Genomic DNA, 57,671 nt, shown 5'->3' on the forward strand with positions numbered 1-57,671 from the left:
CGACACACCCGCACCCGAAGGCTTCGCGATATTCACCTGTGCGACGCCATTCTGCGCCTGTAGAACCTGCGCACCAGAGCCCGGGACCGCGACGATCTGCGCCCACGTCGGTACGACTACGACGAGCCCTCCGAAGCACAGCATGGCGGCGGCAACGAGCGGACGCAGCAGGAGGGGAGGCGGCGCGTTGCGCGTGCCTGCGACCCGCATGTCCGGTCCGCTGCCGTGAGCGCATGCAAAATCGGCGACAGCGACGTGCATCTTCCGCAGACAGCTGTACACCAGCTTGAAAAGACCGTGATTCATGTTCTTGCAGGAAGGGAGTCGGCGGAACCGGCTCGCGAGGCATGGCAACGTAAGCAAGCAGCACGTGTATTGTCAGCGCTCCGAATTGCCCGGCGTAGGCCGATAAATCTGAAAAAAAAAGCCTCGCACGGGGCGAGGCGCAAAACCGAAGGCGTGCCTGTTGTCAGTTCGCGGCGCGACGGCACGTCCCCCGGGAGCCCGGGACAGGAGCTTTTCGGAGAGGCGAAAACGGGTCAGCCGAGCGCGGCGACCTCGTTCGCAATGAGCCTGCGCAGCTTGCTTGCGTGGTGGATCGTGATTGAGCACGTCGCCTGCAGCTGACTCAGGTACGTGAGCACGGAATCGATGCGCGGTCCGCTCTGCAGCACGAGAAAGCACTCTCTGAGTGCCTGAGCGGCGCATTCGATGACGTCGCTCTCAAGCGCGCGGGCGCCCGATGTGTCGAGGATTTCGGCGAGCGGCGCGAGCAGTTCGGCGCGTCGTCCGACCTTGCCGCCTACGCGCACGATGTCGAGAAACGAGTCTCGATGTGCGGTGATCGAGCCACGCGCTTCCTGCACATAGCACAGGAGCGGGAGAGGATCACGCCGCGATAAGGCGCGCAATGCGCCGATTGCGCTCACGTGCCCGACGAAGTGCTCCTCGAACGAATGCAGGGGGCGCCGCCACGCGGCGAAGGCGGCGCGCTCGGGCGTCGCAAACCGACCGGCGTGGAGTCGCGCGTACGGCGGTGGTTCGGATGAAAGACGGGAATGGATTGCGGTGTCTCTGACGCTCACGGGTTCGCCCTCTTGTGGTGAGGTCCCGCGTCCCAATGGAAGAGGGAGACGGGCCAATAGCAGAGTTGACTGGGCGGAGCGACGAAGAACCAAATCGCTCTGCACCCTCTACTACGGCCCGCCATTGAACGGTCGGACACGATGCACGTCCGTGCAAGGACGTGCGAGATCGCAGACATGCGGACTTAACCGCCTCGCCCATGACAGGCGAAGCGGGGTTCTTCTCATTTACGGCTCACAAGTCCAGTCAAGACCTGCTTCGGCGGTGCAATCGCCTAAATAGACGACGCATTCACCTAAACGCAGAGAGTACGCACAACTGCGCGTTTGCCTTTGAGAAGATTCCGAATTATGCGATGCGTTGACTGTGCGTGATTCGTTGCCTGTTGTCCAATTTTTTCGTTATGGCGCGATCACGCAAGCAATGGCGCGCACGGTGAAACGATGACGAGCACGGCACGCTGCGCGCGCATGCCGTGCTGACGTTGATCCTCCTTTTAAGCTCGCTCGGGTTCTTCGGCTTGTTGCGGATCCTGTGCCTGTGCCGCGTGGTCCTGATGGGCGTCCTCGCCGCTCTTGTTGAGCTCGCGCAATTCGATCACGCTTTTACGTCTTAATGCTGAGCTTGTTCTTCAGCATGCCTCCTCGGATGTTCCTCTCGTAACTCAACTCGTGCAGGGCTCGGCGCGTTGTTCAGGGTCGACGACGTATCGCGTTGAATTGAAACCGTTTTTCAGGTTTTTTTCGGTCTACATTCTTTTTTTCTGCAAAGAAGGTCACCAAAGAAAGCAGCTTTCTTACCGCCCAAGGTCCACCAGCGGCACGACACAGAAAAGCCTCACTGGCCCGGCACTAGCGAGTGCCCTCGTAGGCCATACCGGGCGTGGATCGCGGACCCACTGGGACAAACTGCCGTTCAGCGAACTGGTGCAGCACCTGAGGGTTCCGGCCCAGCGCTACGCGCTGCCGGAGGGTATGCAAGGGAAACCAGTGGGAGGCAAGAGCAATGAGATGGACGCGTAAGCAAGAGTGCACTGGCATCCCCGATTGACCGGACGGCGGCGCGTAGCGCAGCGCCGGAGCATGCAAGGGCTGCACCGGTCTGTTCTGTGGTGCAATTTTCACAGTGGGTCCGCGATCCACGCCGGGTGTGGCCTATGAGGGCACTCTCTACTGCGGCGCCAGAAACGTGGTTCTGTGTCGTGCCGCTAAATGACGCTGGGCGAGAAGAAAAGCTGCTTTCTTTGGTGACTTTCTTTGCAGCGGCAAAGAAAGTTACCCCCGCCCCGGGGAGGGGCAGTGCTAATACACCGACGCGAAAACAGGAAGTCCATAGAAGCGCAAGCGAACACAAGCAACCCACGCGAAGGACGAGAGCGAAGCCCCCCGCCCCGGGGAGGGGCAGTGCCAATAGACCGACGCGAATACAGGAAGTCCATCGAAGCGCAAAGCCAACGAAATAGATCCCTCAGAAAAAGCCCCTTTTCACCGCCCAGAAACCGCCGGCTGCCTGACCGGCGCCCCCAACGCTCGGAGCGTCTCCTTCACCGTCCCGATCCGCACAGCCAGATCCGGACTCCTCGTCTCGATCCGCAACTTGTCCTGCCCCGCCAGCTTGATGTGCTTGTGCTTCTGCACCATCTCGATGATCTTCATCCCATCAACCGGAGGATTCGGCACGAACTGCAACGAAATGGCCTGCTCCCCAGCATCGATCTTGGAGATGCCCAACGGCTTGGCGGCAAGCCTCAACCGATGCGTCTCCACCAGCGCATGCGCCTGCGGCGGCAACTTGCCAAAGCGGTCCACCAGCTCCTCGAGAATCCCGTCGATCGCATCGCTCGATTCGCAGTTGGCCAGCCGCTTGTACAGCGACAGACGCTCCTGCACATCGCCGCAATAATCCGCAGGAAGAATGGCCGGCGCATGCAGATTGATCTCCGTCGTCGCGGCAAGCGGCGCATTCAGATCCGGCTCGCGCCCATCCTTCAGCGCCCGCACGGCATCGTTCAGCATGTCGGTGTAAAGCTGAAAGCCAATCTCGTGAATCTCGCCCGACTGCTTGTCGCCCAGCACCTCACCCGTGCCGCGAATCTCCAGGTCATGCATCGCGAGATAGAAGCCCGAACCGAGTTCCTCCATCTGCTGGATCGCCTCCAGCCGGCGCTGCGCCTGCTTCGTCAGCGACTGCGGATCATGCACCAGCAAATACGCATACGCCTGGTGATGCGAACGCCCGACCCGCCCACGCAACTGATGCAACTGCGCCAGACCGAACTTGTCCGCCCGATGCATGAGAATCGTGTTCGCACTCGGCACATCGATGCCAGTCTCGATGATCGTCGTGCACAACAGCACATTCGCACGCTGACCGACAAAGTCACGCATCACGCGTTCGAGTTCGCGCTCATGCATTTGTCCATGCGCCACCGCAATGCGCGCCTCAGGCACCAGCGCCTCCAGCATCGCGCGGCGATTCTCGATGGTCTCCACCTCGTTGTGCAGGAAGTACACCTGGCCGCCGCGCTTCAGTTCGCGCAGCATCGCCTCGCGTATCACGCCGTCTTCCTCGCGACGCACGAAGGTCTTGATGGCCAGACGCTTCTGCGGCGCCGTCGCGATCACCGAGAAATCGCGCAAGCCTTCCAGCGCCATGCCGAGCGTACGCGGGATCGGCGTGGCGGTCAGCGTGAGCACGTCAACCTCGGCGCGCAACGCCTTCAACCCTTCCTTCTGACGCACGCCAAAACGATGCTCCTCGTCGATGATCACCAGCCCCAGCCGTTTGAACTTCACGTCGCCGGACAAGAGCTTGTGCGTGCCGATGACGATATCGACCGAGCCATCGTTGATCTGCTGCACGGCCGTCGAGACTTCCTTGCCCGTCTTGAAGCGCGACAGCTCCGCGATGCGCACCGGCCAGTCCGCGAAGCGATCGGTGAAGGTCTGCGTATGCTGCTCGGCAAGCAGCGTCGTCGGCGAGAGAATCGCCACCTGCTTGCCCGCCATCACCGCGATGAACGCGGCCCGCAACGCCACCTCCGTCTTGCCGAAGCCGACGTCGCCGCACACGAGACGGTCCATCGGCTTGCCGCTCGTCATGTCGCCGATGACCGCGGCAATCGCCGCCGCCTGATCGGGCGTTTCCTCGAAGCCGAAGCTCTCCGCGAACTTCGTGTAGTCGCGCGGCTCCAGCTTGAACGCGTAGCCCTCTCGCGCGGCACGGCGTGCATAGAGGTTGAGCAGTTCGGCGGCGGTATCGCGGATCTGCTGGGCCGCCTTGCGCTTGGCCTTTTCCCATTGTCCCGAACCCAGCTGATGCAGCGGCGCGCTCTCCGGATCCGCGCCGCTATAGCGCGAGATCACATGCAGTTGCGACACCGGCACGTACAGCTTCGCCTCGTTCTGATACTCGAGATGCAGGAACTCGGTTTCGCCCTCGCCGAGATCCATCGACACCAATCCCATGTAGCGGCCAATACCGTGCTGCGCATGCACGACCGGATCGCCCACCTTCAGTTCGGCAAGGTCGCGCACCATCGAATCGACATTGCTCGCCTGTTCCTGACGGCGCCGTCCGGGCCGGCGCGCCAGCGGTCCGTAGAGTTCGGTCTCCGTGATGATCGCGAGCTTCTCGGACGGCAGCGAAAAACCGTTCGCCAGCGGCGCGATGCCGAGCGTGAACTTGCCGTCGCTCGTCAGCCACTCGTGGAAGGTGTCGTGCATCTCGCCGCGCAGGTGATTCTCGGCGAGCAACTGCTGGATGGTCTCGCGCCGTCCCGCCGATTCCGCCACCAGCATCACGCGATTCTCCGTCTGCTCCAGGTAATGGCGCAGCGCGAGCAGGGGCTCGTCGGCGTGGCGGTCGAGCGCGAGCCCCGGCAAGGGCGCGGCCCAGCCGCCTTCGGGCACGGCCGGAAACTTGAGCTGCGCGAACGGCTTCGCGAACGTGAAGAAGTCGTCGTCCGTCAGGAACAGGCGGCGCGGTTCGAGCAGCGGCCGTTCGCGGTCGTGCGACAGGAAGGCGTGGCGCTGCTTGGTGTCGTGCGTGAAACGCTTGATGGCCGCATCCAGGTCGCCGACGAAAGCCAGTTGCGAGCCTTCGGGCAGATAGTGGAAGAGCGTCGCGGTGTCGTCGAAGAACAGCGGCAAGTAGTATTCGATGCCCGCCGACGGCACGCCGTTGCCCATGTCCTTGTAGATCTGCGAGCGGCTCGGATCCCCCTCGAACACTTCCCGCCAACGGCTGCGAAAGGCCGTGCGCGCGGCTTCGTCGAAGGGAAACTCGCGGCCCGGCAGCAGGCGCACGTCCTTCACCGGATAGAGGCTGCGTTGCGTGTCGGGATCGAACGCGCGGATCGAATCCACCTGGTCGTCGAACAAATCGAGCCGGTAGGGCAGCGGCGAACCCATCGGGTAGAGATCGATCAGCGAACCGCGCACACAGTATTCGCCCGGCCGCACGACCTGGCTCACATGTTCGTAGCCCGCCAGCGTCAGCTGTGCCTTGAGCTTCGCTTCGTCGAGGCGCTCGCCCTGCTTGAACGAGAACGTATAGGCCGCCAGGAACGACGCCGGCGGCATCCGGTACAGCGCCGTGGTCGCCGGCACGATCAGGATGTCGCAGCGGCCTTCGCCGAGATCATGCAGCGTCGCCAGACGCTCCGACACCAGGTCCTGATGTGGGGAAAAGGTGTCGTACGGAAGCGTTTCCCAGTCGGGCAGCAGCCGCACGCGGGCATCGGGCGCGAAGTAAGGAATTTCGGCCGCGAGACGCTGGGCATCGACCGCGCTGGCCGTGACGATCGTGAGCAGCGGCACGCTGTCGCGATACGCCGCGTGATAACGGGCGAGGGCGAGGGCGTCGGACGAAACGGTCGCGCCGGCGAAGACGAAACGCTGACCAGGCTTGACTAGGGCAATGGGAGAACTGGACTGCGCGGTGACGGCTTTGGAAGGCATAGGGTGTGCATGGAGCCGTCCGGCAGGCCGTTCGAAGGAGCGAACTGGCGTGCGCCGGACGTGGTCGCGATGGACCTATTATAAAATCCGGGCTTCGACTTTGACTTGGCCACGTTAAACCACGTTACCCGCCCGTGACTTCGCGCCTCTTCTCACTGATTCCCTGCGCCGGCACCGGCAGCCGTTCCGGCGCGCCGATGCCGAAGCAATACCAGACCGTCGCAGGCCGCCCGATGCTCGCCTACACGCTCGCGGCATTCGACGCATGTTCCGAATTCTCGCAGACCCTGGTCGTGCTTGCACCGGACGACCCGCACTTCGACGCGCGCCGCTTCGCCGGCCTGCGCTTCGTGGTGGCGCGCTGCGGCGGCCCTTCGCGGCAGGCCTCGGTGTACAACGGTCTGCTCGCGCTCGCCGGCTTCGGCGCGCGCGACGACGACTGGGTGCTCGTGCATGACGCCGCGCGCCCCGGCATCACGCCGGAGATGATCCGCAAGCTCGTCGCGGAACTGCGCGACGACGCAGTGGGCGGCATTCTCGCGCTGCCGGTCGCGGACACGCTCAAGCGCGTCGCACCGAACATGCCCGACGTGCCCAGCAACGACGTCCATGATGTACGGATCGCCCGCACGGAATCGCGCGACGGCCTCTGGCAGGCGCAGACGCCGCAGATGTTCCGCGTCGGCATGCTGCGCGAGGCAATCGAACGTGCGCGTCACGACGGCCACGACCTGACCGACGAAGCCAGCGCCATCGAATGGCTCGGGCACTCGCCGAAGCTAGTTCAGGGCAGCCTGCGCAACTTCAAGGTGACGTATCCGGAAGACTTCGCGCTCGCCGGCGCGATGCTCGCCGCGCACGCCTGAAGCTCGTCCACCTCTCACTCAACCAAGGTTTGCATCGATGGATTTCAGAATCGGACAGGGCTACGACGTCCACCAGCTCGTCGAGGGCCGCCCGCTCATCATCGGCGGCGTGACGGTGCCTTACGAACGCGGCCTGCTCGGCCACTCGGACGCGGACGTCCTGCTGCACGCCATCACCGACGCGCTGTTCGGCGCGGCGTCGCTCGGCGATATCGGCCGGCATTTTCCGGATACCGCGACCGAATTCGCCGGCGCCGACAGCCGCGTGCTGTTGCGAGAAGCGATGCACCGCGTGACAGACGCCGGTTTCGCGATCGTCAATGTGGACAGCACTGTGATCGCCCAGGCGCCGAAGCTCGCGCCGCATATCGAGGCCATGCGCGCGAACATCGCCGACGATCTCGACCTGCCGCTCGACCGCGTCAACGTCAAGGCCAAGACCAACGAGAAGCTCGGCTACCTCGGCCGCAAGGAAGGCATCGAGGCGCAGGCGGCCGTGCTGCTGCGCAGGACGTCCATCGACGCTTGACGCGTTTTATACGCGACAGGCGAGCGGCGCGCGCTCAGAGCGTCGCGCCGCCGGCCGGGCGCTCGCAGGCACACAGCTCGCCGGTTTGCAGCGCGTCGAGCACGCGCAGCACTTCCTCGGGGCTGCGGCCGACGTTCAGGTTGTTGACCGACACGTGCTGGATCACGTTCTCGGGATCGACGATGAAGGTCGCGCGCAACGCCACGCCCGCTTCCTTGTCGCGGATGCCCAACTGATCAATCAGTTCGCCCTTCACGTCGCCGAAGGCATAGTGATTGAGCTTGCTCAGTTCCCGGTGCTCACGGCGCCAGGCCAGCTTGACGAACTCGTTGTCGACGCTGCCGCCCATCAGCACCGCGTCACGATCCTCGAAGTCCCGTGCAATGCGCGCGAACTCGATGATCTCCGTCGGGCAGACGAAGCCGAAATCGCGCGGGTAGAAGTAGATGATCTTCCACTTGCCCGGAAAGGATTGCTCCGTGATGTCCTCGAAGGCAAACTGGCCGTTTTCCTCGTAATGGTTGAAGCCCGGCTTCGCCGCGGTGACGGTGAAAGCCTCGACTTTGTCGCCGACGGTCTTCATGCAGAGACTCCTGAGGAAGAAATAGAACGCGTTCGAATCAGACACCCATGACGTCGCCGGGTTTCAAGCCGCGATTCAGCCTTCGAAGCGCGCGCCGCCCTTCATCGACGGGAAATCGATCGTCACCTCGAAGCCCGCCAGCGGCGCGCGGTTGCGCAGGCGCAGCGTGCCACGCTGCCGCGTGACGAGGCGCTGCACGATCGCCATGCCGAGGCCCGTGCCGTTCGCCTGGGTGCGGGCGGTATCGACGCGATAGAACGGACGCGTGATCAGCGCGACCTGGTCGTCGGGGATGCCGCGGCCTTCGTCCATCACCGAGAGCTCCACCTTGCCGTGCGACACCCGCGTCTGCAGCGTGATGCGGGCGATGTCGTCGTGCTCGCTGCGGCCGTACTTGCGCGCGTTCTCCAGCAGGTTGCCGACGACGCGGCGCGCATCGGTCGGATCGCCCTCGATCACCGCGCCGGGCGCGAGATCGGTGCGCATCACGACGCCTTCGTCGGCGTGGAAACGTGCGGCCAGTTCGCTGGCGATCATCGAGAGATCGACGGCTTCAGGCATGCGCTGCATCGGCCGCGCGTAGTCCAGGAAGCGCCCGATGATCATGTCCATCTGCTCGATGTCGTCGATCATCGCGAGCTTGGTGGCCTCGTCCGACGGACTCATTTCGGTTTCGAGCCGCAGCCGCGCGAGCGGCGTGCGCAAGTCGTGCGAAATGCCCGCGAGCATCAGCGCGCGGTCCGCCTCGAGTTGTTCGAGGTCCTGCACCATCTGGTTGAAGCTGCGGTTGGTCTCGGCGGCAACGCCCATGCCGCGTTCCGGCAAGGGTTCCGGCGACTGTCCCGAACCGAGCTTGCGCGCGGCCAGCGCCAGCCGCGCGAACGGCCGGTTCACTAGGCTTGTAATGAAGGCCGCGCCGAACAGCGACAGCGCCAGCGCGAACACGCCCCAGCCGGCCCATTGCAGGCCGGTGACGGTGTCGAGCTGGTCGCGGTCGAGTGCGACCCAGTAATCGTCGTCATCGATCTTGAAGCTGATCCACACGCCGGGAATCTCGTTCACCGACTGGGCGATGATCGTGTCGTTGCCGAGCCGGCCGCGCACGTCGCGCTCGATCAGCCGGTTGAGCGACTCGTCGGGCTGGAGCTTGTACTTGTCGGTGGTTTCGCGCGGATAGACGCGCACACCCTCGTTGCTCTCCAGATCCTGCAACAGCGCGCGGCGCAGGTCGGGATCGGAATAGAGCAGGGCGGTGCGCGTCAGCTTGACGACCGCGACGAGCTGCAGCGCCACGCGCTGCGCGCGCGGCTCGCGTTCGATCACGCGAAAGCTCTGGAACCATGCGGTCAGGCTGACCGCGATGAGCAGCGCGATCAGCGCGAAGGTACGCCAGAACAGGCCGCCGAACGCGAGCGCCAGTAGCCGCCTGTCGATGCGCATGGGTCTGTCGGGTTCAGCTCGGGTAAGGGAAGAAAGCGTGACCAAACTCGCTCAAGCTCAAGAAGCTTAGAAACACTCAGGCCGCGCCGTCGGGAATGAACACGTAGCCCAGGCCCCACACCGTCTGAATGAAGCGCGGACTGCTCGGATCGGGCTCGATCAGCTTGCGCAGACGCGAGATCTGTACGTCGAGACTGCGGTCGAACACTTCGTATTCACGGCCGCGTGCGAGCTCCATCAGCTTTTCGCGCGACAGCGGCTGGCGCGGATGACGCGCGAAGACTTTCAGCACCGAGAATTCGCCGGTGGTCAGCGGAATTTCCTGACCGTTCTTCGTGAGCGTACGCGTTGCGAGGTTCAGCGCGAATTCGCCGAACTCGAACACCTCGGTGGTTTCCGACGGCGCGCCCGGCAGTTCGGACGGCGTCTGGCGACGCAGCACCGCATGAATGCGCGCCACGAGTTCGCGCGGGTTGAACGGCTTCGGCAAATAATCGTCGGCGCCCATTTCCAGCCCGACGATACGATCCACATCTTCGCCCTTCGCGGTCAGCATGATGATGGGCGTGCGGTCATTGCTGCCGCGCAGACGACGACAGATGGAAAGGCCGTCTTCGCCGGGGAGCATCAGGTCGAGCACCAGCAGGTCGAAACGCTCGCGCACCCAGAGCTTGTTCATGGCCGGGGCGTTTTCCGCGACGTACACGTTGAAGCCTTGCTCGCCGAGGTAACGGCGCAAGAGGTCACGCAGGCGCGGGTCGTCGTCGACTACGAGAATTTTTGAAGGGTTCTTGGTTTCCATGGCGGCATCTTAGCGCGATTAGTCAAACGTCGAGTTTGTAACAAAAGCGAGTGTAACAGTTGGTTACAAAATTTACGGGGCCTGTGGCACGGCCTAAGGGTTTGGGCCGTACACTGCGTTACCTGAGCCCGCCATTCGGTAGATACTCCATTAGACCAGCGCGTCGTGCGGCCCGACCAGCCATGGCAGGACGTGCATGAAAAGACTGAGGCTGTCCGGTTGTCGAGCAACGAAGGGAACAATATGAAGGGAGCGCGGCAACGCGGACCCGTGCGCGCCGAGCGCATTTTCAGAAAGACACTTCTTGCCAGTGCGCTCTATGCAGTACTGAGCACGCCTCACGCGCATGCGCAGAACGCCGGTTTCGCGCTCGACGGCAACCGTTCCGACCGTTTCGACAGCAACGTCACCACATCACCCAAACGTTTCGATGGCCGCATGATTCGCGCACAGCAGCGCGTGAACAAGCGCGGGTCCGGTGCGACCAGTGCGCATGACAGCCAGGCGCCCGCGATGCAACCCATCCAGCAGGTCGATCAGGCGCCGCCCGCGCGCCCGCCGCGCCATACCGTGATGACCGCCGACGAGCGCCGTCTCTTGCGGCAGCACATCGAAGAAGCGGTGCGCGATCTGTACAAGCGCTAGGCGCCCACGCCGATGAACCGACGCCAGTTTCTCTGCACGGCCGGCGCGTTCGCGGGATGGTCGGGCGGCGTCGCATGCCGGCCGCTTGCAGGAGCTTCCACATCCGATCGCGCGCTGGTGCTCGTCGACCTGGATGGCGGCAACGATGGCGTGAATACCGTCATCCCGATCGGCGATCCGCTGTACCGTGCGCTGCGGCCGACGCTCGCCGTACCGGAAGAGCTGGTCTTGACGCTCGATGCACGCACGGGTTTGCATCCGTCGCTTTTACCCTTGCTCGGGGCCTGGCGTGAACAGGAACTGGCGATCGTGCAGGGCGTCGGTCATGACGCGTGCAACCGCTCGCATTTCCGCTCACGGCAGATCTGGGACACGGCTTCCGATACGCATGAATACCGCGACGACAGCTGGTTTGCAAACGCGGGCGTGCCGCTTGCCCCAAGCTCGCCCGCCGGCTCGTTCGCTGCTTCATGCGAGGACGCCGCGCGCTCGATCGCGCAACGCGAAGCGGCCGTGGCGCGCATCGCGCTGCACGGCTTCGACACGCACGAGAACCAGGCGTCGCGGCATGCGGCGCTGCTGGGGCAACTGGCGAAGGGGCTGATGGTGTTGCGAGCACAGTTGATCGCATCCGGCGACTGGCATCGGACGCTCGTCATGACGAGCTCGGATTTCGGACGGTCGGTGCGTGAGAATGCGGCCGGCGGCACGGATCACGGCGCCGCCGCGGCGCATTTCCTGATGGGCGGCAACGTGCGCGGCGGCCTGTGGGGCGCGGCGCCGCGCCTCGATGCACTCGAAGCCGATGAGGGCATACCCGTGACCCTCGACTTCAGGCAACTGCACGCCACGGCGTGCGCGCATCTGGGCGTCGTGCCGTCGTCATCGGTGGAACGCTTCGCGCCGCTGCCGCTATTGCGCGCCTAGTGCAGTCAACGCGTGCGCCACGTGATCCACAGCTTGCGGATCGGCGTGAGCGAAATGCGTTGATGCAGCACCTTGAAGTCTTCCCGCTCGATTTCATCGAACAAGGCATAAGCGAGCGCCGCCTCGGCGCGCAGCACGCGCTGCGTGGCGCGTTCGGCGGGCGGCAGGGCGGCGAAGGCCGTGTCGAGCGTCTGGCGGGCGCGCGTCGTCTGGAAGCGCATCAGCTCGGCGAAAGCGTCGCCATATTTGCGGTTGATGATGTCCGCCGCCGTCACGTTGAAGCGCTGCAATTCATCGATCGGAATGTAGATGCGGCCATGACGCGCGTCGTCGCCGATGTTCTGCACGCGTTCGGCCAGTTGCAGCGCCGCGCCGAGCGGAGCGGCCCACGCGGCGGTCTGTTGCGGCTCGCGCGCGGTCACACGGGCGATCGCCGTGGCGAACGCGCCGCCGGTCTGGTCGAGATAGCGCCGCAAGCCGGGCCAGTCGAGATAGCGCGCCTGATCCAGATCCATGCCGAAGCCGTCGACGACCGTGGCCAGCAACCCGCGCCCGGCCTCGTCGAGCACGGCATGCCGGGCGTCGCCTGCGTGCGCCTGCAGCGCCTTGGTGACGGGATGGGTCGGCGTGCCTTCGTCGAGCCGGCCGAGTTCGCTTTGCCACCAGGCGTGCTTGGTGCGGCCGATGGTCGGATCGCTGGTTTCCTTGACCGTTTCCTCCAGCTCGCGCCGCAGCGCGAACAGGGCGGTCAGGAGCGGCTGCACGGCGGCGGGGGCGCGGCGCAAGGCGTAATACGTGCCGGAGCCTTCGGGTGCGGCTTTCCGCTGGCAGTGGTCGTCGAAATTCACGAACTTGATGTGTGGGGAGGCAAGGGTGGGCGGGGCGATATCCGCCGACGCATGGGCGCCCATTTTATCCGCCCCGCGATGCCTTTGCCGCCGCTTGCCGGCGAACGCCGCTGGTTCCGGATGTGCGGCGCACCACTGACGCCGCCCACGCCCGGCGCAACACTGCCGCAATCCGTCCGAGTATGACGTTCCATTGCAGTGCGCGCAGTCGGGAGGCGCCCATGGCCCTGAGCAAATCCGAGAACAAGCAATTCGGCGATCGATGCCTGCCGTTCCTCGTCAAGAGCGTGGCGACGGATCTAGGCTTCGACTTCCGTGTGTGTCCGCGCCAGATGCATGTGTCGCCGACGGTGGGTCTGCACATCACGGCGAATCGCAAGGCCGATGCCACGCTGTCCTATCCGCTCAATGTCTTCGTGTTCTGGCAGCCCTCGGGCGTGCGGCAGTTCCTGTCGCACGTGGATCGGCCGATCGCGGCGGCGCGCGCGAGCGAATTGTTGCCGAACGAGATCCGGCGGGTGATGAATCAGTCCGGAGTGGACTTCGCGGGCCGCTCGCAGGAGAAGGGCGAGGTGATGATGGTCGAACTCGGCGATATCAGCGTCTAGCGAATGATTCGGGATGCTTCGCGATCGCGATCGCGAGCTTGCGCGAGACGTGGACGGGATCTGTCCGAGCGGAATCGAGTCGACGAAAAAAACCCGCGTCAGCCGGAACCGGCGCGGGTTTGTTTCAGGTCCGGGCGAGAGAAACGGGTCTGACGGGTTTCCGGCCGCCTGTACTGCATGAGAATACGGCAGGCTGATATTCGGCCCGATGCGGCGCAGACCCCGACCATGACTCGATCATTGCCAGCGCGGCCACCCACGGTCTCAGTCGCGCCGGCGCGCCAGATCATCAGCGCGGAAGCTGACTCGCGCACAAACCAAAAAGCCACCTTCCCGGTGGCTTTTTTTGTGCTGTCGCATTGCTGTCTTTCGAATGGCAAAACAGCGCGAATGCAGGCAAATCAAAGATCGCCTGGCTTATCCAGGCTCTTGATTCAGAGAGGGATGGGTGGTGCGAGGAGCGGGACTCGAACCCGCACACCCTTGCGGGCGTCAGGACCTAAACCTGGTGCGTCTACCAATTTCGCCATCCTCGCATCACGGCTTGCGCGGCGGGGTTCTCGACGCCTTGCGGCCTGTCTCGATGCCCGGCGATGCCGCCGTGTCCGGCACCGGTCCAACGTGCCAAGCCCGAGATTCTAACCGATTCATCTGTCGATGTCCGGGAATTTGCGGCAATGCGGCGACGGCGCCGCGCCTGCGTCAATTGAGTCAATTGCGCGCGTGATGCTCTCCATGTGCATCATGAGATTGCGGCCTGCCGGCGCGCTGCCTACAATCTCGTCCGACTCTTCGCTTTGACCTCCACTCCGCTCTCATGACCCGCAACGCGCGCAATCGCTTCGTCGCCTGGCTCGGCATTGCCGCCATGTGGCTCGCTATTGTCGCGCCGGTCATCAGCCAGACGCTCGCGGCCCGTGCAGCCGCCGATGATCCGCTCGCGGCGCTCTGCGCCGTCTCGCCTTCCGGTCAAGCCGCGCATGCAACATCGGCGTTGCTGCCGTCGCACGATGCCGCAAGCCATCACGAAGACGCCGGCCATTTCGACGCCTGCTCCTATTGCGGCCTGCTCGCGCATCATCTGCCGGTCGTGCCGGGCACCACGCCGCAGGCCGCGCGCATCGAGCGCGTCGCACGGGTGGCGCCGCGCGCGCAAATTGTCTCGATTCATTCGAAGGCATTCAACGCCGCGCGTCCACGCGCGCCGCCCGTCCTTTCCTGAATCCGTCCTTCGTCCGGTCCGACCGACATTCGTCGCGCGCATGAGCACGACGGTCGCGTGACCGCTCGTCCGTCCTTTCAGGAATTCACGATGTTCCCGCTCATCACGCGCGCGCGGCAGTGTTCGCGGCGCCGTGCCTTCGCGCATTCACGCGCATGGCTTCCCATCTCGCTGATGGCGCACGCGGCGCTATCGGCCGCTGCTACGCCTGCCGCATCGGCAGTGGAGTCCGCCGATCCCACCGAGACAGCCGACACCGCCTTTGCGCCAGTACACATCAGCGCGCAGTCCGCGCCGCGCGCGTCGTCGCTGGCCCCGAACCTGCCCGCGACCGTCAACACCGTCACCGCCGACCAGTTCCAGTACTGGAACGTGACGTCGGCCGAAGACGTGCTCAAGTACGCGCCGAATCTGGCCGTGCGCAAGCGTTTCATCGGCGACCTCAATTCGACGATCGCAGTGCGCGGCGCCAGCAATGCGCAGACGGCGCGCGGCCTGGTCTATGCCGACGGCCTGCTGCTCGGCAACTTCCTCGGCAACCCGTGGAACTTCGCGCCGCGCTGGTCGATGATCTTCGCGGACGACATCGAACGCACCGACGTTATCTACGGCCCTTACTCGGCGCTTTATGCGGGCAATTCGATCGGCGCGACCGTGGCCATCACCACGCGCATGCCGACCCAATTCGCCTGGCCGCGCCCATACCACACGGGTTCGCCGTCCATGGCCAGCAGCACGCACTGATGCACGTAGAACGAGACGATCTCTCGAAGGAGCTCAGCGCGGAGTGGGTGCACGGCAACGGTCTCTATCGCTTCACGCTGTTCCAGGACGACGTGAAGAACACGATCCTCAGCCAGACCAACACGACCGTGATTCCTAACATCACTAACTTCCAGAACATCGACCGCGTGCGTTCGCGCGGCGCCGAGTTCGCCTATGAAGGCCAGGACGTGCTCGTGCGCGGCCTCGATCCCGTGGCCAATGTCGCGTACACGCAGTCGAAGATCATCGCGAACAGCGGCAATCCGGCGTCGGTGGGGAAGTACTTCTATCGCGTCCCGTTGTGGCGGGCGAACCTCGCGGCGACCTGGGCGTGGGCGTCGACAACCTGTTCGACGAACGTTATTACGTGTATCACCCGTATGCAGGGCGCACGTTTTATGTGGAAGGGCGCATCGGGATCTGATGCCATCGACCGGACACGCACAACCCCTTCAGAGAATCGCCATGCTCGCACCTGTATCCCCTGCCGCCGTTCATCCCAATCAAGGCGATGTCATCGCGCAGCGCCGCACGCTCTGGCGCTGGCACTTCTATGCCGGCCTGTTCGTCATGCCGCTGCTGCTCGTGCTCGCCATCACCGGCACGATCTACTGTTTCCAGCCGCAACTCGAACCGCTTCTGTATCGCGACCGGATGGTCGTCGCAGATCCGCACGTGCCGCCCCTGCCGCGCGATGTCCTGCTCGCCAGGGCCGCCGCGAGCGAACCGCGCGGCGCGGTCGCGACGCTCGCGCAGATCCAATCCGACCGCACGCGCAGCGCCGAATTCGTGTTTCGCCTGCCGTCGGGCGAAAGGGAAAGCGTGTATGTGAATCCTTATGACGGCGCGGTGCTCGGCACGCTGTCGGTCGAGCATCGGCTGATGAAACAGGTGCGCGACCTGCATCGCGGACTGATGCTCGGCAAGACCGGCGAACTGCTGATGGAACTGGCCGGATGCTGGGCGCTCGTGATGATCGGCACGGGCGTCGCGCTGTGGTGGCCGGATCGCACGAATGTCCGCAACGGCGGGGTCTGGCTGCCGCGATTGTCATTGCGGGGCCGCGCGTGGTGGCGCGACCTGCATGCGGTCGGCGGCGTGTGGCTGGCGGCGGGCGCGCTGTTCTTCGTGCTGTCGGGGTTGCCTTGGTCGGGATCGTGGGGGCGCGAGTTCAAGGCGCTCGCGACGTCCGCGTCGCTGGGTTATCCGAAAGGCGCGTGGGGCGACGCGCACGTGCATTCGAGCGTGCCTGCAACAGGCGCGCAGGAGGCCGATGCTCACGCCGCACATTCTGGACATGCCGGACACGCCATGCCGATGACCATGGACGAATTGCCGCTCAAGCAGACGCCGTGGGCCGTCGGCGCGACGCCCGTGCCGGGCGGCATGGCGGCGCCGGTTACGGCGGCGCGGCTGTCGCTGGACCAGGTGGTGGCGCTCGCGGCGCGCAACGGTGTCGCCGACGACTACGGCATCGCGCTGCCGAACACACCGGGCGGCGTCTATACGGTGTCGTCGTTCCCCGCCGATCCACGCGATGAACGCACGCTGCACATCGACCAGTACAGCGGCCGCGTGCTCGCCGACATCGCGTACCCGAACTATGGCCGCGTCGCGCAGTGGATCTCGTACGGCACGTCGTTGCACATGGGGCGGTATTTCGGTCTGGCGAACCAGATCGTCTGCGCGGCGATTTCGCTCGGACTCGCCGCGCTGGCGCTGACGGGTTTCGTCATGTGGCTGAAGCGCCGGCCGGCGCGGACTATCGGCGCACCGTCGCGTCCGGCACGGCGTCCGCCGATGCGCGCCTGGCGCGGCGGCCTGACGCTGCTCGGCATGATCTTTCCGCTGATGGGCGCGACGATGCTCGCGGTGTGGTGCATCGACCGGATTGCTCTTGGCGGGAAGCGCGTGGCCGCGTGAGGCTCAACGCGAATCAGCGCGAACCAAACTTCAGCCGCGTGAGCTGCTCGGCTTCGTTGGCGAGCAGCCGCGCGGCGTCGCGGATGGCGGTGTCGAGCGTGATGGGGCCGGGCGCGGGCGAAAAGCATCCCTCGAAGAACTCCGACAAACGCGGCAGCGCCGCCGAATCCACCGCGCCCGACAGCAGCGACGCCGGCACGCTCGCCGCCCGCGCGTGCTTGCAGGCGATGAACGGCGCCTTGCCGTGCAGCGTCTGCACATCCGAACGGCCTTCGCCGGTGATGAGCCAGTTTGCGCCGGCGAGGGCGTCGTCGAGTGCGATCTCGCGCGCCACCACTTCCGCGCCCGTTTCGAAGCGCGCGCCCAGCATATGCAGCGCGAAACCCAACCCGCCCGCGGCGCCCGCACCGGGCGCGTCGCGCTTCACGACGCCCAGCGCCGGTTCCAGCAGATCCGCGAAATGACCGAGCGCGGCGTCGACCGGGGCGATCTGTTCCGGCGTCACGCCTTTCTGCGGACCGAAGATCGCGGTGGCGCCGTGCTCGCCGGTGAGCGGATTGTCCACGTCCGACATGCCGATGAACTGCGCCTCCTTCACACGCGGATCGAGCCCCGACGCATCGATGCGCGCGATCTTCGCCAGCGCGGAAGGCACCGGCTCGAGTTCGTTGCCGCCGGCATCGAGCAATCTGAGCCCGAGGCCGACGAGCAGGCCCGCGCCGCCGTCGTTGGTGCTGCTGCCGCCCAGCGCGACGTAGAAGGTGCGGGCGCCCGAGTCGAGCAGCGCGCGGATCGCCTCGCCCATGCCGAGCGTGCTGCGCTCGGTGACGGGCACCGCCATGCCGTCCGGATCGGTGATGCCGACCACTTCGGCCGTCTCGATGATCGCGCCGCCGTCGGCGAGCAGACCGGTCGCGGCGTCGCGCCGTGCCGCCGCCGCGCCGCGCACGTTGAGCAGGCGGCGCTCGCCGCCGGCGGCCAGCATTGCGTCGAGGGTGCCTTCGCCGCCGTCGGCCATCGGACGGATGCGGATCTCGGCGTCCGGCCGCGCGCGCCGGATGCCCTCGGCGATCGCGTCCGCGACGCCTTCCGCGGAAAGCGAGCCCTTGAACGAATCGGGAGCGATGACGACGACTGGAGCGGACATGACGTTGGACATGGTGTCTCGAATGTTCTGGTTTGAAAGTGTACGAACGCACGTGCAAGGCGTCATCGGCCATTCATTTATTGCATGCGACTCATGCCTTTCGGTCATGGATTGCGCAAGGTGCCGATTGATCGCGTGAATCGTGCGCAGGCAAGCTTATCAGCGTGGCGCGCCGCGCAAAATAGCCGCGTGCGGATAACGGGGATTCTGCGCGCGCGGCGAAGCCGGGAAAACGCGGAATTACGCCGAATTCAGGCGCAAACGAGGCGTTTTTCGAGCCGTGCAGGGACGTCACGGGCGCTGCGCGGATGCGTCGGACAGAGCGGTCTGATTTGTTTGCTAAACTACTGGGCTCTGTTGGCTGACACCGTGTCGGGCGACGGCCCGGCACTCGGCGAGACGCTCACGACGCATTCAATGCGCTGCAATGCGCGCCGCGGTGCCGGTCACCGATCCCGGCCGGCGGCAGCAGCCGGATTCTGGGAACAGATCCGGCCAGAGCCCGCATCCGGACCCGCGCCTTTAGAACCGCGGAAGAACCGAACACCGAATTGACGTTTCACTTTAGGACGATTTCAGCCATGGCTAACGTAGTTGAGAACCTCGGCAAGCTCGAACGCCGCGTGACGATTTCCCTGCCGAAAGAGACAGTGCAGAAGGAAGTGGATTCGCGAATCCGCCAGTTGGCCAAGAACGTGCGCATGCCGGGTTTCCGCCCGGGCAAGGTGCCGCTCAAGATGGTGACCCAGCAGTACGCCGGCCAAGTGGAAGCTGAAGTGCTGAGCGACAAGGTCGGCAAGGAATTCTTCGATGTCACCCGCGCGGAAAACCTGCGCGTCGCAGGCCAGCCGAGCTTCGCGCCGAAGGTCGAAGACGCCGCCGACGCCTACGCGTTCGACGCCACCTTCGAGGTCTATCCGGACGTGAAACTGGGCGACGTCGCCGACGCTGAAATCGAACGCACGGTCACCACCATTTCCGAAGCCGAAGTGGACCGCACGCTGGACATCCTGCGCAAGCAGCGCGTGCACTTCCACGCACGCGGCGAAGCCGGCGAGCATGGCGACGGCGGCGGTGACACGGCCGCCAAGGAAGGCGACCGCGTGACGCTGGACTTCGTCGGCAAGCTCGACGGCGTCGCATTCGAAGGCGGCAGCGCGCAGGACTTCGCGTTCGTGCTGGGCGAAGGCCGCATGCTGCCGGAGTTCGAACAGGCTGCCACGGGGCTGAAGGTGGGCGAGTCGAAGGACTTCGACCTCAAGTTCCCCGAGGACTACCACGGCAAGGACGTGGCGGGCAAGACGGCGCAATTCACCGTCACGATCAAGAAGATCGAATGGCCGCATCTGCCGGAAATCAACGCGGATTTCGCGAAGTCGCTGGGTATCGAAGACGGTGACCTGACGAAGATGCGCGGCGAGATCAAGGACAACCTGGAGCGCGAAGCCAAGCGCCGCACGCAGCAGATCGTGAAGAACCAGGTCATGGACGCGCTGCTCAAGATTTCCGAACTCGACGTGCCGAAGGCGCTGATCGAGCAGGATCAGCAGCGTCTGGTCGAAATGGCCCGTCAGGACCTGCAGCAACGTGGCGTGCCGAACGCCGCGGACGCGCCGATCCCGGCCGAAATGTTCGCCGAGCAAGCCGAGCGCCGCGTCAAGCTGGGCCTGGTGCTGGCCGAACTGGTGAAGGCCAACGAGCTGCAGGCGAAGCCCGAGCAGATCCGCGCTGAAGTGGACGAGTTCGCCAAAAGCTACGAAGACCCGAAGGAAGTCGTCCGCTGGTATTATTCGAACCAGCAGCGCCTCGCCGAAATGGAAGCGTTCGTCGTTGAGAGCAACGTCGTCGATTTCGTCCTCGGCAAGGCCAAGGTGACCGACAAGGAAGTCAGCTTCGAGGAACTGGCCAGCGCAACGGCGCAAGCCTGACGCGCGGTGGCAAGGGGCGTGCGAGTCGTGGGTTCACGGCTCTCACGCCTTTTTTGCATTAAAGTTTGGGCATTTCCAGGCCGTTCTAGTGATGTTCCTTTGTCATCCAGTATCCCTATTCCGAACAAGGAAATTGCATGACCTTTCGCGCTGAATTGCTCGACACGCTGGCATCCCACGCACCACGGGACTTCGAAGCCCAGGCGCTCGGCCTCGTTCCGATGGTCGTCGAAACGAGCGGCCGCGGCGAGCGTGCCTACGACATTTATTCGCGTCTTCTCAAGGAGCGCGTGGTGTTCCTGGTCGGAGAAGTGAACGACCAGTCGGCGAATCTCGTCGTGGCACAGTTGCTGTTCCTCGAAAGCGAGAATCCCGACAAGGACATCAGCCTGTACATCAACAGCCCGGGTGGCTCGGTATCGGCCGGCATGGCGATCTACGACACGATGCAGTTCGTCAAGCCGGACGTCTCCACGCTGTGCATGGGTCTCGCCGCCAGCATGGGTGCGTTCCTGCTGGCCGCAGGCGCGAAGGGCAAGCGCGTCGCGCTGCCGAACGCCCGCGTGATGATCCACCAGCCGCTCGGCGGCGCACGTGGCCAGGCATCGGACATCGAGATCCAGGCGCGCGAAATCCTGTACCTGAAGGAACGTCTGAACCAGCTGTTGTCGCATCACACCGGTCAGCCGGTCGAGCGCATTGCGCGCGACACCGACCGCGACAACTTCATGTCGGGCGATGACGCGCAGGCTTATGGCCTCGTCGATCAGGTGTTGCACAAGCGTCCCTAAGCAGACTTGAGGGCGCACGAAGCGGCGCCGCGCCACACAGCGCTTCAACCAGGCCGCGCGGGTGCGAATCTGCGTGGCCAGATTGAAGGGCGTATCATGTAACAAGCGTGTCCGGAGGCGTACACATTTATGGCGGACAAGAAAGGTTCCAGTAGCGAAAAGCTGCTCTATTGCTCGTTCTGCGGAAAGAGTCAGCATGAGGTGAAGAAGCTCATCGCGGGCCCGTCGGTGTTCATCTGCGATGAATGTATCGACCTCTGCAACGAGATCATTCGCGACGAAGCGGCCGGTGCGGCGGAAGAAGCCGGACTGACCAAGTCCGACCTGCCGAGCCCGCAGGAAATCAGCGACATCCTCAACCAGTACGTGATTGGCCAGGAACGCGCGAAGAAGATTCTCGCGGTCGCGGTGTACAACCACTACAAGCGGCTCAAGCATCTGGACAAGAAGGACGACATCGAGCTGTCCAAGAGCAACATCCTGCTGATCGGGCCGACCGGCTCCGGCAAGACGCTGCTCGCGCAGACGCTGGCGCGCATGCTGAACGTGCCGTTCGTCATCGCGGATGCCACGACGCTGACCGAAGCCGGCTATGTCGGCGAGGACGTCGAGAACATCATTCAGAAGCTGCTGCAAAACTGCAACTACGAAGTCGACAAGGCGCAGCGCGGCATCGTCTATATCGACGAAATCGACAAGATCAGCCGCAAGTCGGACAACCCGTCCATCACGCGCGACGTGTCGGGCGAAGGCGTCCAGCAGGCGCTGCTCAAGCTGGTCGAAGGCACGATGGCGTCGGTGCCGCCGCAAGGCGGACGCAAGCATCCGAACCAGGACTTCATCCAGGTCGACACGACCAACATCCTGTTCATCTGCGGCGGCGCGTTCGACGGCCTCGAAAAGGTCATCACCGACCGCACCGAGAAGACCGGCATCGGTTTCGCAGCCAGCGTGAAGAGCAAGCAGGACCGCGACGCGGGCGAAGTGCTGCGTGACGTGGAACCCGAGGATCTGATCAAGTTCGGTCTGATTCCCGAACTGATCGGCCGCCTGCCGGTGGTCGCCACGCTCGGCAAGCTCGACGAAGCCGCGCTCGTGAAAATCCTGATCGAGCCGAAGAACGCGCTCGTGAAGCAATATCACAAGCTGTTCGCCATGGAACGCGTGGAACTCGAGATCCGTCCGGCGGCGCTGCAGGCCATCGCGCAGAAGGCCATCCGTCGCAAGACGGGCGCGCGCGGGCTGCGTTCCATTCTGGAACAAGCGTTGCTCGACGTGATGTACGAACTGCCGACCATGAAGGGCGTCTCGAAGGTGATCCTCGACGACAACACCATCGACGGCGACGGCAAGCCCCTGCTCATCTATGAAGATGCGCCCAAGGTGGCGGGTTCCAACTGAAGCAGGCTGTGGCTCGGCGAGAGGCCGTTCATGGCAACGTGAACGGCCTTTTATTTTTTTCGGTTTATTGTGTGGACGTGACTGACGCGATCTTTGACTACCGACTTTTCCCTTCCGATAAAGGCTTGCAATAGCTCTGAACGGCCTTACTTACGACTGAACTGATTCCACTCATGGGGAAATGAAATGTCAGGAACCCAACTCCTCCCGCAGGAACGCATTACGCTGCCGCTGCTCCCGCTGCGCGACGTAGTCGTTTTCCCGCATATGGTGATTCCGCTCTTCGTCGGGCGACCCAAGTCGATCAAGGCCCTCGAAGCCGCGATGGAAGGTGGCAAGCACATCATGCTGGTCGCCCAGAAGACGGCGGCGAAGGACGAGCCGACCGAAAAAGACATGTATGAAGTGGGATGTATCGCCAACATCCTGCAAATGCTGAAGCTGCCTGACGGCACCGTGAAAGTGCTCGTCGAAGGCCTGCAGCGCGCGAAGACGCTCACGATCGAAGAACAGGAAACGCAGTTTTCCTGCGACGTGATGCCGCTCGAACCCGATCACGCCGACAGCGCAGAAACCGAAGCGCTGCGCCGCGCGATCGTGTCGCAGTTCGATCAATACGTGAAGCTCAACAAGAAGATTCCGCCGGAGATCCTGACGTCGCTGTCGGGCATCGACGAAGCGGGTCGTCTGGCGGACACCATCGCGGCGCATCTGCCGCTCAAGCTCGACCAGAAGCAGCACATCCTCGAGATGTTCCCGGTCATCGAGCGGCTCGAGCATCTGCTCGCGCAACTCGAAGCCGAAATCGACATCCTCCAGGTCGAAAAGCGCATCCGTGGCCGCGTCAAGCGCCAGATGGAAAAGAGCCAGCGCGAGTATTACCTGAACGAGCAGGTCAAGGCCATCCAGAAGGAACTGGGCGAAGGCGAAGAGGGCGCGGATCTCGAGGAACTCGAGAAGCGCATCACCGCCGCGCGCATGCCGAAGGAAGCCAAGAAGAAGGCCGACGCCGAGCTGAAAAAGCTCAAGCTGATGTCGCCCATGTCCGCGGAAGCGACCGTCGTGCGCAACTACATCGACACGCTGATCGGCCTGCCGTGGCGCAAGAAGAGCAAGGTCAACAACGACCTGACCAACGCCGAGCGCGTGCTCGACGAAGATCACTTCGGCCTCGAAAAGGTCAAGGAACGCATTCTCGAGTATCTCGCGGTCCAGCAACGCGTCGAGAAGGTGAAGGCGCCCATCCTGTGTCTCGTCGGGCCTCCGGGCGTCGGCAAGACCTCGCTCGGGCAGTCCATTGCCCGCGCCACGAACCGCAAGTTCGTGCGCATGGCGCTGGGCGGCGTGCATGACGAATCCGAGATTCGCGGTCACCGCCGCACCTATATCGGTTCGATGCCCGGCAAGATCCTGCAGAGCCTGACCAAGGTCGGCGTGCGCAATCCGCTCTTCCTGCTCGACGAAGTCGACAAGATGGGCATGGATTTCCGCGGCGATCCGGCCTCCGCGCTGCTCGAAGTGCTCGACCCGGAACAGAATCACACGTTCGCGGACCACTACATCGAAGTGGACTTCGACCTGTCCGACGTGATGTTCGTCGCCACCTCGAACTCGCTGAACATCCCGCCGCCGCTGCTCGACCGGATGGAAGTCATCCGTCTGTCGGGTTACACGGAAGACGAGAAGGTCAGCATCGCGCAGCGTTACCTGCTGCCGAAGCAGAAGCGCAACAACGGCCTGAAGGAAGGTGAGATCGAAGTCACGGAGCAGGCTATCCGCGACATCATCCGCTACTACACGCGTGAAGCGGGCGTGCGTTCGCTCGAGCGTGAAGTGTCGAAGATCTGCCGCAAGGTCGTGAAGATGCTGCTGCTCAAGAAGGCCGAGGGCGCCGTGAAGGTCGACGGCTCCAATCTCGATACCTTCCTCGGCGTGCGCAAGTACGACTTCGGTTTGGCCGCGAAGGAAAACCAGACCGGTCAGGTCACGGGTCTCGCGTGGACGGAAGTGGGCGGCGATCTGCTGACTATCGAAGCGGCCGTGATGCCCGGCAAGGGCGGCGTGATCCGCACCGGTTCGCTCGGCGACGTGATGAAGGAATCGGTGGAAGCGGCGCGCTCGGTCGTGCGTTCGCGTTCGCGTCGTCTCGGCATCACGGACGAGTCGTTTGAGAAGAAGGACATCCACATCCACGTGCCCGAAGGCGCGACGCCGAAGGACGGTCCGTCCGCCGGTATCGCGATGACCACGGCGCTGGTGTCGGTGCTGACCGGTATTCCGGTTCGCGCGGATGTCGCGATGACGGGCGAAATCACGCTGCGCGGCGAAGTGCTGCCGATTGGCGGGTTGAAGGAGAAGCTGCTGGCGGCGCATCGCGGCGGCATCAAGCTCGTGCTGATCCCGGAAGAGAACACCAAGGATCTGGCCGACATCCCCGACAACGTGAAGAACGCCATCGAGATCGTGCCGGTGCGCTGGATCGACCGCGTGCTGGAACTGGCGCTCGAACGCACGCCGGAAGCGCTGCCCGAAGAAGAGGCGAAGGCTGCTGCACCCGTCGCTGCCGAACAGCAGAAGGATGCGCCGGCAGCAGGCGAGTTCGTGAAGCACTAAGCCTCTGTCCTGGAGTGCGGCGCGAGGTGATCGGCGCTGCATCGCTCAAGGCAGGACTCGAAACCCGCGGGATTTTCCCGCGGGTTTTTTATTGCCCGCGCCGTCTAGTGAAGCGCCTCCAATTCCCCGAAAGGCCCGCTGAATCAGGCTCAGCCCTCGTTGACACCGCGCTTTCGGCTGCGTCTAATGAGCGCCGCATCCGGACACCATCCGGCTGACTACAACTGTCACTACAACGTGCCATCAACGATTTGGGGATCATCATGAACAAGACGGAACTGATCGACCACATTGCGCAGGAAGCCGACATCTCCAAAGCCACTGCCGGCCGCGCGCTGGATGCGCTCATCGGCGGCGTGCGCGCGACGCTCTCGAAGGGCGGCACCGTGACACTCGTGGGCTTCGGCACGTTTGCGGTCGGCAAGCGCACGGCGCGCACCGGACGCAATCCGCGCACGGGCGCCGAGATCAAGATCAAGGCCGCGAAGGTACCGAAATTTCGCCCTGGCAAAGCTCTGAAGGATGCGCTAAACTAGCGGACTCGCTGGATACGGCGTCTCGCATGACGAGTCACTGAACCAGCGCAGCGCAAGTTGAAGAAGTCATCGGCCGGGTGCTTAGCTCAGTTGGTAGAGCGGCGCCCTTACAAGGCGTAGGTCGGGAGTTCGAGCCTCTCAGCACCCACCAGGTCTGCATGACATTACACACTCAACTCGCCGCACGTAGTATCTGGAGCGGTAGTTCAGTTGGTTAGAATACCGGCCTGTCACGCCGGGGGTCGCGGGTTCGAGTCCCGTCCGCTCCGCCAGATTCAAACGAAAGTCTCGCACGCTTCACGGCCTGCGGGACTTTTGTTTTATGCGTTCTGATGCGGTGCCTTTCTAGTCCTCAACGCTTCGCCGAAACACTGCGGGCGAGTGTGTCACAGAGACGCTCAACTCACTGATTCATCGGCCGTTTCGCCTGGCGCTTGCGGACCTCATCATCATTGCCGCCAGCCTCGCGCGGCCAATTCCCCGTCACCTTTCGCCTTTTCCCCGGCCACTGTTGTAATATCGAGCGTTTTGTTCCGACAACGCAGCGCTACATGCTCGACTTCTTCCGAAATCACCAGCGCCTGATGATGGCCCTGCTGATCCTGATCGTGGTGCCCGGTCTGGGTATCGTGGGTATCCAGGGTTTCAGCAACTTCTTCGACGAAAGCGCCTGGGTCGCCAGTGTCAATGGTCACAAGATCACCCGTCCCGAATTCGATAATGCCTTCCGCCAGCAAGTGGACCGCGCCCGTTCGATGCTCGGTGCGCAGTTCGACGCCAAGATGTTCGACACGCCCGAAGCCCGAGCCGCGATGGTCGACAGTCTCGTGCAGCAGCGCGCACTCGCCGACGAAACCCAGCGCCTGCATCTGACCGCCTCCGATGACGCCGTGCGCCGCGCACTGCTCGCCGACCCGGTGATCTCGTCACTGCGCAAGCCGGATGGCACCATCGACGTCGAGCGCTACAAGCAGTTGCTCGCCATGCAGGGCATGACGCCCGCGCAATACGACGAGCGCATGCGCTACAGCATTGCCACCGAGCAGATCCCGGGCAGCATTCAATCGACCTCGTTCACGTCGAAGTCGCTCGCGCAAAGCCTCACCGAACTTGCCGAGCAGAAGCGCGCGGTGCAGGGCATGTCGCTGCGCACGGCCGACTACACGGCGAAGATCCAGCCGACCGACGCCCAGCTCACCGCATACTACGACGCGCATCGCAACGCCTTCGCCACGCCCGAGACGGCCACGATCCAGTATCTGGTGCTGTCGCCGGGCGCGCTCGCGGCGGCCTCGAAGCCGAGCGACGCGGACCTCAAGAAGTACTACGACGACAACATCCAGCGCTACCGCACGGAAGCGCAGGTGCGCGCGAGCCACATCCTGATCAACGCACCGAAGGACGCCAGCGCCGCCGACAAGGCCAAGGCCAAGCAGAAGGCCGAAGCGCTGCTCGCGCAGGTGAAGGCGCATCCGGACCAGTTCGCGCAGATCGCCCAGAAGAATTCGGAAGATCCGGGCTCGGCCAGCAAGGGCGGCGATCTCGGTTACTTCGCACGCGGCCAGATCGCGGGCGGCAAGGACTTCGACGACGCCGCGTTCAGCCTGAAAAAGGGCGAGGTGAGCAACATCGTCGAGTCGGACTTTGGCTATCACATCATCCAGGCCACCGACGTGAAGCCCGCTGTCACGAAGCCGTTCGACGAAGTGAAGGACGCGCTCGCCAAGGACTATGCGGCGCAACAGGGCGCGAAGGGTTTCGCCGACGACTCGCAAGGGTTCACGGACCTCGTCTACGAGAAGTCGAAGTCGCTGCAGCCGGCCGCCGACAAGTACAAGCTGTCCATTCAGACCGCGACCGTCGGTCCGAAGCCGAATCCGCAGTTGCCGCAGGACAACCCGCTCAACAACGCGAAGTTCCTCGCCGCCGTATTCGCACCCGATGCGGTGAAGGAGCGCAACAACACGCAGGCCATCGACGTCGGCAACAACACGATGATCGCCGCGCGCGTGACCGACTACAAGCCGTCCGCCGTGCCCGCGTTCGACGCCGTGAAGGACCAGGTGCGCAAGCAGGTCATCGCGGAGATGGCGGCTGCCATGGCGAAGAAGGAAGGCGAGACGAAGCTTGCTGACCTGCAGAAGTCGAAGTCGACCGACGGCTTCACGTCGCCGATCACCGTGTCGCGCAACGATGCACAGGGGTTGCCGCCCGCGGCGCTCAGCGCGATCTTCAAGGCGGATGCGGCGAAGCTGCCGGCTTACGTGGGCGTCGACCTCGGTGCGGACGGCTATGCCATCTATCGCGTGAACTCGGTCGAGAAGCCCGCAACGGTCGCGGCGGACCGTCTCGCCGGCGCACAGCAACAGATCGCGCAGGTCTACGCGCAGGCGGAAATGGAAGCCTATACGGATGCGCTGAAGGCGCGTTCGAAGATCAAGCTGAGCCACGCAACGGCGCAGGATCCGTCGAACTGATCCGTTGATCGCATGATGCAAAAAGCCCCGCTATCCGAAGAGTAGCGGGGCTTTCTTTCATTCACGCCCGGCGCACTGCCAGCGTGCGGGCGCAGGACCTCGACACGACCTTACAGGCAAGCCTGCACGTCGCCGCTGGCCTCGCTGCCGGCCGCGCCCGAAGCGCGGAAGCCCACCCACGAGCCCGAACCGGTGTAGGCCGGACGAACCACGGCTGCGGCGCCGTTCGGCGGCTGCTGGCCGGGAACGTAGACATCGACGGCCTGGTCGTTCGCCAGCGTGTCCTGCGACACGACTTGCTGCTGCGACTTGTCGGCCCACTTCTGGGCGACGCATTGCGCCACGGCCTTTGGCGCCTTCTGGCTCGTGCCGACTTGCTGCACGCCGGCAGGCGGTTGAGCGGCACAGGCCGAGATTGCAACGGTCAGGGCGAGAAGAGGGATAAATTTCACGTGACCTCCTTGTCGGATCGCTCGCTCAGTACGAGCGGGGTTATAAGAGTTACGCGAAAGTTTCAGATGACTGAATCGTGGCCGGGTTCCGCGTCAATGTGATCAAGCCGTGCGGCCGGCGTATCGCCTAATGCGACGCGCCCGCGCCCAGCAAGGGTTTCAAGGTTGGCCAGACGTTGTTCAGTAGCAAAGGCTGGGCCTGCACGGTCGGATGGATCTGATCGGCCTGGAACATCGAGGGCGTTTCGGCTAGGCCCGCCAGCAGGAACGGCACGAGCGGCACCTTCTTCTCCTTCGCGATGCGCTCGTAGACCGCGTGGAACTTTTGCGTGTAGTCGGGGCCGTAATTGGGTGGAACGTACATGCCGATGAGTAAAACCTTCGCATGCGCGGCCTGCGATGCATCGACGATACCGCGCAGATTCGCCTCGGTCGTCGTGAGCGGCACGCCGCGCAGTGCATCGTTGCCACCCAGTTCGACAATCACCACGGCAGGCTTGAGCCGCGCAAGCACGGCGGTGAGACGCGCGCGCCCGCCGCTCGTGGTGTCGCCGCTGATGCTCGAATTCGCAACGCTATAATCGAAGCGCTCTTGCGCGAGCTTGCCGCGCAGCAGATTGACCCAGCCGGTATCACGCGGCAGGCCGTATTCCGCGGAGAGGCTGTCGCCCAGCACGACGATCGCGGGCCTGGTCTGTGTCTGTGCGGGAGGAGCGGGTTGAGGCGCCGCCTGGGCATCTGCTGCGTGCGCCGTGACGCAGACCGCCATCATCAGGCCCAGCACGGGAAGCGTGCCGCGCAAGTTTTTCTTCAGGGTGTCCATGCAAAACAATATCGAGCCGGTCATCGAAGTTCGGGGATTGAACAAGCGGGTGAAGGACGCAACGGGCGAACTGACCATCCTGAATCAGATCAACCTGTCGATCGCGCAGGGCAGCAGCGTGGCGATCGTCGGTGCGTCGGGGTCGGGCAAGTCGACGCTGCTCGGCCTGCTCGCGGGATTGGACAGCGCGACGGAGGGCTCGGTTCGCCTGCTCGGCAAGGAGCTCTCCACACTCGATGAAGACCAGCGCGCCGCGCTGCGCAGCGGGGCCGTGGGCTTCGTGTTCCAGTCGTTCCAGTTGATGCCGCATCTGACCGCGCTCGAGAACGTGATGCTGCCGCTCGAACTGCGCGCCGAGATGCCGCACCATGAGATCGCCGCACGCGCCCGCGCATTGCTCGATCAGGTCGGTCTCGCGCAACGCATGGGACATTATCCGAAACTGTTGTCCGGCGGCGAACAACAACGCGTCGCGCTGGCGCGGGCGTTCGTCACGCATCCTGCCGTATTGTTCGCCGACGAACCCACCGGCAGCCTCGACGCCGCCACCGGCTACGCGATCATCGACCTGATGTTCGAGATGAACCGCCGCAATGGCGCGACGCTCGTGCTGGTCACGCATGACGCGGAACTCGCCGAGCGTTGCGACGCCACTGTGACCATCGAAGCCGGACGCATCGTCAACGGATCGGGCGTATAAAAAAAGCCCGCGACGCGTAGGGCGCGCGGGCTCCATCGCAACGAGACAGCGTCAGCGCTTCAAGGCCTTGCGCGCCCGCGCGATCAGCGCCGACGTCGACGAATCGTGCTTTGCCGGATCGGCACTCGCCGCGGTGATGTCGGCCTCGACTACCTTGCCGAGAATCTTGCCGAGCTCCACGCCCCACTGATCGAACGAGTTGATGTTCCACACGGCGCCTTGCACCAGCACCTTGTGTTCATACAGCGCGATCAGCGCGCCGAGCGTCTGCGGCGTCAGCGCGTCGAGCATGATGGTGGTGGTCGGACGGTTGCCGGGGAAGCTCAGGTGCGTCGCCAGTTCTTCCTTGCCCGGACCCGCCACCTTCTTCGCTTCCTCCAGCGTGCGGCCGAGCATCAGCGCTTCGCTCTGCGCGAAACAGTTCGCCAGCAGCTTCGCGTGATGATCGACGAGCGGATGCTCCGGCGTCAGCACCGCGATGAAGTCGATCGGGATGATTGTCGGGCCCTGGTGCAGCATCTGGAAGAACGCGTGCTGGCCGTTCGTGCCCGGCTCGCCCCAGATCACGGCGGCGGTGGGGTAATCGACCATCGTGCCGTCCAGACGCGCCGACTTGCCGTTGCTCTCCATCTCCAGCTGTTGCAGATACGAAGGCAGGAAATGCAGCGCTTCTGAATACGGCGCGATCAGATCGCTCTGCGAGCCGAAGAAGTTGCGATACCAGATGCCGATCATGCCCATCAGCACCGGCAGGTTCACGTTGAGCGGCGCGGTGCGGAAATGCTGGTCCATCGTGTCCGCGCCTTGCAGCAGCGCGTCGAAGTTGTCCGGGCCGACCGAGATCATGATCGAGAGGCCGACCGCCGACCACAGCGAATAGCGCCCGCCCACCCAGTCCCACATCTCGAAGACGTTCTCTTTCGCGATGCCGAACTTGACCACTTCGGCCGGATTCGCCGACACGCCGACAAAATGTTTCGACAACTGGTCTTCCGGGCAGCCGGACTTGAGGAACCAGTCGCGCATCGAGTGGGCGTTGGTCATCGTCTCAAGTGTCGTGAAGGTTTTCGAGACGATGATCGCGAGCGTTTCCTCTGCGTCGATCTGTTGCAGCACGTTGTAGATGTCGGCGCCGTCGACGTTGGACACGAAGTGCGTGTCGAGCTCCTTCGAGCTGAGATGATGCAGCGCATGGACGACCATCTTCGGCCCGAGATCCGAGCCGCCGATGCCGATGTTCACCACATGGCGGATGCGCTTGCCGGTGTAGCCGGTCCACGCGCCGTCGCGGACCTTGGTGGCGAAGGCGGCCATCTTGGCCTTTTCGGCCTCCACTTGCGCATGGAAGGGCGCATCCGGCGACTGGGCGCGCAAGGCGGTGTGCAAGACCGCGCGATGCTCGGTGACGTTGACGATATCGCCATTGAACATCGCGTCGCGCTTCTTCGTCACGCCGGCTTCCTCGGCGAGCTGGATCAGCAGCTTGAGCGTGGCGTCGGTGACGCGGTTCTTGGAAAAGTCGATGGTGAGCCCGCCGCCTTCGAACGTCAGACGTTCGGCGCGCGTGGGCGCGCTGTCGTTTTGCGGCGCGAACCAGTCGCGCAGGCGCTCGCCGGAAATGGAGTCGTAGTGCGACTGGAGCGCCGACCAGGCAGGAAGCGAATTGAGCGTCGAGGTTTGGGTCATGAGCGGTCCGTTAGTCTGAGGGTGACAGAGGAAAACGTTCGTGCAATGCCTGCGCGGCCTGGGTCAGCGTGTGTCGTGAACGCGGTGACGGATGCCGCGGATGCCCGAATCGAAAAGAGTATAGCGACGATGCATGAACGGCTGCTTGCAACGTGTCGCAGGCGCCTTCAGGCGTGATCTTCGCGTGCCGCATAGAAGCGCCGGTTGAGCAGCGCGCGCACCGCCGGCGCAAGCTCGCCCGCGGTCAGGCCGGCCGGGCCGATGCCGTCGTCGGTGAGCGTCTGCGCGGCCAGGCCGTGCAGATAGACGCCGGCCAGCGCCGCTTCATACGCCGGCAGCTTCTGCGCGAGCAATGCTCCGATCAAACCGCCGAGCACGTCGCCGGTGCCGCCCGTAGCCAGCCCGGCATTGCCGGTCGGATTCACGGCCACCCGGCCGTCCGGCGCCGCGATCACGGTGCCCGAGCCTTTCAGCACGGCGACAGCGCCATAACGCGCCGACAACTGCCGCGCCGCCGCGATGCGGTCGGCCTGGACCGCCTGCGCATCGCTTTGCAACAGACGCGCCGCTTCGAGCGGATGCGGCGTCAGCACGCACGGGTCACCCTGCGCGCCGCGTGCCGCGACGGCGGCCGCCAGCGGCTCGTCGCGGGCGACGAGATTGAGCGCATCGGCGTCGAGCAGCTTCGGGACGTCGAGCTTCAGGACGTCCTCGAGCACCTTGCGGGCGCGCGCGCTCGTGCCCATGCCGCAGCCGATCGCGAGCGCGTCCATCTTGTCGAGCGCAAAGCCTTCGACGTGATGCAGCATCAGTTCCGGATGAGGCGGGTCGTAGGGCGGAAAGCCATCGCCGAGAAAGGCGATGTTCACCTTGCCGGCGCCGCTGTAAAGCGCCATGCGCGCTGCCAGCACCGGCGCGCCGCACATGCCGGTGTCGCCGCCGATCACCGCGAGCGAGCCGAAGGTGCCCTTGTTGGTCGCGTTGTCGCGCGGCGGCAAGGCTGCGCCGAACAGCGCGGGCGCGTTCAGCACGAGCGACGGCGCCGCGCTCGCTTCCAGTTCCAGCGTGGCGACGCACAGCCGGCCCGTGAGATCACGTCCCTGCGACGTGAAATGCCCCGGCTTCGCGCCGATGAAGGTGAGCGTGTCGGTCGCGCGCACGGCGTCGCCGCCGCGCACCGGCGTACCGGTGTCGCTGTCGAGGCCGCTCGGCACGTCGAGCGCCAGCACGCGGCCCGTGCTGCGCGCCCGGCGCGTGAGGCGCGCGGCAAGCTCCGCGAACACGCCTTCGAGCGGCCGCGTGAGGCCGATGCCGAACATGCCGTCGACCAGCCAGCCGAAGCCGTCGAACGAAGCGGGCGGCGCGGTATCGATGGGCACGCCCGCCGCGCGCGCGGACGCGAGCGCCCAGCGCGCGTCGTCGGGCTTGACCTCGACCGGCATGCACACCTGCACGGCAATGCCCGCCCGATGCAGCCTTTCGGCCATCACGAGCGCATCGCCGCCGTTGTTGCCCGGGCCGGCGACCAGCCACACGGGCTGCGCGCGGCTCGCGGCATCGTGCGACAGGACCTCTTCCAGCCATTGCCCGGCGGCCGCGCCCGCGCGCGCCATCAGCGTATGCGGCGGCAGCCCGGCCGCGCCGCGTGCTTCGAGCGCGCGCAGTTCGTTCAGCGTGAGGAGCGGGAGCGGTTCGTCTTTCGGCGTGAACCAGGGCGAGCGGGGAACGGTCATGGCGGCGCAGGGAAGGGCGCCCCGGGAATCGGAGCGGTCGGAAACCCGACGCCGTTGCAGCAATCGTGCCCGGCGCGCCGCGCGAACTAGAAGCGTTCGAGACTCAGCGCGGCGAGGGTGTCGGCGGGGAGATCGGGCGTGACGCCGGAGACGAAATCCGCAATTACTTTAGCAGAGCCGCACGCCAGGCCCCAGCCCGCCGGGCCGTGCGCCGCGTTGACGAACAGCCGCGGGTGGCGCGTCGCACCGGCGACCGGCAGGCCATCGGCGCTCAGGAGGCGCAGGCCGTCCCAGGCGCGCGCGGCGGACACCCGTGCCGCGCCGGGAATCCAGTCGTGCGTGCCCTGGCCCAGCAGATCGAGCGCGCGGCGCGAGAGCGCGGCATCCAGCGGCTTGTCGGCCTTGGCGGCGCTCAGCAGCACGCCCGCGCCGCCGACGCGCAGCCGCTGGTGAATGCGCGTCATCGTGATGCGCTTCACCGAATCGACGACGCTCAGATGCGGCGCGCGCTCTTCGTACGCGACCGGCGCCGTGAGCGTATGCACGCGCAGCGGAAACAGCGCGGAGGCCGCCTTGCCTGCGCCCGCCAGCGCGGGGGTGTCCGTTCCGGCCGCGACGACCAGCGCGTCGGCCGTGAGCGTTTCGGCATCGTGCGCGCGCTTCCTGCCTTCGCCTGACGAAGACAAGACGACCGCCGCTCGCGCGCCGTCGAGACGCAACGATGCGACGGTCTGCTGCATGCGGAATTGCACGCCTTGTTCCTCGAGGAACTGCTTCAGTTGTTTGGTGAACAGCGGGCAGTTCGCGGTGCGCTCTTCGGGCAACAGCACGCCGCCGGCAAAAGCGGGGTCGTCCGGCACGGAAGGCTCGATGGCGACGCATTCTGCCGGCGTCAGCACGCGATGCGGCACCTGGAAGCGCTTGAGCAGTTCGATGGCGGCGTGGGCGTCCTCCAGTTCGCGCGGCTGGCGGAACACGTGCAGGACGCCGCGCCGTTGCTCGAAATCCAGTTCCAGCCGCTGCTCGATGTCGCCGATCACCTGCCGCGACAGTTCGACGAGCGGTGCCAGCTTCGTGTACTGGGCCGTGAACGCATCGGGCTCGCGCAGCAGCGACAGTTGCCTGACGAACTCGCGCGCGCCGGAGTCGAAACCGGTCTTGACCACCATCCCGCTCTGCTTCGCGCGGCTCGAGGTCATGAAGGTCGGGCCGAACCAGACATCGAGCGGCGAGGGCAGGAGCGCGCCGCCCTGGCCGTAGGTGGCGCCTTGCGCGACGGTCGCGTGCCGCTCGATCACGCAGACGCGATGACCGGCCGCATGCAGCTGATAAGCGGTGGCGATGCCGGCGATTCCTCCGCCGATGACGATGACATCCATGACTGTCTGATGCTGAATGGCGCCCGCAGGGGCGAGAAACGCGGCGTTGCGCGATGAAACGGGAAGCGCGGCGGACCGGCGCTGAGCGCGGCGCGCACCGGGAGAAAGCGCGCCATGATAGCGTCAAAACCGTTTGCGGGGGACGGCAATCTGCTGGTAAACCGTGGGTAATCCTCGAGTAGTCCGCGCGCGACGGGCGATCGAAAGGAATGGTTCGCGACAAGCGCGCAGACTGCGCGCCCCGCGCCAACGGGACGCGACCAGTCAGGCGCCGCTTCCGGGTTATAATCGCGGTCTTCCTTTTGCCTCATGTCGTTTCGCGTGCTCGGGTCCGGTTTTGCGAATGTCCAGATTCGCAGACGGAGCGCCAAGCCTTGTTTCGCGCACCAGCGAGCGCCTCGCGAGCGGCACACAGACGTCATCGACGCACCGTCACAATGGCCCACTTCTCGTGTTTCCCCGGCGCTTCGGCCCTCTCCGATTTCCGTCAGACCCGCCTTCTCGAAACGCTCGCCCGCATCGACGCCAACATCGTCGGCGTGCGCGGCCAGTTCCTGCATTTCGTGAATGCGTCGGAACCGCTCACGGATGAAGACAATCGCCGCATCGAGGCGCTGATGCACTACGGTGCACCCTTCGAGGCATCGAAGGAGCGCGGCGCGACGGAAACCTTCATGGTCGTGCCGCGCTTCGGCACCGTGTCGCCTTGGGCCAGCAAGGCCAGCGACATCGCCCATCACTGCGGGCTCACGAAGGTACGGCGCATCGAGCGCGGCGTCGAGTACACGGTGATCATGAAGAGCGGCTTCCTCGGCGGCAAGAAGTCGCTCACGGACGCGGCGCGCGCCGCCGTCGCCGACGCGCTGCACGACCGCATGACCGAAAGCGTCGCGGCCTCGCGCGAGCAGGCGCTGCATCTCTTCGACGAACTGCCTGCCCGGCCGCTGCAAACGGTCGACATCATCGGCGCGGGCCGCAGCGCGCTCGAAGCCGCCAACCTGGAACTGGGCCTCGCGCTCGCCGACGACGAAATCGACTATCTCGTGAGCGCGTTCGAAGAACTGAAGCGCAACCCCACCGACGTCGAGCTGATGATGTTCGCGCAGGCCAACAGCGAGCACTGCCGCCACAAGATCTTCAACGGCGAATGGACCATCGACGGCGCGAAGCAGGACATGTCGCTGTTTCAGATGATCCGCAACACCGAGAAGCTGAATCACGCGGGCACGATCGTCGCGTATTCGGACAATTCGGCGATCATGCAGGGCGGCATGGCCGAGCGCTGGTTCCCGCGCGGCAAGGACGAGCAATACCGGCGTCACGTGGAGATGACCCACACGCTGATGAAGGTCGAGACCCACAATCACCCGACCGCCATTTCGCCGTTCGCGGGCGCGGCCACCGGCTCCGGCGGCGAGATTCGCGACGAAGGCGCCACCGGCCGCGGCGCGCGTCCGAAGGCGGGTCTTGCGGGCTTCACGGTGTCGAACCTGGATCTGCCCGACGCCCGCCGCAACTGGGAAAACGACCGCGACGCCGCCGTGCCGCTCGCCTCGCGCAATCCCGCCGACGCGCATCAGCCGTATGGCCGCCCGGACCGCATCGCGTCGCCGTTGCAGATCATGATCGACGGCCCGATTGGCGCCGCCGCCTTCAACAACGAATTCGGCCGGCCGAACCTCGGCGGCTATTTCCGCACCTTCGAGCAGAACGTGGCGGGCCGCGTGCGCGGCTATCACAAGCCGATCATGATCGCGGGCGGCATCGGCAACATCTCCGACCAGCACACCCACAAGCTCGACCTGCCGGCCGGCACACTGCTGATCCAGATCGGCGGACCGGGCATGCGCATCGGCATGGGCGGCGGCGCGGCGTCCTCGATGGCCACCGGCGCGAACACCGCCGAACTCGATTTCGATTCCGTCCAGCGCGGCAATCCGGAAATCCAGCGGCGCGCCCAGGAAGTCATCAACAGCTGCTGGCAGCTGGGCGACAACAACCCCATCCTGTCGATCCACGACGTCGGCGCGGGCGGCATCTCGAATGCCTTCCCGGAACTCGTCGACGGCGCGGGCAAGGGCGCGCTGTTCGAGCTGCGCAAGGTCCAGCTGGAGGAGAGCGGTTTGTCGCCGCGCGAAATCTGGTCGAACGAGGCGCAAGAGCGCTACGTGCTGGCCATTGCGCCGGACGATCTGCCCGCGTTCCAGGCCCTCTGCGAGCGCGAACGCTGCCCGGTGGCCGTGGTCGGCGTGGCGACGGAAGAGCGTCAGCTGAAGCTGGTCGATGAAGCCAACAGCGGCCAGGAACCCGTCGACATGCCGATGGACGTGCTGCTCGGCAAGCCGCCCAAGATGCATCGCGACGTGAGGCGCGAGCGCGCGCAATTCAACAAAGTCGATGTCACCGGTCTGCCGCTGTCGGAAGTCGCGGTCGAGGTGCTGAAGCATCCGACGGTCGCGAGCAAGTCGTTCCTCATCACCATCGGCGACCGTTCGGTGGGCGGCACGACCGCGCGTGACCAGTTCGTCGGTCCGTGGCAGGTGCCGGTGGCGGACTGCGCGGTGACCACGATGGACTACGTCGGCTATCGCGGCGAAGCCATGACGATGGCCGAGCGCACGCCGCTCGCTGTGATCGACGCGCCCGCATCCGGCCGCATGGCCGTGGGCGAGGCGGTGACCAATATCGCTTCGGCGCCCATTGCGTCGCTCGACAAGCTGAAGCTCTCGGCGAACTGGATGGCCGCCTGCGGCAGCGCCGGCGAAGACGCCGCGCTGTACGACACGGTGCAGGCCATCGGCATGGAGCTGTGCCCGGCGCTCGGCATCAGCATTCCGGTCGGCAAGGATTCGCTGTCGATGCGCACCAAGTGGCAGGATGCACGCGGCGGCGCGCGCGAAGTGGTGTCGCCGGTGTCGCTCATCATCTCGGCGTTCGCGCCGGTCGAGGACGTGCGCCGTCACCTGACGCCGCAGCTCGTCAACGACACCAGCACGGTGCTGATCGCGATCGACCTCGGGCGGGGCCGCAACCGCATGGGCGGCAGCATTCTCGCGCAGGTCACGCAGCAGGTGGGCGACACGGTGCCGGACGTCGACGATCCGGAAGACCTCAAGCGCTTCTTCGCGGCCATCCAGGCGCTGAACTTGGACGGCAAGCTGCTGGCCTACCATGACCGCTCGGACGGCGGCCTGTGGGCCACGGTGTGCGAGATGGCTTTCGCGGGTCACGTGGGCGTATCGCTGAACGTGGACATGCTGACGCTCGATCCCAACCACGAGTCCGATTACGGCGACGCGAAAGACTGGGCCAAGCAGACCAGCGGCCGCCGCGAAGACCGCACGCTGCGCGCGCTGTTCTCGGAGGAGCTCGGCGCGGTGGTGCAGGTGCGCGCAGCGGACCGCGACGCGGTGCTGGGCGCGCTGCGCGAGCACGGTCTGTCGGCGTGTTCGCATGTGATCGGCAAGCCGAACGAAAACGGCGCCATCGAAATCTATCGCGACGCGAAGAAGATCTTCGACGCGCCGCGGGTCGAACTGCATCGCGCGTGGAGCGAGGTCAGCTGGCGCATTGCGCGCCTGCGCGACAACCCGGCCTGCGCCGACGCCGAATACGACGCGCTCCTCGACGCCGCCGATCCCGGTATCGCGCCGGTCCTGAGCTTCGATCCGGCGGAAGACGTGGCGGCGCCGTTCATCGCGACCAAAGCGCGGCCGCGTGTCGCGATCCTGCGCGAGCAGGGCGTGAACTCGCATCTGGAAACGGCGTACGCGTTCGACCGCGCCGGTTTCGACGCACACGACGTCCACATGAGCGACCTGCTGGAAGGCCGCGCCACGCTTGCCGATTTCGCGGGCGCGGTGGCGTGCGGCGGCTTCTCGTACGGCGACGTGCTCGGCGCGGGCGAGGGCTGGGCGAAGACCATCCGCTTCAATGCGCAACTCGCGGACATGTTCGCCGCGTTCTTCGGCCGCGCGGATACCTTCGCGCTCGGCATCTGCAATGGCTGCCAGATGATGTCGAGCCTGGCGTCGATCATCCCCGGCGCCGAACACTGGCCGAAGTTCACGCGCAACAAGTCGGAGCAGTTCGAGGCGCGCTTCTCGCTGGTTGAAGTGCAGGCTTCGCCGTCGATCTTCTTCGCCGGCATGGAAGGCTCGCGCATTCCGGTGGCGGTTGCGCACGGCGAAGGCTTTGCCGACTTCTCGCAGCAGGGCGATCAGGCGAAGGCGCTCGTCGCGATGCGTTACGTCGATCATCGCGGCAACGCGACCGAACAGTACCCGTTCAATCCGAACGGCTCGCCGCAAGGCATTACGTCGGTCACGACACCCGATGGCCGCTTCTCCGTGCTGATGCCGCACATGGAGCGCGTGCATCGCAACGTGCAGATGAGCTGGACGCCGGAAGACTGGACCAGCGACGGCAGCCCGTGGCTGCGCGTGTTCCAGAACGCGCGACGCTTCCTCGGCTGATCCGCCGCGCGCGTTTCACACAAACACCCCGAAGTTTACGCTTCGGGGTGTTTTGTTTTGTGCTTGCCTGTCGGCAGCTATCCCAAAAAAATAGGGCCGCAAGTTGCAGGTATAGTGCTCCGACGTGTCCCGGCGACGCGTGTGGATCACGGAGGCAAGATGCGGCGGTGGGTTTCACATTACTTAGGCATACCTATTTCAAGAGCGGCGGCCATCGTCGTTACGGCTTGCATCGTAGCCTCGTGCGGCGGTTCGAGTTCGGATGCGGATGCCAGTCGCCTGTCGCCTGCGGCGCGGACTGCCGCCATCGGCGATGCACTGACCGTGCGCGTGGCGATCGACGTCAATGACGCAGCGGCGACCGGCACCAACTGCGCGGACCTTGGCGCGGACTGGGCCAGTTGCGCGCGCGGCAGACTGATCCTGGAGAACGGCGGGGCGCGCAAGCTGGCAGCGGGCGGCTGGACGCTGTACGTACACAGCATCAGGCGGTTGCTCATGATCGAGCATCCCGCCATCGCGTGGAAGCACATCACCGGCGACCTGTATGCGCTGACGCCCGCGGCAGGCGCGTTCACGCTGGGCAGCGGCGAGCGGCTCGAGGTGCCGTTCGTCGGCGAGTACTGGTACCGGCGCACCAGCGACCTGCTGCCGCGCGCGTATGTCGTGGCGGACGGCGATACCGGATCGGCCGTTCTCCGCAACAACGACACCGACGACGAAACCCGTTACGTCGATCGTCTTCCGGCCGTTGCGGACAACGTGTCCGCCTTCGTCACGACGCCCACTCAAGTATTGCGCGCGCGGGCGGAAGCCGCCTTGCCCGATGCCCGGCAGGTCGCGGCGCGCGCGTTGCCTTCGGTGCTGCGCGAGACGGCCGGTCAGGGCGTCGCGCAGATCGGCGCGGTGGAACTGAACCTGCCGGGGCTGACGGCAGCACAGACCGCGGCTCTGGCCACGCGGGCCGCCACGCTCGGACTCAACGGTCCCGCCGTGCGCGTGAACGGCGCCATCGCCGCCGGCACGCTGCCCGCCGATATCGCGAAGCACGGCGGCTACCGGCTGAGCATTGCGCCGGGCGGCGTCAGCATCGACGCCTTCGACGCCGCCGGGCTCTACTACGGCACGCAGACGCTGTTGTCGCTGACGCCCGCGGGCGGCGGCAGTGTGCCGGCCATGACCATCGAGGATGCGCCTCGCTATGCGCATCGCGGCATGATGGTGGATGTCGCGCGCAACTTTCGCCAGCCGGCCACGCTGCGCCGCCTGATCGACCAGATGAGCGCGTACAAGCTCAACCGGCTGCATCTGCATCTGTCGGACGACGAGGGCTGGCGTATCGAGATTCCAGGCTTGCCCGAACTCACCGAGGTCGGCGCGAAGCGTTGCCATGACCTCAGCGAAACCCGCTGTCTCGTGCCGCAGCTTGCGTCGGGGCCGGACAACCGTTCGGGCGGCGGCTACCTGAGCCGCGCCGAGTACGTGGCGCTGGTGCGCTACGCGACGGAGCGCTTCGTCGAGATCATTCCGGAAATCGACATGCCGGGGCACGCGCGGGCGGCCGTGGTGTCGATGGAAGCGCGTTACCGGCGCCTGCACGCACAAGGCGACGAAGCGGCGGCCACGGCCTACCGCCTGCTCGATCCCGCCGACACCACGAACGCAACCACGGTCCAGTTCTACGACCGTCGCAGCTTTCTCAATCCGTGCGCAGACGGTGCGCGGCGGTTTGCGTCGAAGGTGATCGGCGAGATCGCGTCGATGCATCGCGAGGCAGGCGCGCCGCTCGCCATCTGGCATTTCGGCGGCGACGAAGCGAAGAACATCCTGCTCGGCGCGGGCTTCCAGCCGCTCGACGGCACGGACCCCGGCAAGGGGCGCGTGAATCTCGCCGCGCAGGACAAGCCGTGGGGGCGCTCGCCGCAGTGCGCGGCGCTGATCAGGTCAGGGCAGGCGGCCTCCGTCGACGAACTGCCTTCGATGTTCGCGCAGCAAGTCAGCCAGATCGTGCGGACGAACGGCATTGGCACGATGGCGGCCTGGCAGGACGGCATCCGGCATGCGAACGGGCCGCAGGATTTCGCGACCTCGAACGTGATGGTGACGCTGTGGGACACGCTCTTCTGGGGCGCCGCCGACACCGCACGCACGCTCGATACACAGGGCTACCAGACCGTGCTCGCGCTGCCCGACTATCTGTACTTCGACTTTCCCTATTCGTTCGATCCGAAGGAGCGCGGTTATTACTGGGCTTCGCACGCCACCGACAGCTTCAAGACCTTCTCGCTGGCACCGGACAACCTGCCGCAGAACGCGGAAATCATGCCCGACCGCGACGGCCGTCCGTTCGAGGTGACGAGCGCGGGTTCGGCGCCGCGCATCGAGGGCATGCAGGGTCAGGCCTGGGCCGAAGTGATGCGCACGGACACGCAGTTCGAGTACATGGTGTATCCGCGTCTGCTGGCGCTGGCGGAGCGGGCGTGGCATAGGGCGGCGTGGGAGCGGCCGTTCGCGGCGGGCGAGCGCTATCGCCTGGGCGATACGAACAAGGTCGACAAGGCCGCGCTCGCGAATGATTGGGCCGGTTTCATGAGCGTGGTGGAGAACCGCGAACTGCCGAAGCTGGTGCGGGCGGGAGCAACGGTTCGGCCGGGCCTGGGGCTTGCGAGTGGCGGGTGAGTCAGCGCGTATTTGCGGGAGCCCAGCGGCTTGGAGGCCAAACGGATTGACCGCATGACGCCTGAGCCGCGCCGCCTGCGATCGTCATGACGTTCAAGGCCAACACGAACCCGCCGTCCGGAAACGACAAAGCCGCCCAAGGGCGGCTTTGCTTCAAGAACGATCCAGCCGTACCGCGTACCGCTTACTTCACCACGGCCTTCTTGCGCAGACCTTCTTCGAACGCCTGCAGCTTCTCCTGCTGAATCTGCTGGGCGATCTGGGGCTTGACCTGCTCGAGCGGCGGCGGGGCGACGTCGCGGGAATCGTCAAGGCGGATGATGTGCCAGCCGAACTGCGTCTTGACCGGCTCCGGCGTGACCTCGCCCTTCTTGAGCTTTTCGGCGGCGGCGCCGAATTCCGGCACATACGCCGACGGCGCCGACCAGTCGAGATCGCCGCCGTTCTTGCCCGATCCCGGGTCCTTCGAATATTGCTTGGCGAGGTCCTCGAAGCTCGCGCCGCCCTTGATCTTGGCGATCAGGTCTTTCGCCTGGGCTTCGTTGTCGACGAGGATGTGATGCAGATGCAGTTCCGTGCCGCCGCCGTTCTGCTTGACCAGCTGGTCATAGCGGGCCTTGATCTCGGCGTCGGTGGGCGTGTTCTTCTTGACGAAATCTTCGATCATCGCGCGCAGCACCACGGTCTGCTGCGCGACCGCCAGTTGCGCCTTGACGTCGGGACGCGACGCGATGCCTTCGCGCGCGGCTTCCTGCATCAGGATTTCGCGATTGATGAGTTCTTCGCGCACGGCTTGTTGAAGCTGCGGCGAATCCTGCTGACCTTGCGCGACCAGTTGCTTCACGAGCGCATCGGCGCGCGACGTGGGAATCGGCGTGCCGTTCACGACGGCGACGTTCTGCGCGAACGCGGGAGCCGCCGCGAACGCAGCCAGCAACACCCAGACGCGGGGTTTTTTCAGAGTCATCGGAGAGTCCTAACTGAGCAAACAGACGCCTTCACAGGCGAGATTCATAAAGCAGGGAGAGCGGCAAGCAAGGAGCGCGTCTCGGGTCACATGAATTCGTAACGATTCGTGGCCGGGTGCACCTGTTCGCGCACCTATTCGAATTGTTCCGCGAACTCCTGCGGCGTATAAGCCCGGATGGCCAGCGCATGCACGCCACGCCGCATTTCGTCGGCCAGCGCATCATACACCAGCCGATGCCGCCCCACGCGGGCCCGGCCGGCGAAGCATTCCGCGACGATCGTCACGGTGTAGTGGCTGCCCGAAGCCGCGCCGGCGTGGCCTGCATGAGCCGCGCTGTCGTCGTCGATATGCACGGACTGGGGCGTCAGCGCCGCGTTCAGGCGCGCCTCGAGATGGGCGATCTTTTCGGCGGCCGTGGCGTTCATGAAATCGAAGGCATCGCTCATTGACCATCCTCCTTCATGTACTTCGCGAGCCAGAAACTCTGCGCGACGATGAACACGACCAGGCAGCCGGTGGCGCCGAACAGCTTGAAGTTGACCCACTGGTCCGTCGTGAAGTGATACGCGACGAACAGGTTCACGATGCCGAGCAAGCCGAAGAACACCGCCCACGCGACATTCAATTGTCCCCAGACGCGATGCGGCAGCACGATCTGCTTGCCCATCATCGCTTCGATCAGATTCTTTCTGAAACCCAGTTGCGCGACGATCAGCGCGACGGCGAACAGCCAGTACAGCGCGGTGGGCTTCCATTTGATGAAGGTGTCGTTGTGCAGCACGAGCGTCGCGCCGCCGAACACGACCACCACGCCGAGACTGACCCACAGCATCGGATCGACCTTGCGGTGGCGGAACGCGACCCAGGCGATCTGCAGCAAGGTCGCCCCGATCGCCACGGCCGTCGCGGTGTAGATACCCCAGACCTTGAATGCGACGAAAAAGAGAATGATCGGAAACAGATCGAACAGAAATTTCATTGGCGTCCGGACATGAAAGGCGGCGGATGAGGTGCAGCGCATGAACGAACGCCCGCTCGGATTGCAGCGGGCGTCGAACGGGCGTCAAGCGGGCATCAGACAGCTGAAACAGGAGCGCAACCCGGTGTCCCGTGCATGCGCCCAATTACATGGTTTCGCTTACTTGGGTTCGAATTGTAGCGCAGCCGAGTTGATGCAATAGCGCAGGCCGGTCGGCGCCGGGCCGTCCTCGAACACATGGCCGAGATGCGCGCCGCAGTTCTTGCAGACCACCTCGATACGCAGCATGCCGTGCGAGCGGTCGGTCTTTTCCTGGACCACTTCGCCGTTGATCGGCTTGAAATAGCTCGGCCAGCCGCAACCGGCGTCGAATTTCGTGTCGGACTCGAACAGCGGCGTGCCGCAGCACACGCAATCATAGACGCCGCGCTCGGTGTGATCCCAGTATTTGCCGGTGAACGGCCGCTCGGTCGCGGCATGGCGCGTCACCTGGTACTGCATGTCGTCCAGTTCGTTGCGATAGGTCGCATCGTCCTTTTGCAGCGGATAGCTCGCGGGGGTGTCGTCGTGGCTCATCTGTGGTTCCTTTGGTCTGGCCGGGAAGGCCCTGTATATGAGGACGATCCTACGAAGAACAACTCACTTCGAGATCGCTTGCCCAGTCGGGCGGCAGGCCGGCATAGGCCTCGTTCTCGGGCTGCTCGTCGTAGGGGCGGCGCAGCACGTCCAGAAGGCGCGCAACTTCGGAGAAATCCTTCTCAGCCGCCTGGCGGATCGCCTGTTCCGCCAGATGATTGCGCAGCACGTATTTCGGATTCACGCGATTCATCGCGTCGGCGCGCGCGGCGTCGTCGCGGGTTTCGTGCGCGAGACGTTCGCGATACTTCACGGCCCACGCGTCGAACGCGGCCCGGTCGAGGAACAGGTCGCGCACGGCTGAGTCGCCGCTTGCATCGGCCTTGCGCAGCTTCGACAAATTGCGGAACGTGAGCGTGAAGTCCGCCCGGTTCGCATGCATGATTTCGAACAGGCCGTTGGCGAGCGCGTCGTCGCCTTCGCGTTCGACAGCCAGGCCCAGTTTCGCGCGCATCGTCGCGACGAGCGCCGGAGCGAAGCGCGCCTTGAAGCCTTCCAGCACTTTCTGCGCTTCCTCGACGACACGTTCCGCGCGGCCTTCCTCGGGCAGGGTGTCGCCGAACAGCGGCACGAGCGCCTGCGCGAGACAGAACAGGTTCCAGTAGCCGACCTGCGGCTGACGGCCATACGAATAGCGGCCCTGCGTGTCCGAATGATTGCAGATGTGATGCGCGTTGAAGCCGTCCATGAAGCCGAACGGACCGTAGTCGATGGTGAGACCGAGGATCGACATGTTGTCGGTGTTCATCACGCCATGGCAGAAGCCGACGCCTTGCCATTGCGCCATCAGGTCGGCGGTCGTGCGCACCGCCTCGGCCAGCAGCGCGAGATATGGGTCCGGCTGCGCGCGGCAGTGCGGATGGAAGCGGTCGATCACGTGATCGGCGAGCTTGCGGAGATCGTCGGGGCGGTCGTTCGAATAGAAATGCTCGAAGTGCCCGAAGCGCACGAAGCTCGGCGCGACGCGCGTAACGATCGCCGCGGTTTCCATCTCCTCGCGGCGCACCGGCAGGTCGGAGCCGACCACCGCGAAGGCGCGCGTGGTCGGAATGCCGAGGTGATGCATCGCTTCCGAACACAGGAATTCGCGGATCGACGAGCGCAGCACCGCGCGGCCATCGCCCATGCGTGAATACGGCGTGCGTCCGGCGCCCTTCAGCTGCACTTCGAGGCGCGCGCCGCCGTGCTCCACTTCGCCGAGCGTGAGCGCGCGTCCGTCGCCCAACTGGCCCGCCCACACGCCGAACTGATGCCCCGAGTACACGGCGGCGTAGGGCAGGGCATCGGCCGGCCAGTCACGCGTGGGATTGCCCGCGAAGTACGCGGCGAAGGCGTCTTTCTCCGGGCCGGTGGCGATGTCGGGATCGAAGCCGAGCGTCTGCGCCATCTCGCGCGACAGTCCGACAAGATACGGCTCCGGCACAGGCGCGGCAGGCAGACGGGTGAGGAACGCGGTGCCGAGCGCCGCGAAGGAGCCGGGCTTGCCGGCTTCGACGGCATCGGCGACCTGCTGCATCGATTGCGCGTCCGCGGGTGTCTCGTCCCGCGAAACGCTTGGGGAAAACGACATATTGAGCGCCTCTGAGTTAAACGATATTGTAATTCCGCGCCCGCCGGCCTGCAGGGGCCGGCCCGGGCGTGACCAGACCATCGACCAGGCCATCGACCCTCCGAGGACTTCGCCCATGATGTCGCCGCTCCACGGCCAGATGATGGAAGTACCGTTGCTCGCGTCGTCCCTGCTGTCCCATGCCTCGCGCCACTTCGGCGACACCGAGATCGTTTCGCGCCGTATCGAGGGCGATATCCACCGCACCACCTGGCGCGACTGCGAACGGCGCGCGAAGCAACTCGCGCAGGCGCTGACCGCGTTGGGCGTCGCGCAGGGCGAACGCGTCGGCACGCTCGCATGGAACGGCTACCGGCACCTCGAGTGCTACTACGGCGTGTCGGGCATGGGCGCCGTGTGCCACACGATCAATCCGCGCCTGTTCCCGGATCAGGTCGCCTTCATCATCGATCACGCCGACGACGCCTATGTCTGCTTCGACATGACCTTCGCGCCGCTGGTCGAGATCATCGCGCCGCAGTGTCCGAAGGTGAAAGGCTGGATTGCGCTCGGCGATGCATCGTGCATCGAGACGCATCTGTCGGACCTGAGCGTGCCCGTGATGAGCTACGAGACGCTCATCGGCGCGCATGACGGCGACTACGACTGGCCGATGCTTGACGAACGCCAGGCTTCGTTCCTGTGCTACACGTCGGGCACGACCGGCAATCCGAAGGGCGCGCTGTATTCACATCGCTCGACCGTGCTGCACGCGTACGGCGCGGCGCTGCCCGACGCGATGGGCGCATCCGCGAGCGACTCCATTCTTCCCGTCGTGCCGATGTTCCATGTGAACGCCTGGGGCATCCCGCACGCGGCGCCGCTGGTCGGCGCGAAGCTCGTGCTGCCGGGCAAGGATCTCGACGGCCAGTCGCTGTATGAATTGATGGAAGCGGAAGGCGTCACCTATTCAGCCGGCGTGCCCACTGTCTGGATGGGCCTGCTCGCCTATCTGAAGCAGCACGGCCTGCGTTTCTCGACGCTTACGCGTACGGTGATCGGCGGCTCCGCGTGCCCGCCGGCGATGCTGCGCATCTTCGAGGAAGAGTACGGCGTGCAGGTGATCCATGCGTGGGGCATGACGGAGATGTCGCCGCTCGGCACGCTGTCGCGTCTGAGCTACCGCCAGAAGCAGCGGCCGCCCGAGGAGCAGCGCCATTTGCTGGAAAAACAGGGCCGCGCGCTGTTCGGCGTGGACATGAAGGTGGTGGGCGACGACGGCCGCGAACTGCCGTGGGACGGCAAGTCCTTCGGCGACCTGTACGTGCGCGGGCCGTGGGTCATCGACCGCTATTTCCGGCGTGACGACTCTCCGCTCGTCGACGGCTGGTTCCCGACCGGCGATGTCGCGACCATCGACCCGGACGGCTTCATGCAGATCACGGACCGCAGCAAGGACGTGATCAAGTCGGGCGGCGAGTGGATCAGCTCGATCGACCTGGAGAACATCGCGGTATCGCATCCGCAGGTGGCCGAGGCGGCGTGCATTGCGTGCGCGCATCCGAAGTGGACCGAGCGGCCGCTGATCGTGGCCGTGCTGAAGCCGGGCGCGACCGTCACGCGCGAGGAACTGCTCGCCCATTTCGACGGCAAGGTGGCGAAGTGGTGGATCCCCGACGACGTGGTCTTCGCCGAAGAGCTGCCGCATACCGCGACCGGCAAGCTGCAGAAGGTCCGGCTGCGCGATCAGTATCGCGATCACGTGCTGCCCACTGTGGCCGAAAATCCGATTTGACGCGTGGTCTTCCTTGTCTTTGAAGCCCCGGATGCAGGCAGGCGTCCGGGGCTTTGTCGTCTTCGGCGTGCTTGAGCGTTAAGATCGCACTGTGTGACGATCGTGCTTTTCCGCCTGGCGCGGCACGCTCATTCCTTTATCGCGATCCATCGGGAGACAGCTTCATGGCAGTGGATTATTCGATCCGCGACGGCGTCGCCGTCATCATGCTCGACAATCCGCCGGTGAACGGGCTCGGGCACGCGACGCGGCTCGGCATCGTCGAGGGCATCGGGCGCGCGAACAGCGACGCCACCGTGCGCGCCATCGTGCTGATCGGCGCGGGCAAGGCCTTCTCGGGCGGCGCCGACATCACCGAATTCAATACCCCGAAGGCCACGCAGGAACCGACGCTCCTGACCGTCATCAAGGCCGTCGATGGCAGCGCCAAGCCGGTCGTCGCGGCGATTCATGCCGTGGCGATGGGCGGCGGCCTGGAACTCGCGCTCGGCGCGCATTACCGCGTCGCCGCGCCGGACGCGCAGATCGCGCTGCCGGAAGTGAAGCTCGGCCTGCTGCCGGGTGCGGGCGGCACGCAGCGGCTGCCACGCGCGGTCGGCCTGGAGACGGCGCTCAACATGATCGTGTCCGGCACGCCGGTGCCGTCCGAACAGCTCGCGCAAAGCGGGCTCTTCGACGCCTTCATACAAGGCGATCTGCTCGACGCCGCGCTGAGCTTCGCGCGCGGAGCCGCGGACCGTGGCGGGCCATATCCAAAGGTGCGCGAGCGCCGCATCGAGCATGCGAACGCGGAGGGCTTCATCCAGTTCGCGCGCAACAGCGTGGCGGCGGTGGCACGCCATTTCCCGGCGCCGCACAAGGCCATCGATGCAATCGAAAAGGGCGTCAAGGAAGGCTTCGAACGCGGCCTTGCGTTCGAGCGCGAATGCTTCCTTGCGCTGGTGCAGACGCCTGAGAGCCGCGCGCTGCGGCATGCGTTCTTCGGCGAACGCGCGGCCGGCAAGATCGCCGACGTGCCGTCGAACACGCCGGTCAGGAAGATCGAACAGATCGGCATCGTGGGCGCGGGCACGATGGGCGGTGGCATCGCGATGAACTTCCTCAACGCGAAGCTGCCCGTCACGCTGCTGGAAACGAAGCAGGACGCGCTGGATCGCGGTCTCGCGACGATTCGCCGCAATTACGAGGCGCAGGTCAAGAAGGGCAAGCTCACGCAGCAACAGGTGGAGGACCGCATCGCGCTGATCCGTCCGACGCTCTCGTTCACCGATCTCGCCCAGGCCGATCTGATCATCGAAGCGGTGTTCGAAGAACTGGACGTGAAACAGCAGGTATTCCGCCAGTTGGACGAAGTGGCGAAGCCTGGCGCGATTCTCGCGTCGAACACGTCGACGCTCGATCTGAACCGCATCGCGTCGTTCACGAAGCGTCCCGGCGATGTGATCGGCATGCACTTCTTCAGTCCCGCCAACGTGATGAAGCTGCTCGAAGTGGTGCGCGGCAAGGAGACGTCGAAAGACGTGCTCGCCAGCGTCATGCAGCTTGCGAAGAAAATCAAAAAGACCGCGGTGGTTTCGGGCGTGTGCGACGGCTTCATCGGCAACCGCATGATCGAGCAGTACATCCGCCAGGCGCTCTTCATGCTGGAGGAAGGCGCGCTGCCCGCGCAGGTGGATCGCGCGATCGAACAGTTCGGCTTCGCGATGGGCCCGTTCCGCATGAGCGATCTGGCCGGCAACGATATCGGCTGGGCTATTCGCAAGCGGCGCTATCGCGAGCAGCCGGAGTTGCGTTATGCGCGCGTGGCCGACCGTTTGTGCGAGATGGGCCGCTTCGGACAGAAGACCGGCGCGGGCTGGTATGACTACGCGCCGGGCAAGCGCGATGCCATTCCGTCTCAGGCCGTCGACGAAATGATCGTGGGGTTCTCAGCCGAACAAGGTGTGGCGCGGCGCGAGATCGGCGATGAGGAAATCGTCGAGCGCCTGGTGCTGTCGCTCGTGAACGAAGGCGCGAAGATTCTCGAGGAAGGCATCGCGGCAAAGGCCTCCGACATCGACATGGTGTATCTCACCGGCTATGGCTTCCCGTTGTGGCGCGGCGGCCCGATGCTGTATGCGGATACCATCGGCCTTTTTAACGTCGATCGCGCGTTGCGCAAGTACGCCGCCCAACCCAACGGCGACGCGTGGCAGCCCGCCGCGCGCATCGCCGGACTCGCCGCCGCCAACGGCCGCTTCAACGCCTGAGCTTTCCTGAACATGATGAAACCCGTGGAAGACGTACTGATCGTCGTGGACGTGCAACCTGATTTCATGCCGGGCGGGGCGCTGGCCGTCGCGCGCGGCGACGAGGTCGTGCCGGTCATCAACCGTATCGCGGCCGGCTTTTCGCATGTCGTGCTGACCCAGGACTGGCATCCGCGCTCGCATGTGTCGTTCGCGGCGAATCACGCGGGACGCCAGCCCTTCGAGACCATGACGCTGCCCTACGGCGAGCAGGTGCTGTGGCCGGTGCACTGCGTGCAGGATACCGAGGGCGCGGCGCTGCATCGCGACCTGCACGTGCCGCATGCGCGGATGGTGGTGCGCAAGGGGCATCACGAGCACGTCGACAGCTATTCGGCGTTTCTCGAAGCGGACCGCACGACGCCGACCGGCCTGACAGGCTATCTGCGCGACACCGGCGTCCGGCGCGTGTGGCTGGCCGGGCTCGCGACCGACTATTGCGTCGCGTGGTCGGCGCTCGATGCGCGCGCGGCCGGCTTTGAAACGAGCGTGATCGAGGACGCATGCCGCGCGATCGACCTGGACGGGTCGCTGGCGCGCGCGTGGCAGGACATGCTCGGCGCCGGCGTGCGGCGCGTGAGTTCGAACGACATCGAAACGAGAGAGACGACATGACCGACGCCGTGATCGTAGCCACCGCGCGCACCGCGCTCGCCAAATCGTGGCGCGGCGCACTCAACATGACCCATGGCGCGACGCTCGGCGGCCACGTCGTACGGGCGGCGGTCGAACGCGCGGGCATCGACCCGGTGCGCATCGAGGACGTCGTCATGGGCTGCGCGTTTCCCGAAGGCGCCACCGGCATGAACGTCGCGCGGCAGATCGCGTTGCGCGCCGGCTTGCCGGCCGCGGTGCCGGGCATGACGGTGAACCGCTTTTGCTCGTCGGGTTTGCAGAGCATCGCGCTCGCCGCGCAGCGCGTGATGACGGGCGAGGGCGAAGTGTTCGTCGCGGGCGGCGTCGAATCGATTTCCTGCGTGCAGAACGAGATGAACCGCCACATGCTGAAGGAAGCCTGGCTCGACACGCACAAGCCCGCGATCTACTGGCCGATGCTCCAGACCGCCGAGAACGTCGCGCGGCGCTATGACATCTCGCGGGAGCGCCAGGACGAATACGGTGCACGTTCGCAGCAGCGCGCGGCCGCCGCGCAGGCAGCGGGCCGCTTCGATGCCGAGATCGTGCCGATCACCGTGCTCGCCGGCATCGCGGACAAGGCCAGCGGCCGGCTTGTCACGCGCGAAGTCACGCTCGCTGCCGACGAAGGCATTCGCGCGGACACGACGCTCGAAGGCGTCGCGAAGATCCGCACGGCGCTGCCGGGCGGCGTCATCACGGCCGGCAACGCGAGTCAGTTTTCGGATGGCGCGTCGGCGTGCGTCGTCATGAGCGCGACGCTTGCCGAGCGTGAAGGACTGCAACCGCTCGGCATTTTTCGCGGCTTCGCGGTCGCGGGCTGCGAGCCTGACGAGATGGGCATCGGGCCGGTGTTCGCGGTGCCGAAGCTGCTGCAACGCGCGGGGCTCACCGTCGATGACATCGGCTTGTGGGAACTGAACGAAGCCTTCGCCGTGCAGGTGCTCTATTGCCGCGACCGGCTGGGCATTCCCGACGAGCGTCTCAACGTGAACGGCGGCGCGATCGCGGTCGGGCATCCGTATGGCGTGTCGGGCGCACGCCTGACCGGGCATGCGCTGCTCGAAGGCAAGCGGCGCGGGGCGCGCTTCGTCGTGGTGACCATGTGCGTCGGCGGCGGGCAGGGCGCGGCGGGACTGTTCGAGATCGTGTGACCAAAGCGCGTACGTCGCGTCACCTCACTGCACGGCGATTTTTGCTACGCTTCAGGTCTCGACCGACATCATGAATCAGGAGCCGCCGTGCTGCGTCACATCGTCATGTGGAAGCTGAAGGAAACCGCCGAGGGCGCCAGCCGCGCAGAGAATGCGCAGAAGCTGAAGGCCCGGCTCGAAACCTGCCGCAGCATCGTGAAAGGGCAGGGACACTTCGAGGTCGGCACCGCTCAGCCGGGCTTCGACTGCACCTATGACGTCGTGCTGGTGTCCGACTTCGACGACCGCGCCGCGCTCGAAGCCTATCAGGTCCATCCGAAGCATCAGGCCGTGAAGGACTTCGTCGCGGCGGTCCGTGAAGACCGTCAATGCGTCGACTACGAGGTATGAGCGCGATGTCCAGCACCGATCCGGCGAACGCCGGCGTGTCCATCGAAAGCCCGTTCATCGATTCGCTCGGCGTCGATCTCGTCCGCGCGCAGGACGGCGAAAGCGAAGTGTGCCTGCCGCTGCGCGACACGCATCTGAATACCTGGGGCATCGCCCATGGCGGCGTCACGATGACCCTGCTCGACGCCGCGCTCGCGCTCGCCGCGCGCAGCGTCGCGGGGGACGGCATGGGCGTCGTCACCGTCGAGATGAAGGTGAACTTCATGCAGCCCGGCCGCGGCGAGTTGCGCGGTTACGGCCGCGTGCTGCACCGCTCGACCACGATGGCTTATTGCGAAGGCGAAGTGCGCGACAGCGAAGGACACTTCGTGGCCAAGGCGCTCGGCACCTTCAAGTACATGAAGCGGCTCGCGGTCGGACGCGACATCGCACGCCAGAAAATGCGTACCGATCCCAAGGCGCTGCCCGGCCCGAGCGACGCATAACACCGGCATCATCCCTTTGAAGACAGGAGAACCCGCCATGGCAGACGCACCGCTGAACCGTCAGATCCTGCTCGTCTCACGTCCCGATGGCGAAGCCTCGGCGAGCAACTTCAAGCTCGTCGAAACGCCGCTCGCGCCGCTCGCCGAGGGCGAGGTGCGGGTCCGCAACCACTATCTGTCGCTCGACCCGTACATGCGCGGCCGCATGGACGACGCCAAGTCCTACGCGCCGCCGCAGCCGCTGAACGAAGTGATGATCGGCGGCACGGTGGGCGTCGTCAGCGAGTCGCGCAATCCGAAGTTCGCGGTCGGCGACAACGTCGTGGGCATGCTCGGCTGGCAGGAGTACGGCACCTCGGACGGCACGATGCTGAACCAGGTCGATGCCTCGCGCGTGCCGCTCTCCGCCTATCTCGGCGCGCTCGGCATGCCGGGCGTCACCGCGTGGTACGGCCTGAACGGCATCATCAAGCCGAAGGCGGGCGAGACCGTGGTGGTGTCAGCGGCGAGCGGCGCGGTGGGCAGCGTCGTCGGGCAACTGGCGAAGGCGGCCGGCTGCCGCGCAGTGGGCATCGCGGGCGGCGCGGAGAAATGCCGCTATGTGGTGGAGACGCTCGGCTTCGATGCCTGCGTCGACTACAAGGCGGGCAACCTGCGCGCCGACCTGAAGGCGGCCGTGCCGGATGGCATCGACGGCTACTTCGAGAACGTCGGCGGCGAGATCCTCAACGCAGTGCTGGCGCGCATGAACGCGTTCGGACGCATTGCCGTGTGCGGCATGATCTCCGGCTATGACGGCAAACCCCTGCCGCTGGACGCGCCCCGGCTCATCCTGACGCAGCGGCTCTTGCTGCAAGGCTTCATCGTCTACGAACATCTGGATATCTGGCCGCAGGCGCTCAAGGATCTCGGCGAACGCGTCGCGACGAAGAAGCTGCTGTTCCGCGAGAGCATCGCGGACGGTCTCGAGCAAGCGCCCGAGGCGCTGCTCGGCATGCTGCGCGGAAAGAACTTCGGCAAGCAGCTCGTGAAGCTGATCTGATCGAACCCGGAAACCTCACGTGGACAGTTTCGCTGGCAAGGTTGCCGTCATCACCGGCGCGGGCAGCGGCTTCGGCCGGGCGTTCGCGCAGCAAGGCGCGGCGCTCGGCATGAAGCTCGTGCTCGCCGATCTCGACACTGCCGGCCTCGCCGCCACGGTGGATGCCATCCGCGCGCAGGGCGGCGAAGCGCTCGGCGTGACGGCGGATGTCTCGGACCCGGCGCAGGTAGAGGCGCTGGCGCAGGCCGCGCTCGATGCCTTCGGCGGCGTGCATCTGTTGTTCAACAACGCGGGCGTCGGCGCGGGCGGCTTCGTGTGGGAAAACAGCGCCAACGACTGGCAATGGGTCTTCGGCGTCAACGTGATGGGTGTCGCGAACGGTCTGCGTGCGTTCGTGCCCATCATGCTGCGGCAGAACGAGCCGGCGCACATCGTCAATACGGCGTCGGTGGCGGGCCTGCTCGCCGCGCCCGCGATGGGCGTCTACAACGCGTCGAAACACGCGGTCGTCGCGCTGACCGAGACCCTGCAGCATGATTTGCGGCTGGCGGGTGCGGACCTGATCGGCGTGTCGCTGCTGTGTCCCGCGTTCGTGCCGACGGGCATCGCCGATGCCGAACGCGCGCGGCCCGAAGCGCTCGCCAACGCGGCTCCGTACACCGCGTCGCAGAAACTCGCCGCGCGGCAACTCGCGAAAGCGGTGGAAGGCGGCAAGCTCACGGCGGACGACATCGCCGCACTGACCTTCGATGCCGTGCGCGCGCGCCGCTTTTACGTCATCACGCATCCGGCCATCATGGCGTCGGTGCAACTGCGGCTCGACGACATCGCCCAACTGCGCAATCCGACCGATCCGATGTCGCTCAGGCGGCCGCGTTAGCCGCGTATTTTCAACGCTCCTCAATCGATGCCGCTCAATCCCAAGATCGCCCAAATCCTCGAGATGGTGGCGCGTGCGAACCGCCCGCCGTTCCACACGCTGACGCCGCAGCAGGCGCGCGCCGCCTACGCGATGAGCGCGCCGATCCTCGACATCGCGCCGCTGCCGCTGTTCAGCGTCGAGGACGTGCAGGTGCCCACGCGCGACGGCGCGACGATCGGCGTGCGCGTGTATCAGCCCGTCGAGCCGAACTGGGCGCAGCCGGTGGCGGGGCTGCTGTATCTGCATGGCGGCGGCTTTACCGTCGGCAGCGTGGCGACGCACGATGCGCTGTGCCGCAAGCTCGCGCACGATGCGGGCTGCGCGGTGGTGTCGGTCGATTACCGGCTTGCGCCCGAGCACCGCTTTCCCGTCGCGGTGAACGACGCGTTCGACGCGCTGCAATGGCTGGCGCGTGAGGCGGGCACGTTCGGCATCGATGCGGCGCGACTGGCGATCGGCGGCGACAGCGCGGGCGGCACGCTGGCCACGGTGTGCGCGGTGCTGGCGCGCGATGCGGGCATCGGCTTGCGGCTGCAACTGCTGATCTATCCGGGCACGAGCGCGCGGCAGCAGAGCGCGTCGCACGCGCAACTGGCGGAGGGCTATCTGCTTTCGGGCGAAACGATCCAGTGGTTCTTCGCCCAGTATCTGCGCGATGACCGCGACCGCGATGACTGGCGCTTCGCACCGCTCGATGCCGCGGGCGGCGTGCCCGACATGGCGGGCGTCGCGCCGGCGTGGATCGCGGCGGCGGATCACGATCCGCTGTTCGATGAAGATGTCGCGTATGCGGAAAAGCTGGAGCAGCAGGGCGTGCCGGTGACGCTCAGGCGCTATGAAGGGATGATCCACGAGTTCTTCAAGATGGGCGGCTTCGTGCCTGAAGTGGCCGATGCGCATGCGGAAGCGGTGAGGGCGCTGCGGGAGGCGTTTGAAGGGTGAGGGATGAAGATTGAGTATCGTCTGAAATGTCAGGCGGGTGGATTCCTCAGGATTGCTGGATGATAGGGTCGGGAAATTGAGTGATCAGGGACGAGCTTGCCCTGCACTGCTGTCCAATCCTACTGTCTCGGATGTATGTCAGATGACTATGCAGCAGAGCACGGTTTTCCCCGCAGTCCCATGTATGCACGTTCAGGGACTATCTCTCTCTCGTTCAATGGCTCCGCTCTTTTAGTTCATGCTCAGCGTGGGCGGTCCTATCCGGCAATTTCCGGAAAACCGCTAATCGGGGGAAGGTTTGATTTCTCTCCCGCCCGATACCGAACACGCAACGAGGGACCTATTCCGCCGGGTCGATATTGGATTCAACCGTCACAGATGTGGACGAACGAATGGTACAAGTCGGGTCTACGCTCAACGTGGGGAGATCATCGGATCACAATCCACATATTCCCAGGCACGGAAACCTTCGGTCGCGGTGGATTCTTCATTCATGGCGGAGTGTATGCAAGAACTGCTGGATGCATCGGTCTCCGTTCTCGAATGGAGGATTTCGTCCGCGACTTGAAAGCCGCTACAGCCGATTCTCCGGAATGCTACATTCCTTTGACCGTTCGCTACTGAACCAATGCAGATCACGAGCTACCAGTCCCTGTTGAGAGCGGGCTTATATGTCATCGTTGCCATTCTCTATGCTCTTCTCGTCGCCTGGAATGTGCTCGCTCTGACTGAATACTACGGCGACGGCCCGCCGTATTACTCGCGGACCACCAACATGGACAAATGGACAAATCCCATTCCTTTAATGACCGTGGTGGACAGCATCGGCGCACTGATCATCGGGGGCATTCTCTACCTGATGCGACGCACGCGCTAAGCCCGCGTCAACCGCGTTCCACTTCGAAGTCAAAAGCCCGCTCGAACGCGCCGGGCCGCACGATCCGATGCGAGCCGTCATCGTCACTGCGTTCCTTGACATCGACCGCGAGCCCATGCGGCATCAGGTCCACGCGCAACGCCGTGGTGCTGCGTGTCCCGTACTCGGGCGTCTCGATAAACGCCGCCGACAACACGCGTTCCCGCTCGATCGAAATGCCGGTGGAGGGCAGCAGCGCGTCGTTGGCCGTACGCGGATCGCGCAAGGTGTCGATCAGCACATCGAGTGACGGCCGCTCGTCGGCGTGAATCAGGTCGTGCAAGGCGTCGCGCTGAGCCACCAGCTTTGGCCAAGGCGTGTTCAGCAGACTGTTCGACAAGCCATGCACGCCCGCTTCGAGCAAGGCTGGCGGCGCATCCGCGCGATTGCCATACCAGCCCAGTTCACGCCGGGCGAAATCGCCGCACAGCAGGTTGAAGCCGTTATAACGCTGACCTCGCTCGGCCACGCGTTCCAGATACGTCAGCGGCGCAAGCCGTTCGCCCGCGAGAAAGTCGCTCACCAGCGTGCCGCGCGTCGGCGCGTCCGGGCGCGTCTCGCTCGGCGCGCGATAGTTCGTCAGCGCCGCGAAGCGTCCATCGCGCGACACACCCAGCCATGTGCCGCCGCCCGTGAGATCGCGTCCCGCAAGCACGCCCGGCGCGTCGGTCCACCAGTGCATCGGCTCGGCGGTGCGGCGCAAGAATTCATCCCGATTCGCCGACAGCGTCAGCAGCGCGCGGCGCTCGCCGGGCGCGGCCGCGGGCTGCCAGTCGAAAACGATCAGGCACATGCGCGCGGGACCTCAGGCATCGGCGGGAAAGGCGTAGGGCAGCGGCGCAAATTCGAGCGCCGGCCCATCGGCGGAACCCACGTGAACGCTGCCGTTGTCGAGCGCGGCCAGCTTGATCTCGACCAGACAGTCCACGCCGCCGGCTTCCG

General features: G+C 65.2%; 47 protein-coding genes, 3 tRNA genes and 3 pseudogenes (1 of these 53 running past the window's edge). 32 read left to right on the forward strand and 21 right to left on the reverse strand.

The features are described from left to right. The 3 genes and pseudogenes from QCE64_RS06330 to mfd form a co-directional block, all read right to left on the reverse strand. Nucleotides 1–306: pseudogene (locus tag QCE64_RS06330) on the reverse strand (filamentous hemagglutinin, protein); the annotation flags it as partial. Nucleotides 307–539: 233 nt separating this feature from the next. Continuing rightward, on the reverse strand, nt 540–1,190 hold the full coding sequence (locus QCE64_RS06335; protein ID WP_310003105.1) for a hypothetical protein: 651 nt from the start codon (nt 1,188–1,190) through the stop codon (nt 540–542). A 1,380-nt stretch (nt 1,191–2,570) separates the two neighbouring features. Beyond that, nucleotides 2,571–6,047 (reverse strand): transcription-repair coupling factor, encoded by a 3,477-nt coding sequence (mfd, locus tag QCE64_RS06340; RefSeq protein WP_310003107.1) that lies wholly within the window; start codon nt 6,045–6,047, stop codon nt 2,571–2,573. A 134-nt stretch (nt 6,048–6,181) separates the two neighbouring features. Here mfd and ispD point away from each other — a divergent pair, with 134 nt between their 5' ends. Both ispD and ispF read left to right on the forward strand, forming a co-directional pair. Continuing rightward, entirely contained in the window at nt 6,182–6,913 is a 732-nt protein-coding gene (ispD, locus tag QCE64_RS06345) for a 2-C-methyl-D-erythritol 4-phosphate cytidylyltransferase (RefSeq protein WP_309915767.1), read from the forward strand. Between the two features lie 37 nt (nt 6,914–6,950). Beyond that, nucleotides 6,951–7,442 (forward strand): 2-C-methyl-D-erythritol 2,4-cyclodiphosphate synthase, encoded by a 492-nt coding sequence (gene ispF, locus QCE64_RS06350; RefSeq protein WP_309915770.1) that lies wholly within the window; start codon nt 6,951–6,953, stop codon nt 7,440–7,442. A gap of 34 nt (nt 7,443–7,476) precedes the next feature. Here ispF and QCE64_RS06355 read toward each other — a convergent pair whose 3' ends face one another. The 3 genes from QCE64_RS06355 to ompR all read right to left on the reverse strand — a co-directional run bounded on the left by QCE64_RS06355 (nt 7,477) and on the right by ompR (nt 10,267). Continuing rightward, nucleotides 7,477–8,025, reverse strand: coding sequence for a peroxiredoxin (locus QCE64_RS06355; RefSeq protein ID WP_310003109.1), 549 nt, complete (start codon nt 8,023–8,025; stop codon nt 7,477–7,479). A gap of 75 nt (nt 8,026–8,100) precedes the next feature. After that, complete coding sequence (locus QCE64_RS06360) at nt 8,101–9,465, reverse strand: ATP-binding protein (RefSeq protein ID WP_309808219.1); 1,365 nt, start codon at nt 9,463–9,465, stop codon at nt 8,101–8,103. 76 nt (nt 9,466–9,541) lie between these two features. Next, the gene (gene ompR / locus QCE64_RS06365; RefSeq protein ID WP_016345257.1) at nt 9,542–10,267 is read right to left on the reverse strand and encodes a two-component system response regulator OmpR; all 726 of its coding nucleotides are present in this window, start codon (nt 10,265–10,267) and stop codon (nt 9,542–9,544) included. Between the two features lie 243 nt (nt 10,268–10,510). On the opposite strand from ompR, the gene QCE64_RS06370 reads away from it, so the two are divergent. Further along, nucleotides 10,511–10,912 (forward strand): hypothetical protein, encoded by a 402-nt coding sequence (locus QCE64_RS06370; protein WP_309915776.1) that lies wholly within the window; start codon nt 10,511–10,513, stop codon nt 10,910–10,912. Between the two features lie 12 nt (nt 10,913–10,924). After that, nucleotides 10,925–11,839, forward strand: coding sequence for a DUF1501 domain-containing protein (locus QCE64_RS06375; RefSeq protein WP_310003111.1), 915 nt, complete (start codon nt 10,925–10,927; stop codon nt 11,837–11,839). Nucleotides 11,840–11,844: 5 nt separating this feature from the next. Here the strand turns inward: QCE64_RS06375 and QCE64_RS06380 are convergent, their stop codons facing one another. Next, nucleotides 11,845–12,687: a squalene/phytoene synthase family protein gene (locus QCE64_RS06380; RefSeq protein ID WP_310004163.1), complete on the reverse strand. Its 843-nt coding sequence runs from the start codon at nt 12,685–12,687 to the stop codon at nt 11,845–11,847. A 221-nt stretch (nt 12,688–12,908) separates the two neighbouring features. On the opposite strand from QCE64_RS06380, the gene QCE64_RS06385 reads away from it, so the two are divergent. Then, a complete protein-coding gene (locus QCE64_RS06385; protein WP_309929971.1) occupies nt 12,909–13,295 on the forward strand; it encodes a hypothetical protein in 387 nt (128 codons plus the stop codon). 449 nt (nt 13,296–13,744) lie between these two features. On the opposite strand, the gene QCE64_RS06390 is transcribed toward QCE64_RS06385, so the two are convergent. Beyond that, nucleotides 13,745–13,831, reverse strand: a tRNA-Leu gene (locus QCE64_RS06390). Nucleotides 13,832–14,112: 281 nt separating this feature from the next. Between QCE64_RS06390 and QCE64_RS06395 the strand changes: the two genes are divergently transcribed. The 5 genes and pseudogenes from QCE64_RS06395 (at nt 14,113) to QCE64_RS06410 (ending at nt 17,205) form a co-directional block, all read left to right on the forward strand. Further along, a complete protein-coding gene (locus QCE64_RS06395) occupies nt 14,113–14,517 on the forward strand; it encodes a DUF2946 domain-containing protein (RefSeq protein ID WP_310003113.1) in 405 nt (134 codons plus the stop codon). 174 nt (nt 14,518–14,691) lie between these two features. Further along, nucleotides 14,692–15,108: pseudogene (locus tag QCE64_RS06400) on the forward strand (TonB-dependent receptor plug domain-containing protein); the annotation flags it as partial. 152 nt (nt 15,109–15,260) lie between these two features. After that, a pseudogene (locus tag QCE64_RS37905) lies at nt 15,261–15,638 on the forward strand (TonB-dependent receptor domain-containing protein); the annotation flags it as partial. Then, nucleotides 15,584–15,706: a hypothetical protein gene (locus QCE64_RS06405; RefSeq protein ID WP_309929974.1), complete on the forward strand. Its 123-nt coding sequence runs from the start codon at nt 15,584–15,586 to the stop codon at nt 15,704–15,706. The pseudogene QCE64_RS37905 and the gene QCE64_RS06405, both read left to right, overlap by 55 nt. Nucleotides 15,707–15,747: 41 nt before the next feature. Then, complete coding sequence (locus tag QCE64_RS06410; protein ID WP_310003115.1) at nt 15,748–17,205, forward strand: PepSY domain-containing protein; 1,458 nt, start codon at nt 15,748–15,750, stop codon at nt 17,203–17,205. A 13-nt stretch (nt 17,206–17,218) separates the two neighbouring features. On the opposite strand, the gene QCE64_RS06415 is transcribed toward QCE64_RS06410, so the two are convergent. Next, nucleotides 17,219–18,364, reverse strand: a complete 1,146-nt coding sequence (locus QCE64_RS06415) for a glycerate kinase (protein ID WP_309915990.1) — start codon at nt 18,362–18,364, stop codon at nt 17,219–17,221. A 569-nt stretch (nt 18,365–18,933) separates the two neighbouring features. On the opposite strand from QCE64_RS06415, the gene tig reads away from it, so the two are divergent. The 8 genes from tig (at nt 18,934) to QCE64_RS06455 (ending at nt 28,098) form a co-directional block, all read left to right on the forward strand. Continuing rightward, entirely contained in the window at nt 18,934–20,280 is a 1,347-nt protein-coding gene (gene tig / locus QCE64_RS06420) for a trigger factor (RefSeq protein ID WP_309808227.1), read from the forward strand. 137 nt (nt 20,281–20,417) lie between these two features. After that, the gene (clpP, locus tag QCE64_RS06425; RefSeq protein ID WP_008349755.1) at nt 20,418–21,071 is read left to right on the forward strand and encodes an ATP-dependent Clp endopeptidase proteolytic subunit ClpP; all 654 of its coding nucleotides are present in this window, start codon (nt 20,418–20,420) and stop codon (nt 21,069–21,071) included. A 129-nt stretch (nt 21,072–21,200) separates the two neighbouring features. Continuing rightward, nucleotides 21,201–22,472: an ATP-dependent Clp protease ATP-binding subunit ClpX gene (gene clpX / locus QCE64_RS06430; RefSeq protein ID WP_309808228.1), complete on the forward strand. Its 1,272-nt coding sequence runs from the start codon at nt 21,201–21,203 to the stop codon at nt 22,470–22,472. 186 nt (nt 22,473–22,658) lie between these two features. Next, nucleotides 22,659–25,085, forward strand: a complete 2,427-nt coding sequence (gene lon, locus QCE64_RS06435) for an endopeptidase La (protein ID WP_309915993.1) — start codon at nt 22,659–22,661, stop codon at nt 25,083–25,085. Nucleotides 25,086–25,348: 263 nt separating this feature from the next. Next, the gene (locus QCE64_RS06440; protein WP_309808230.1) at nt 25,349–25,621 is read left to right on the forward strand and encodes an HU family DNA-binding protein; all 273 of its coding nucleotides are present in this window, start codon (nt 25,349–25,351) and stop codon (nt 25,619–25,621) included. Between the two features lie 75 nt (nt 25,622–25,696). Then, nucleotides 25,697–25,772: transfer RNA gene (locus tag QCE64_RS06445), tRNA-Val, on the forward strand. 44 nt (nt 25,773–25,816) lie between these two features. Further along, nucleotides 25,817–25,893, forward strand: a tRNA-Asp gene (locus QCE64_RS06450). Between the two features lie 279 nt (nt 25,894–26,172). Beyond that, the gene (locus QCE64_RS06455; RefSeq protein ID WP_310003117.1) at nt 26,173–28,098 is read left to right on the forward strand and encodes a SurA N-terminal domain-containing protein; all 1,926 of its coding nucleotides are present in this window, start codon (nt 26,173–26,175) and stop codon (nt 28,096–28,098) included. 110 nt (nt 28,099–28,208) lie between these two features. Here the strand turns inward: QCE64_RS06455 and QCE64_RS06460 are convergent, their stop codons facing one another. Both QCE64_RS06460 and QCE64_RS06465 read right to left on the reverse strand, forming a co-directional pair. Further along, nucleotides 28,209–28,550: a hypothetical protein gene (locus tag QCE64_RS06460; RefSeq protein WP_309808232.1), complete on the reverse strand. Its 342-nt coding sequence runs from the start codon at nt 28,548–28,550 to the stop codon at nt 28,209–28,211. Between the two features lie 127 nt (nt 28,551–28,677). Next, on the reverse strand, nt 28,678–29,373 hold the full coding sequence (locus QCE64_RS06465; protein ID WP_310003119.1) for an arylesterase: 696 nt from the start codon (nt 29,371–29,373) through the stop codon (nt 28,678–28,680). On the opposite strand from QCE64_RS06465, the gene QCE64_RS06470 reads away from it, so the two are divergent. After that, nucleotides 29,372–30,073, forward strand: coding sequence for an ABC transporter ATP-binding protein (locus tag QCE64_RS06470; RefSeq protein WP_309929982.1), 702 nt, complete (start codon nt 29,372–29,374; stop codon nt 30,071–30,073). The two genes, QCE64_RS06465 and QCE64_RS06470, sit on opposite strands and share 2 nt — an antisense overlap. 51 nt (nt 30,074–30,124) lie before the next feature. Here the strand turns inward: QCE64_RS06470 and pgi are convergent, their stop codons facing one another. The 3 genes from pgi to QCE64_RS06485 form a co-directional block, all read right to left on the reverse strand. After that, entirely contained in the window at nt 30,125–31,759 is a 1,635-nt protein-coding gene (gene pgi / locus QCE64_RS06475; protein ID WP_310003121.1) for a glucose-6-phosphate isomerase, read from the reverse strand. Nucleotides 31,760–31,926: 167 nt separating this feature from the next. Continuing rightward, entirely contained in the window at nt 31,927–33,492 is a 1,566-nt protein-coding gene (locus tag QCE64_RS06480) for an NAD(P)H-hydrate dehydratase (RefSeq protein WP_309916004.1), read from the reverse strand. An 86-nt stretch (nt 33,493–33,578) separates the two neighbouring features. Further along, the gene (locus QCE64_RS06485) at nt 33,579–34,871 is read right to left on the reverse strand and encodes an FAD-dependent oxidoreductase (protein ID WP_310003123.1); all 1,293 of its coding nucleotides are present in this window, start codon (nt 34,869–34,871) and stop codon (nt 33,579–33,581) included. Nucleotides 34,872–35,308: 437 nt separating this feature from the next. Between QCE64_RS06485 and purL the strand changes: the two genes are divergently transcribed. Continuing rightward, entirely contained in the window at nt 35,309–39,346 is a 4,038-nt protein-coding gene (gene purL, locus QCE64_RS06490; RefSeq protein ID WP_310003125.1) for a phosphoribosylformylglycinamidine synthase, read from the forward strand. Nucleotides 39,347–39,505: 159 nt separating this feature from the next. Then, nucleotides 39,506–42,025 (forward strand): family 20 glycosylhydrolase, encoded by a 2,520-nt coding sequence (locus QCE64_RS06495; RefSeq protein ID WP_310003127.1) that lies wholly within the window; start codon nt 39,506–39,508, stop codon nt 42,023–42,025. Between the two features lie 184 nt (nt 42,026–42,209). On the opposite strand, the gene QCE64_RS06500 is transcribed toward QCE64_RS06495, so the two are convergent. From QCE64_RS06500 to QCE64_RS06520, 5 genes are all read right to left on the reverse strand, one after another. Next, nucleotides 42,210–42,992 (reverse strand): peptidylprolyl isomerase, encoded by a 783-nt coding sequence (locus tag QCE64_RS06500; RefSeq protein WP_309916016.1) that lies wholly within the window; start codon nt 42,990–42,992, stop codon nt 42,210–42,212. 134 nt (nt 42,993–43,126) lie between these two features. Further along, a complete protein-coding gene (locus tag QCE64_RS06505; RefSeq protein ID WP_309916019.1) occupies nt 43,127–43,441 on the reverse strand; it encodes a BolA family protein in 315 nt (104 codons plus the stop codon). Beyond that, nucleotides 43,438–43,974: a septation protein A gene (locus tag QCE64_RS06510; protein ID WP_309916021.1), complete on the reverse strand. Its 537-nt coding sequence runs from the start codon at nt 43,972–43,974 to the stop codon at nt 43,438–43,440. Before QCE64_RS06510 ends, QCE64_RS06505 begins: the two co-directional genes overlap by 4 nt. A 159-nt stretch (nt 43,975–44,133) precedes the next feature. Beyond that, nucleotides 44,134–44,550, reverse strand: a complete 417-nt coding sequence (msrB, locus tag QCE64_RS06515) for a peptide-methionine (R)-S-oxide reductase MsrB (protein WP_309916024.1) — start codon at nt 44,548–44,550, stop codon at nt 44,134–44,136. Between the two features lie 49 nt (nt 44,551–44,599). Beyond that, nucleotides 44,600–46,126, reverse strand: a complete 1,527-nt coding sequence (locus QCE64_RS06520) for a protein adenylyltransferase SelO (RefSeq protein ID WP_404987353.1) — start codon at nt 46,124–46,126, stop codon at nt 44,600–44,602. Nucleotides 46,127–46,295: 169 nt separating this feature from the next. Here QCE64_RS06520 and QCE64_RS06525 point away from each other — a divergent pair, with 169 nt between their 5' ends. From QCE64_RS06525 to QCE64_RS06575, 11 genes are all read left to right on the forward strand, one after another. Further along, a complete protein-coding gene (locus tag QCE64_RS06525; protein WP_310003129.1) occupies nt 46,296–47,954 on the forward strand; it encodes a 3-(methylthio)propionyl-CoA ligase in 1,659 nt (552 codons plus the stop codon). Nucleotides 47,955–48,118: 164 nt separating this feature from the next. Further along, a complete protein-coding gene (locus QCE64_RS06530) occupies nt 48,119–50,203 on the forward strand; it encodes a 3-hydroxyacyl-CoA dehydrogenase NAD-binding domain-containing protein (protein WP_310003131.1) in 2,085 nt (694 codons plus the stop codon). A gap of 12 nt (nt 50,204–50,215) precedes the next feature. Next, nucleotides 50,216–50,857, forward strand: a complete 642-nt coding sequence (gene pncA / locus QCE64_RS06535) for a bifunctional nicotinamidase/pyrazinamidase (RefSeq protein WP_404987301.1) — start codon at nt 50,216–50,218, stop codon at nt 50,855–50,857. After that, nucleotides 50,854–52,032 carry an acetyl-CoA C-acyltransferase gene (locus QCE64_RS06540; RefSeq protein WP_310003133.1) on the forward strand — a complete coding sequence of 393 codons (1,179 nt, stop codon included), beginning with the start codon at nt 50,854–50,856 and terminating at the stop codon, nt 52,030–52,032. The genes pncA and QCE64_RS06540 overlap by 4 nt, the downstream gene beginning before the upstream one ends. An 87-nt stretch (nt 52,033–52,119) precedes the next feature. Further along, on the forward strand, nt 52,120–52,422 hold the full coding sequence (locus QCE64_RS06545) for a Dabb family protein (RefSeq protein ID WP_309930002.1): 303 nt from the start codon (nt 52,120–52,122) through the stop codon (nt 52,420–52,422). Next, complete coding sequence (locus QCE64_RS06550) at nt 52,419–52,907, forward strand: PaaI family thioesterase (RefSeq protein WP_309916039.1); 489 nt, start codon at nt 52,419–52,421, stop codon at nt 52,905–52,907. The genes QCE64_RS06545 and QCE64_RS06550 overlap by 4 nt, the downstream gene beginning before the upstream one ends. 37 nt (nt 52,908–52,944) lie before the next feature. Continuing rightward, nucleotides 52,945–53,949: an NADP-dependent oxidoreductase gene (locus QCE64_RS06555; protein WP_309930005.1), complete on the forward strand. Its 1,005-nt coding sequence runs from the start codon at nt 52,945–52,947 to the stop codon at nt 53,947–53,949. Nucleotides 53,950–53,968: 19 nt separating this feature from the next. Then, a complete protein-coding gene (locus QCE64_RS06560) occupies nt 53,969–54,829 on the forward strand; it encodes an SDR family oxidoreductase (RefSeq protein ID WP_310003136.1) in 861 nt (286 codons plus the stop codon). 27 nt (nt 54,830–54,856) lie between these two features. Then, the gene (locus QCE64_RS06565) at nt 54,857–55,813 is read left to right on the forward strand and encodes an alpha/beta hydrolase (protein ID WP_309930007.1); all 957 of its coding nucleotides are present in this window, start codon (nt 54,857–54,859) and stop codon (nt 55,811–55,813) included. A gap of 180 nt (nt 55,814–55,993) precedes the next feature. Continuing rightward, nucleotides 55,994–56,437 (forward strand): tlde1 domain-containing protein, encoded by a 444-nt coding sequence (locus tag QCE64_RS06570; RefSeq protein ID WP_310004168.1) that lies wholly within the window; start codon nt 55,994–55,996, stop codon nt 56,435–56,437. Between the two features lie 4 nt (nt 56,438–56,441). Beyond that, nucleotides 56,442–56,690: a hypothetical protein gene (locus QCE64_RS06575; RefSeq protein WP_309916049.1), complete on the forward strand. Its 249-nt coding sequence runs from the start codon at nt 56,442–56,444 to the stop codon at nt 56,688–56,690. Between the two features lie 7 nt (nt 56,691–56,697). On the opposite strand, the gene QCE64_RS06580 is transcribed toward QCE64_RS06575, so the two are convergent. Next, a complete protein-coding gene (locus QCE64_RS06580; protein WP_309916052.1) occupies nt 56,698–57,522 on the reverse strand; it encodes an NRDE family protein in 825 nt (274 codons plus the stop codon). Between the two features lie 12 nt (nt 57,523–57,534). Further along, nucleotides 57,535–57,671: the 3' portion of a folate-binding protein gene (locus QCE64_RS06585; protein WP_310003138.1), read on the reverse strand. It continues 850 nt past the right edge of the window; 137 of the gene's 987 nt are visible here — the last part of the coding sequence; its start codon lies beyond the right edge, outside the window; the stop codon is at nt 57,535–57,537.

The organism is Caballeronia sp. LZ043 (assembly GCF_031451075.1).
In the GTDB taxonomy this organism is placed as follows: Bacteria; Pseudomonadota; Gammaproteobacteria; order Burkholderiales; family Burkholderiaceae; genus Caballeronia.

What these genes read in the sequence shown, in the direction of transcription:
- clpP (WP_008349755.1), top strand. Translation starts at nt 20,418, where the DNA reads ATGACCTTTCGCGCTGAATTGCTCGACACGCTGGCATCCCACGCACCA.
- QCE64_RS06510 (WP_309916021.1), bottom strand. Translation starts at nt 43,974, where the DNA reads ATGAAATTTCTGTTCGATCTGTTTCCGATCATTCTCTTTTTCGTCGCA.
- QCE64_RS06375 (WP_310003111.1), top strand. Translation starts at nt 10,925, where the DNA reads ATGAACCGACGCCAGTTTCTCTGCACGGCCGGCGCGTTCGCGGGATGG.
- QCE64_RS06440 (WP_309808230.1), top strand. Translation starts at nt 25,349, where the DNA reads ATGAACAAGACGGAACTGATCGACCACATTGCGCAGGAAGCCGACATC.
- QCE64_RS06530 (WP_310003131.1), top strand. Translation starts at nt 48,119, where the DNA reads ATGGCAGTGGATTATTCGATCCGCGACGGCGTCGCCGTCATCATGCTC.
- QCE64_RS06385 (WP_309929971.1), top strand. Translation starts at nt 12,909, where the DNA reads ATGGCCCTGAGCAAATCCGAGAACAAGCAATTCGGCGATCGATGCCTG.
- QCE64_RS06500 (WP_309916016.1), bottom strand. Translation starts at nt 42,992, where the DNA reads ATGACTCTGAAAAAACCCCGCGTCTGGGTGTTGCTGGCTGCGTTCGCG.
- QCE64_RS06480 (WP_309916004.1), bottom strand. Translation starts at nt 33,492, where the DNA reads ATGACCGTTCCCCGCTCGCCCTGGTTCACGCCGAAAGACGAACCGCTC.
- purL (WP_310003125.1), top strand. Translation starts at nt 35,309, where the DNA reads ATGGCCCACTTCTCGTGTTTCCCCGGCGCTTCGGCCCTCTCCGATTTC.
- QCE64_RS06415 (WP_309915990.1), bottom strand. Translation starts at nt 18,364, where the DNA reads ATGTCCAACGTCATGTCCGCTCCAGTCGTCGTCATCGCTCCCGATTCG.
- QCE64_RS06465 (WP_310003119.1), bottom strand. Translation starts at nt 29,373, where the DNA reads ATGGACACCCTGAAGAAAAACTTGCGCGGCACGCTTCCCGTGCTGGGC.
- clpX (WP_309808228.1), top strand. Translation starts at nt 21,201, where the DNA reads ATGGCGGACAAGAAAGGTTCCAGTAGCGAAAAGCTGCTCTATTGCTCG.
- ompR (WP_016345257.1), bottom strand. Translation starts at nt 10,267, where the DNA reads ATGGAAACCAAGAACCCTTCAAAAATTCTCGTAGTCGACGACGACCCG.
- QCE64_RS06575 (WP_309916049.1), top strand. Translation starts at nt 56,442, where the DNA reads ATGCAGATCACGAGCTACCAGTCCCTGTTGAGAGCGGGCTTATATGTC.
- QCE64_RS06520 (WP_404987353.1), bottom strand. Translation starts at nt 46,126, where the DNA reads ATGCAGCAGGTCGCCGATGCCGTCGAAGCCGGCAAGCCCGGCTCCTTC.
- mfd (WP_310003107.1), bottom strand. Translation starts at nt 6,047, where the DNA reads ATGCCTTCCAAAGCCGTCACCGCGCAGTCCAGTTCTCCCATTGCCCTA.
- QCE64_RS06540 (WP_310003133.1), top strand. Translation starts at nt 50,854, where the DNA reads ATGACCGACGCCGTGATCGTAGCCACCGCGCGCACCGCGCTCGCCAAA.
- QCE64_RS06570 (WP_310004168.1), top strand. Translation starts at nt 55,994, where the DNA reads ATGTATGCACGTTCAGGGACTATCTCTCTCTCGTTCAATGGCTCCGCT.
- QCE64_RS06525 (WP_310003129.1), top strand. Translation starts at nt 46,296, where the DNA reads ATGATGTCGCCGCTCCACGGCCAGATGATGGAAGTACCGTTGCTCGCG.
- lon (WP_309915993.1), top strand. Translation starts at nt 22,659, where the DNA reads ATGTCAGGAACCCAACTCCTCCCGCAGGAACGCATTACGCTGCCGCTG.
- QCE64_RS06580 (WP_309916052.1), bottom strand. Translation starts at nt 57,522, where the DNA reads ATGTGCCTGATCGTTTTCGACTGGCAGCCCGCGGCCGCGCCCGGCGAG.
- QCE64_RS06555 (WP_309930005.1), top strand. Translation starts at nt 52,945, where the DNA reads ATGGCAGACGCACCGCTGAACCGTCAGATCCTGCTCGTCTCACGTCCC.
- msrB (WP_309916024.1), bottom strand. Translation starts at nt 44,550, where the DNA reads ATGAGCCACGACGACACCCCCGCGAGCTATCCGCTGCAAAAGGACGAT.
- pncA (WP_404987301.1), top strand. Translation starts at nt 50,216, where the DNA reads ATGATGAAACCCGTGGAAGACGTACTGATCGTCGTGGACGTGCAACCT.
- QCE64_RS06370 (WP_309915776.1), top strand. Translation starts at nt 10,511, where the DNA reads ATGAAGGGAGCGCGGCAACGCGGACCCGTGCGCGCCGAGCGCATTTTC.
- QCE64_RS06550 (WP_309916039.1), top strand. Translation starts at nt 52,419, where the DNA reads ATGAGCGCGATGTCCAGCACCGATCCGGCGAACGCCGGCGTGTCCATC.
- pgi (WP_310003121.1), bottom strand. Translation starts at nt 31,759, where the DNA reads ATGACCCAAACCTCGACGCTCAATTCGCTTCCTGCCTGGTCGGCGCTC.
- QCE64_RS06455 (WP_310003117.1), top strand. Translation starts at nt 26,173, where the DNA reads ATGCTCGACTTCTTCCGAAATCACCAGCGCCTGATGATGGCCCTGCTG.
- QCE64_RS06505 (WP_309916019.1), bottom strand. Translation starts at nt 43,441, where the DNA reads ATGAGCGATGCCTTCGATTTCATGAACGCCACGGCCGCCGAAAAGATC.
- QCE64_RS06565 (WP_309930007.1), top strand. Translation starts at nt 54,857, where the DNA reads ATGCCGCTCAATCCCAAGATCGCCCAAATCCTCGAGATGGTGGCGCGT.
- QCE64_RS06470 (WP_309929982.1), top strand. Translation starts at nt 29,372, where the DNA reads ATGCAAAACAATATCGAGCCGGTCATCGAAGTTCGGGGATTGAACAAG.
- QCE64_RS06495 (WP_310003127.1), top strand. Translation starts at nt 39,506, where the DNA reads ATGCGGCGGTGGGTTTCACATTACTTAGGCATACCTATTTCAAGAGCG.
- QCE64_RS06395 (WP_310003113.1), top strand. Translation starts at nt 14,113, where the DNA reads ATGACCCGCAACGCGCGCAATCGCTTCGTCGCCTGGCTCGGCATTGCC.
- QCE64_RS06485 (WP_310003123.1), bottom strand. Translation starts at nt 34,871, where the DNA reads ATGGATGTCATCGTCATCGGCGGAGGAATCGCCGGCATCGCCACCGCT.
- QCE64_RS06410 (WP_310003115.1), top strand. Translation starts at nt 15,748, where the DNA reads ATGCTCGCACCTGTATCCCCTGCCGCCGTTCATCCCAATCAAGGCGAT.
- QCE64_RS06360 (WP_309808219.1), bottom strand. Translation starts at nt 9,465, where the DNA reads ATGCGCATCGACAGGCGGCTACTGGCGCTCGCGTTCGGCGGCCTGTTC.
- QCE64_RS06355 (WP_310003109.1), bottom strand. Translation starts at nt 8,025, where the DNA reads ATGAAGACCGTCGGCGACAAAGTCGAGGCTTTCACCGTCACCGCGGCG.
- ispF (WP_309915770.1), top strand. Translation starts at nt 6,951, where the DNA reads ATGGATTTCAGAATCGGACAGGGCTACGACGTCCACCAGCTCGTCGAG.
- tig (WP_309808227.1), top strand. Translation starts at nt 18,934, where the DNA reads ATGGCTAACGTAGTTGAGAACCTCGGCAAGCTCGAACGCCGCGTGACG.